The sequence below is a fragment of the Chitinophaga ginsengisegetis genome (assembly GCF_900168065.1).
GTDB classification, from domain to species: Bacteria; Bacteroidota; Bacteroidia; order Chitinophagales; family Chitinophagaceae; genus Chitinophaga; species Chitinophaga ginsengisegetis.
Window position 1 is genome coordinate 346,030 of the sequence record NZ_FUZZ01000006.1, and the last position, 57,671, is coordinate 403,700.

The 57,671-nt window shown below is 46.2% G+C and carries 45 protein-coding genes and 1 tRNA gene (2 of these 46 only partly in view); 21 read left to right on the top strand and 25 right to left on the bottom strand.

Translation table 11 applies throughout. From position 1 onward, the window contains the following. From B5Z18_RS30730 to B5Z18_RS30750, 5 genes are all read left to right on the top strand, one after another. Nucleotides 1–2,200, top strand: partial view of an efflux RND transporter permease subunit gene (locus B5Z18_RS30730; RefSeq protein ID WP_079473403.1) — the 3' portion only. 965 nt of this gene lie to the left of the window's left edge; the window shows 2,200 of its 3,165 coding nt (coding positions 966–3,165); its start codon lies off the left edge, out of view; it ends in the stop codon at nucleotides 2,198–2,200. 41 nt (nucleotides 2,201–2,241) lie between these two features. Continuing rightward, nucleotides 2,242–3,660 carry an efflux transporter outer membrane subunit gene (locus tag B5Z18_RS30735; protein ID WP_079473404.1) on the top strand — a complete coding sequence of 473 codons (1,419 nt, stop codon included), beginning with the start codon at nucleotides 2,242–2,244 and terminating at the stop codon, nucleotides 3,658–3,660. Between the two features lie 217 nt (nucleotides 3,661–3,877). Further along, nucleotides 3,878–3,962: transfer RNA gene (locus B5Z18_RS30740), tRNA-Ser, on the top strand. Between the two features lie 611 nt (nucleotides 3,963–4,573). Continuing rightward, complete coding sequence (locus B5Z18_RS30745) at nucleotides 4,574–6,487, top strand: glycoside hydrolase family 2 protein (protein ID WP_235016088.1); 1,914 nt, start codon at nucleotides 4,574–4,576, stop codon at nucleotides 6,485–6,487. A 210-nt stretch (nucleotides 6,488–6,697) separates the two neighbouring features. Beyond that, nucleotides 6,698–8,821, top strand: coding sequence for a hypothetical protein (locus B5Z18_RS30750; protein ID WP_200817393.1), 2,124 nt, complete (start codon nucleotides 6,698–6,700; stop codon nucleotides 8,819–8,821). Between the two features lie 58 nt (nucleotides 8,822–8,879). Here B5Z18_RS30750 and B5Z18_RS30755 read toward each other — a convergent pair whose 3' ends face one another. After that, nucleotides 8,880–9,257, bottom strand: a complete 378-nt coding sequence (locus B5Z18_RS30755; RefSeq protein WP_200817394.1) for a winged helix-turn-helix transcriptional regulator — start codon at nucleotides 9,255–9,257, stop codon at nucleotides 8,880–8,882. Between the two features lie 164 nt (nucleotides 9,258–9,421). Here B5Z18_RS30755 and B5Z18_RS30760 point away from each other — a divergent pair, with 164 nt between their 5' ends. Next, entirely contained in the window at nucleotides 9,422–10,024 is a 603-nt protein-coding gene (locus B5Z18_RS30760; RefSeq protein WP_079473406.1) for an FMN-dependent NADH-azoreductase, read from the top strand. Nucleotides 10,025–10,166: 142 nt separating this feature from the next. On the opposite strand, the gene B5Z18_RS30765 is transcribed toward B5Z18_RS30760, so the two are convergent. The 9 genes from B5Z18_RS30765 to B5Z18_RS32650 form a co-directional block, all read right to left on the bottom strand. Next, a complete protein-coding gene (locus tag B5Z18_RS30765; protein ID WP_079473407.1) occupies nucleotides 10,167–10,715 on the bottom strand; it encodes a hypothetical protein in 549 nt (182 codons plus the stop codon). A gap of 52 nt (nucleotides 10,716–10,767) precedes the next feature. After that, nucleotides 10,768–11,877 (bottom strand): type I restriction endonuclease, encoded by a 1,110-nt coding sequence (locus B5Z18_RS30770; protein ID WP_079473408.1) that lies wholly within the window; start codon nucleotides 11,875–11,877, stop codon nucleotides 10,768–10,770. Between the two features lie 36 nt (nucleotides 11,878–11,913). Further along, a complete protein-coding gene (locus tag B5Z18_RS30775; RefSeq protein ID WP_079473409.1) occupies nucleotides 11,914–12,909 on the bottom strand; it encodes a DUF4407 domain-containing protein in 996 nt (331 codons plus the stop codon). Between the two features lie 10 nt (nucleotides 12,910–12,919). After that, nucleotides 12,920–13,486 carry a hypothetical protein gene (locus B5Z18_RS30780; protein WP_079473410.1) on the bottom strand — a complete coding sequence of 189 codons (567 nt, stop codon included), beginning with the start codon at nucleotides 13,484–13,486 and terminating at the stop codon, nucleotides 12,920–12,922. A gap of 10 nt (nucleotides 13,487–13,496) precedes the next feature. Continuing rightward, nucleotides 13,497–13,898, bottom strand: coding sequence for an HNH endonuclease (locus B5Z18_RS30785; RefSeq protein WP_079473411.1), 402 nt, complete (start codon nucleotides 13,896–13,898; stop codon nucleotides 13,497–13,499). A 302-nt stretch (nucleotides 13,899–14,200) separates the two neighbouring features. Then, nucleotides 14,201–14,410: a hypothetical protein gene (locus tag B5Z18_RS30795; RefSeq protein ID WP_079473413.1), complete on the bottom strand. Its 210-nt coding sequence runs from the start codon at nucleotides 14,408–14,410 to the stop codon at nucleotides 14,201–14,203. 98 nt (nucleotides 14,411–14,508) lie between these two features. After that, nucleotides 14,509–15,174 (bottom strand): response regulator, encoded by a 666-nt coding sequence (locus tag B5Z18_RS30800; protein ID WP_079473414.1) that lies wholly within the window; start codon nucleotides 15,172–15,174, stop codon nucleotides 14,509–14,511. Beyond that, nucleotides 15,171–16,847, bottom strand: coding sequence for a tetratricopeptide repeat-containing sensor histidine kinase (locus B5Z18_RS30805; protein WP_079473415.1), 1,677 nt, complete (start codon nucleotides 16,845–16,847; stop codon nucleotides 15,171–15,173). The genes B5Z18_RS30800 and B5Z18_RS30805 overlap by 4 nt, the downstream gene beginning before the upstream one ends. Before the next feature lie 112 nt (nucleotides 16,848–16,959). Continuing rightward, a complete protein-coding gene (locus B5Z18_RS32650) occupies nucleotides 16,960–17,103 on the bottom strand; it encodes a hypothetical protein (protein WP_159454493.1) in 144 nt (47 codons plus the stop codon). A 361-nt stretch (nucleotides 17,104–17,464) separates the two neighbouring features. Between B5Z18_RS32650 and B5Z18_RS30810 the strand changes: the two genes are divergently transcribed. The 4 genes from B5Z18_RS30810 to B5Z18_RS30825 all read left to right on the top strand — a co-directional run bounded on the left by B5Z18_RS30810 (nucleotide 17,465) and on the right by B5Z18_RS30825 (nucleotide 20,904). Continuing rightward, nucleotides 17,465–18,436, top strand: coding sequence for a hypothetical protein (locus B5Z18_RS30810; protein WP_143313754.1), 972 nt, complete (start codon nucleotides 17,465–17,467; stop codon nucleotides 18,434–18,436). A gap of 57 nt (nucleotides 18,437–18,493) precedes the next feature. Beyond that, complete coding sequence (locus B5Z18_RS30815; protein WP_079473417.1) at nucleotides 18,494–19,516, top strand: LLM class flavin-dependent oxidoreductase; 1,023 nt, start codon at nucleotides 18,494–18,496, stop codon at nucleotides 19,514–19,516. A gap of 44 nt (nucleotides 19,517–19,560) precedes the next feature. Further along, nucleotides 19,561–20,295 carry a DUF6597 domain-containing transcriptional factor gene (locus B5Z18_RS30820; RefSeq protein WP_079473418.1) on the top strand — a complete coding sequence of 245 codons (735 nt, stop codon included), beginning with the start codon at nucleotides 19,561–19,563 and terminating at the stop codon, nucleotides 20,293–20,295. Nucleotides 20,296–20,358: 63 nt separating this feature from the next. Next, a complete protein-coding gene (locus tag B5Z18_RS30825; protein WP_079473419.1) occupies nucleotides 20,359–20,904 on the top strand; it encodes a dihydrofolate reductase family protein in 546 nt (181 codons plus the stop codon). A gap of 14 nt (nucleotides 20,905–20,918) precedes the next feature. On the opposite strand, the gene B5Z18_RS30830 is transcribed toward B5Z18_RS30825, so the two are convergent. After that, the gene (locus B5Z18_RS30830) at nucleotides 20,919–22,430 is read right to left on the bottom strand and encodes an MFS transporter (RefSeq protein WP_200817395.1); all 1,512 of its coding nucleotides are present in this window, start codon (nucleotides 22,428–22,430) and stop codon (nucleotides 20,919–20,921) included. 89 nt (nucleotides 22,431–22,519) lie between these two features. Between B5Z18_RS30830 and B5Z18_RS30835 the strand changes: the two genes are divergently transcribed. Beyond that, on the top strand, nucleotides 22,520–23,383 hold the full coding sequence (locus B5Z18_RS30835; protein ID WP_200817396.1) for an AraC family transcriptional regulator: 864 nt from the start codon (nucleotides 22,520–22,522) through the stop codon (nucleotides 23,381–23,383). Between the two features lie 79 nt (nucleotides 23,384–23,462). Here B5Z18_RS30835 and B5Z18_RS30840 read toward each other — a convergent pair whose 3' ends face one another. From B5Z18_RS30840 to B5Z18_RS30880, 9 genes are all read right to left on the bottom strand, one after another. Then, the gene (locus B5Z18_RS30840; RefSeq protein ID WP_079473420.1) at nucleotides 23,463–24,827 is read right to left on the bottom strand and encodes a redoxin family protein; all 1,365 of its coding nucleotides are present in this window, start codon (nucleotides 24,825–24,827) and stop codon (nucleotides 23,463–23,465) included. Nucleotides 24,828–24,847: 20 nt separating this feature from the next. Further along, a complete protein-coding gene (locus B5Z18_RS30845; RefSeq protein WP_079473421.1) occupies nucleotides 24,848–26,380 on the bottom strand; it encodes a PKD-like family lipoprotein in 1,533 nt (510 codons plus the stop codon). Nucleotides 26,381–26,398: 18 nt separating this feature from the next. After that, entirely contained in the window at nucleotides 26,399–27,166 is a 768-nt protein-coding gene (locus tag B5Z18_RS30850; protein WP_079473422.1) for a DUF4843 domain-containing protein, read from the bottom strand. Nucleotides 27,167–27,180: 14 nt separating this feature from the next. Continuing rightward, nucleotides 27,181–28,635, bottom strand: a complete 1,455-nt coding sequence (locus B5Z18_RS30855) for a RagB/SusD family nutrient uptake outer membrane protein (RefSeq protein ID WP_079473423.1) — start codon at nucleotides 28,633–28,635, stop codon at nucleotides 27,181–27,183. A 19-nt stretch (nucleotides 28,636–28,654) separates the two neighbouring features. Beyond that, nucleotides 28,655–32,017 (bottom strand): SusC/RagA family TonB-linked outer membrane protein, encoded by a 3,363-nt coding sequence (locus B5Z18_RS30860; RefSeq protein ID WP_079473424.1) that lies wholly within the window; start codon nucleotides 32,015–32,017, stop codon nucleotides 28,655–28,657. A gap of 122 nt (nucleotides 32,018–32,139) precedes the next feature. After that, nucleotides 32,140–33,294, bottom strand: coding sequence for a FecR family protein (locus B5Z18_RS30865; protein ID WP_079473425.1), 1,155 nt, complete (start codon nucleotides 33,292–33,294; stop codon nucleotides 32,140–32,142). 51 nt (nucleotides 33,295–33,345) lie between these two features. Continuing rightward, complete coding sequence (locus B5Z18_RS30870; RefSeq protein ID WP_079473426.1) at nucleotides 33,346–33,930, bottom strand: RNA polymerase sigma factor; 585 nt, start codon at nucleotides 33,928–33,930, stop codon at nucleotides 33,346–33,348. Between the two features lie 481 nt (nucleotides 33,931–34,411). After that, on the bottom strand, nucleotides 34,412–36,202 hold the full coding sequence (locus tag B5Z18_RS30875; protein WP_079473427.1) for a hypothetical protein: 1,791 nt from the start codon (nucleotides 36,200–36,202) through the stop codon (nucleotides 34,412–34,414). An 86-nt stretch (nucleotides 36,203–36,288) separates the two neighbouring features. Next, nucleotides 36,289–38,430, bottom strand: a complete 2,142-nt coding sequence (locus B5Z18_RS30880; RefSeq protein ID WP_159454494.1) for a TonB-dependent receptor plug domain-containing protein — start codon at nucleotides 38,428–38,430, stop codon at nucleotides 36,289–36,291. Nucleotides 38,431–38,702: 272 nt separating this feature from the next. Between B5Z18_RS30880 and B5Z18_RS30885 the strand changes: the two genes are divergently transcribed. Continuing rightward, complete coding sequence (locus B5Z18_RS30885; protein ID WP_159454495.1) at nucleotides 38,703–39,692, top strand: helix-turn-helix transcriptional regulator; 990 nt, start codon at nucleotides 38,703–38,705, stop codon at nucleotides 39,690–39,692. A gap of 162 nt (nucleotides 39,693–39,854) precedes the next feature. Here the strand turns inward: B5Z18_RS30885 and B5Z18_RS30895 are convergent, their stop codons facing one another. Further along, nucleotides 39,855–40,184 (bottom strand): antibiotic biosynthesis monooxygenase family protein, encoded by a 330-nt coding sequence (locus tag B5Z18_RS30895; protein ID WP_079473431.1) that lies wholly within the window; start codon nucleotides 40,182–40,184, stop codon nucleotides 39,855–39,857. A 208-nt stretch (nucleotides 40,185–40,392) separates the two neighbouring features. Between B5Z18_RS30895 and B5Z18_RS30900 the strand changes: the two genes are divergently transcribed. From B5Z18_RS30900 to B5Z18_RS30940, 9 genes are all read left to right on the top strand, one after another. Next, a complete protein-coding gene (locus tag B5Z18_RS30900) occupies nucleotides 40,393–41,067 on the top strand; it encodes an HmuY family protein (protein WP_143313755.1) in 675 nt (224 codons plus the stop codon). A gap of 81 nt (nucleotides 41,068–41,148) precedes the next feature. Next, nucleotides 41,149–41,880: an HmuY family protein gene (locus B5Z18_RS30905; RefSeq protein ID WP_159454496.1), complete on the top strand. Its 732-nt coding sequence runs from the start codon at nucleotides 41,149–41,151 to the stop codon at nucleotides 41,878–41,880. Nucleotides 41,881–41,887: 7 nt separating this feature from the next. Continuing rightward, entirely contained in the window at nucleotides 41,888–42,634 is a 747-nt protein-coding gene (locus B5Z18_RS30910) for a hypothetical protein (RefSeq protein WP_079473434.1), read from the top strand. Between the two features lie 12 nt (nucleotides 42,635–42,646). Then, complete coding sequence (locus B5Z18_RS30915) at nucleotides 42,647–43,678, top strand: hypothetical protein (protein WP_079473435.1); 1,032 nt, start codon at nucleotides 42,647–42,649, stop codon at nucleotides 43,676–43,678. A gap of 60 nt (nucleotides 43,679–43,738) precedes the next feature. Next, nucleotides 43,739–44,443 carry a hypothetical protein gene (locus B5Z18_RS30920; protein WP_079473436.1) on the top strand — a complete coding sequence of 235 codons (705 nt, stop codon included), beginning with the start codon at nucleotides 43,739–43,741 and terminating at the stop codon, nucleotides 44,441–44,443. Nucleotides 44,444–44,540: 97 nt separating this feature from the next. Next, nucleotides 44,541–45,104 carry a Crp/Fnr family transcriptional regulator gene (locus tag B5Z18_RS30925; protein ID WP_079473437.1) on the top strand — a complete coding sequence of 188 codons (564 nt, stop codon included), beginning with the start codon at nucleotides 44,541–44,543 and terminating at the stop codon, nucleotides 45,102–45,104. A 90-nt stretch (nucleotides 45,105–45,194) separates the two neighbouring features. Continuing rightward, nucleotides 45,195–45,530: a nuclear transport factor 2 family protein gene (locus tag B5Z18_RS30930; protein ID WP_079473520.1), complete on the top strand. Its 336-nt coding sequence runs from the start codon at nucleotides 45,195–45,197 to the stop codon at nucleotides 45,528–45,530. Between the two features lie 132 nt (nucleotides 45,531–45,662). Further along, nucleotides 45,663–48,092, top strand: a complete 2,430-nt coding sequence (locus B5Z18_RS30935) for a TonB-dependent siderophore receptor (RefSeq protein WP_235016090.1) — start codon at nucleotides 45,663–45,665, stop codon at nucleotides 48,090–48,092. Between the two features lie 85 nt (nucleotides 48,093–48,177). Next, nucleotides 48,178–50,235, top strand: coding sequence for an endonuclease/exonuclease/phosphatase family protein (locus B5Z18_RS30940; protein ID WP_143313756.1), 2,058 nt, complete (start codon nucleotides 48,178–48,180; stop codon nucleotides 50,233–50,235). Nucleotides 50,236–50,240: 5 nt separating this feature from the next. Here the strand turns inward: B5Z18_RS30940 and B5Z18_RS30945 are convergent, their stop codons facing one another. The 4 genes from B5Z18_RS30945 to B5Z18_RS30960 form a co-directional block, all read right to left on the bottom strand. Further along, complete coding sequence (locus tag B5Z18_RS30945) at nucleotides 50,241–51,527, bottom strand: MFS transporter (protein WP_079473438.1); 1,287 nt, start codon at nucleotides 51,525–51,527, stop codon at nucleotides 50,241–50,243. 2 nt (nucleotides 51,528–51,529) lie between these two features. Next, nucleotides 51,530–53,326, bottom strand: a complete 1,797-nt coding sequence (locus B5Z18_RS30950) for a class I mannose-6-phosphate isomerase (protein ID WP_079473439.1) — start codon at nucleotides 53,324–53,326, stop codon at nucleotides 51,530–51,532. Nucleotides 53,327–53,330: 4 nt separating this feature from the next. Beyond that, nucleotides 53,331–56,297 carry a glycoside hydrolase family 38 N-terminal domain-containing protein gene (locus B5Z18_RS30955; RefSeq protein ID WP_079473523.1) on the bottom strand — a complete coding sequence of 989 codons (2,967 nt, stop codon included), beginning with the start codon at nucleotides 56,295–56,297 and terminating at the stop codon, nucleotides 53,331–53,333. A 140-nt stretch (nucleotides 56,298–56,437) separates the two neighbouring features. After that, nucleotides 56,438–57,671, bottom strand: partial view of a RagB/SusD family nutrient uptake outer membrane protein gene (locus B5Z18_RS30960; protein WP_079473440.1) — the 3' portion only. It continues 269 nt past the right edge of the window; 1,234 of the gene's 1,503 nt are visible here — the last part of the coding sequence; its start codon lies beyond the right edge, outside the window; its stop codon occupies nucleotides 56,438–56,440.

The following is a 57,671-nucleotide window of genomic DNA, read 5'->3' on the forward strand; positions in this document are numbered from 1 at the left end:
TAAGATCATGTACAACTCGAAGGAGTTTTTGGATGCATCTATCGACCAGGTAAAAGAAACACTGATCATTGCGTTCATCCTGGTGGCCATCGTGGTTTTCGTTTTCCTGCAAGATCTGCGCTCTACATTGATCCCGGTTATTGCTGTTCCTGTTTCGATTATAGGTACTTTCTTCTTCTTACAGTTATTCGGCTTTAGTATTAACCTGCTTACATTGTTCGCATTGGTACTGGCCATCGGTATTGTGGTGGATGATGCGATTGTGGTGGTAGAGGCCGTACACTCAACGATGGAACGTGAGCATTTACCGGCAAGAGAGGCAACAGTTAAAACGATGAGTGAGATATCCGGTGCGATTGTTTCGATCACATTGGTAATGGCAGCAGTGTTTGTACCAGTGAGCTTTGTACAAGGTCCAGCAGGGGTATTCTATAAACAATTCGCCTTTACACTGGCCATTGCTATCGTTATTTCTGCGGTGAATGCGTTAACGCTAAGCCCGGCGTTGTGTGCTTTATTCTTAAAGAATCAGCATATAGGCGAAGGTGGAGAGAAAAAAGGTTTTGGTGCCCGCTTCTTCCATGCGTTTAATACCGCTTTTAATGCAATGACGGCAAGATATATACGGAGCATCAAATTCCTGCTGAAGAACAGATGGGTGGCGATTACCGGATTATTGCTTGTGGTGGTTGCTACAGTTTTGCTGATCAAAAGAACACCTACCGGGTTTATTCCGGATGAGGATCAGGGATTTGTAGTTGGTATTACCCAAACACCTCCCGGTAGTTCACTTAGCAGAACGGAGAATGCAACGAGCCAGATCAGTAAAATTACGATGAAAGATGAGGGCGTGAGCGATGTATGGGCTGCAAATGGGATGAACTTCGTAACAAATGCGAACGCTTCCCCTAATGCTGCGATATTTGTGCGGTTAAAAGATCGTAAGGAGAGAGGTGCTGTAAAAGACCCTACTGCTATTGCCGGCGGTTTGTTAGGCAAATCAATGCAAGTACATGATGCCTTAACTTTCTTTGTTGGTTTTCCAACAATACAGGGTTTCGGTAATGTGAGCGGGGTAGAAATGATGTTGCAGGACAGAACAAACGGATCGCTGGAGAAATTAGCGGGAACGGCATGGGGTTTTATTGGTGCATTAAGTCAGCGGCCGGAAGTGGCAAGTGCGTTCACTACTTTTAATACGGGTAATCCACAATACACCATTGATATAGATGATATAAAAGTGAAACAATTGGGTGTATCTGTTGGTGATTTGTTGAATACGCTGCAAACATATTATGGTAGTAGTTTCGTTTCAGACTTTAACCGCTTCGGGAAATATAGCCGCGTAATGGCGCAGGCCGATGTTTCATACCGGATGGATAAAAGTTCGTTGGATGCTATTTACGTAAAGAATAACCTGGGTACGATGGTACCGGTAAGTACAGTGGCCAAATTCACACGTGTATATGGCCCGGAAACGGTTACACGAAACAACCTGTATAGTGCTGTTACCATTAATGCTACACCTAAGCCAGGTTATAGTACCGGTGATGTAATTACAGCCATCGGAGAAGTATCGAAAAAGGCATTGCCACAAGGATATGCCTATGAGTTTACAGGTATTACCAGGGAAGAGATAAGAGCAGGGAACCAAACTGCGTTCGTGTTTTTATTGAGTGTATTGTTCGTATTCTTCCTGCTGGCTGCACAGTATGAAAGCTATATCCTGCCACTGGCAGTAATCCTTACCGTACCTACGGGTATATTAGGCGTATATAGTTTCATTGGCCTTAGCGGCATAGAAGGCAATATCTATGTACAAATAGGTATGATCATGTTGATAGGATTATTGGCAAAAAATGCGATCCTGATCGTGGAGTTTGCCATACAACGGCGAAGGGCGGGTTATAAGCTTGTTGATGCGGCTTTGGAAGCAGCACAGCTTCGTCTTCGTCCAATATTGATGACTTCCTTTGCCTTTATTGTTGGTATGTTGCCATTAATCTTTACACAAGGTGCATCTGCCAAAGGAAATCATTCGATCGGTTGGAGTACTGTAGGTGGTATGCTTACCGGGGTGGTCCTGGGGGTATTCATCATACCTGTGCTGTTTGTAATTTTCCAGTTCCTGCAAGAGAAAATCAGCCGCAAGCCGATAGTGGAAGTGGAAGAAGGACATGAGGCAAAACTGGTACACTAAAAGATTACCATTATCTATTATCAGAATCAGAAAAAAGACAAATGAAAACAAGTTATAGCTCATTTTTAATTCTGTTGTCCTTAGTTGTAGGATTAGCAGCTTGCCGGGTAGGCCGCAATTACGAGCGGCCCCCGGTGGCGCTGCCACAGCAGTTCAATAATGACACTGCGCCTTCAGACACCAGCAGTATAGCAGAAATAGAATGGAAGAAATTTTTTACAGATGCCACCTTGCAGCAGCTGATCAGCCAGGCCCTCACCGGCAACTATGATCTGCAGCTGGCGGTGAAAAAAGTAGAAACGGCACAGGCCTATCTGAAACAGGCCAAAGTAGCCTGGTTACCGGCTTTTACGGCTACTGCATCGGGTAGTACCAACTTCCCTTCCAAGAATAGTTTCAATGGATTGAACCTTTCTGTTAATAACCTCGGCGACCATATCGAAGATTTTAACATCGGTGTAGGTATGTCGTGGGAAATTGATATCTGGGGTAAAATAAAACGTCAGAAAGAAGCTGCACTGGCCAGCTATCTGCAATCATACGAAGGTGAGCACGCCGTGCAAACCGGGCTGGTAGCAGCAATAGCCAACAGTTACTTCAACCTGCTGATGCTGGACAACCAGCTCAGTGTGGCCCGCAGAAACCTGGCGCTCAGCGACACCATCGTAAAGATGATCCGCCTGCAGAAAAACGCCGGTGAAGTAACCGAGCTGGGTGTACAACAGGCCATTTCGCAGCAGCAAACTGCGGAACTGCTGATACCACAGCTGGAACAAGGTATTGCCATCCAGGAAAATGCGTTGCGCATTTTAACCGGTGAGCTACCGTCAACGATTACACGTAGCAGTAAACTGAGCGACTTCCAGGTAACGGAATCATTGCCGGCAGGTATTCCCGCCGCCATGATCAGCCGCCGCCCGGATGTACGCGCCAGCGAAATGGGACTGGTAGCCGCCAATGCACAGGTAGGCGTGGCGCAGGGTAGCATGTATCCTACGCTCACCATCACCGGCAGCGGTGGATTGAATGCCTTCAAAGCCAGCACCTGGTTTAATCTTCCTGCTTCCCTGTTTGGTACAGTGGCCGGAAGCGTGGCACAGCCTATCTTCCAGCGCCGTCAGTTAAAAACGCAACTGGAAGTAGCTAAAATCCAGCGTGAACAGGCCGTGATCCAATTTAAACAATCGGCCCTCATAGCAGTAGGAGAGGTAAGTGACGCATTGGTAAAGCTGGACAAAGTAAAGGTGCAGCAGGAAATTGCGGTTCGCCAGGTAAATACTTCCCAGCTGGCCGTGCAACAGGCCCAACTGCTGTTCCGCAGTGGTATGGCTAACTACCTCGAAGTAATCACCGCACAGTCGCGTTCCCTGCAGGCCGAACTGGCCCAGGCCGACATAGACCGCCAGCGCCTCAGCGCGATGGTAGACCTGTACCGCTCCCTGGGCGGTGGCTGGAAATAGTCGCAGCAAATGACGGATCAAAGCGAAAGACCATCAGCAGAGCTTTTGAATCACTACAAGAAACAGATCGCTTAGGTCCGTCATTTTCATCATATCATCCCGGTTTACGTGTTGTAAGCCGGGATTTTTATTTCGGGAACCCTTGCTGCTGGCGGATTTTAAAAATAATCAACGAATTTTTTTTTATTTTCAATTTCTTTTATACTTTTGCGTCCCTGGAGAGTTGGCAGAGCGGTCGATTGCGGCAGTCTTGAAAACTGTTGACTGTAACAGGTCCCGGGGTTCGAATCCCTGACTCTCCGCAAAAAGCGACACAAAATTCATGATTGGATTTTGTGTCGCTTTTTCATTTTTAAGAAAGGTGTTTATCAGGTGTTTTAGATTTGAAAGCCAGGGCGGCAAGTCAAACATCCTTAAGCCGGGACTTGCTTTTATATGAACGTTTAGGGCTTCGGTTTTTTGCCCGAATTAGCTATACTCATTGCTTCTTATGTAGTAAAGGTTCACATACCAATCAACACCGTCTAACTTATCAAAGGCGGCTTTTGTTTTTTATTCGCCAATATGTTTGATGATGGGGGCAAACCAGTGGGAAAAAAAGAGGCAAAACACGGGAAGAAATGTCATATGTGCACGTGTTTCCGAATGCGTTTTCACACAAAAGTATTTTCAAGAAGAATTCGCACATAAAAGCTGTTTGTATGATTGTCAGTGCTGATTATCCGGAAAGTTTTTTGAAACAGGACGCTCAACAGTTTCGGTTTTTTATTCGACAATGACAATTAGTTTTTGATTGAAGAAATTATGATGGACGATATTTTACGAACTGTAAACGAAATTGTAAAAAGAGAAGAACCGATTCGTGTATAATTAACCATGTTAACCAATTCCCTTAGTGCCCTATTTCCCCGGGATGAAAACCTGCAAGAAGAATTTTGTTGATTTGCTTTGGCTGCTTGATTTTACTATATTGGTCAAAACTAACCTTACCTTACTCAATTTCTCAAAACCGATAATGATGGCCGCCATTAAACGCACTGCTTATTCCATTCTATTATTTTGTCTTTCTGCTCAGATTTCAATAGCCCAGGTTATCAAGTTACCAACCAGGTGGACAAAAGCTGCTATAGAAGCCCCAATTCCTTTTCCGGAATATCCACGCCCGCAATTGGAGCGCAAAGACTGGCTGTGTCTGAACGGTAAATGGGATTATATTGGAGGCGAAGCAACGGCAAACGCATTGAACCCTTCAAAGCCAATCAGTTTTGGAGGAAAGACGGAACAAATCCTTGTGCCCTATTGTCCTGAGGCTCTGCTCTCAGGCATCGGGCGAAAACAGGAAGTCAATATGTGGTACAAAAAGAGTTTTGAGATCCCGTCGACCTGGAAAGACAAGCAGGTACTGCTTCATTTTGATGCGGTCGACCATGATGCCACTATATTTGTCAACGGAGAAAAAGCAGGAAGTCATGCCGGTGGTTATGACGCCTTCAGCCTGGATATTACGCCATTTTTAAAACAGGGCAATAATACCCTAATTGTTGCGGCCCATGATCCAAATGACGGACGGACGCCTTCAGGTAAAAACGGCCCGCGCGGGGATTATACCTTCACATCGGGAATCTGGCAGACGGTATGGATGGAACCCGTCAACAAAAACTATATCAAAAACATCCGGATAACGCCCGATCTGGCAAACAGCCGCCTCAAACTGTTGGTAAACGCAGGCACTTCTCAGGTATCAGCAGTTGCGCTTGATGGAAAAAAAGTAGTAGCTGAAGCGACAGGTTCATCCGGAACTGCATTTTATATTCCCATTAAAAACCCTAAGTTATGGAGCCCTGAAGATCCTTTTCTATATGATCTGAAACTTACCCTGAAGGATAAAAGCGGCAATGTTACCGACGAAGTTAACAGCTACTTTGGCATGCGCGACATCAAACTGGGTAAAGTTGATGGTGTAGTGAGGCCCTTATTAAACGGAAAATTCGTTATGCAGGTTGGTCTGCTCGATCAGGGCTACTGGCCAGATGGTATTTCGACCGCACCAACTGAAGAAGCCTTAAAATATGATGTAGAGTTTACCAAAAAGGCCGGATTTAACCTCATCAGGAAACACATGAAAACCGAGCCTAAACGTTTCTATTACTGGGCAGACAAGCTCGGTATAATGGTATGGCAGGACATGCCGGCCATCTGGTACCAGCACGAAGACACAGCTAAAAACAGGACGACCTTTCGCAAAGAACTCAAAGCCATGATAGACGACCAATACAATTCTCCGTCCATTATTACCTGGGTTCCGTTCAATGAAAACTGGGGCGCATTTGATGTTAAGGAAATTACCGATTGGGTAAAGCAATATGATCCATCGAGGCTGGTAAACGGCAACTCTGGCTTTAATAACAATCCCGGTTACCAGAAAGCGGCAGGAGATCCAGGCAACGGAGATTTTGTAGATACACATATTTACATCGGACCCAACGACGCTTCACAACCCGATGAGAAGCGGGCAGCATCCTTAGGTGAATTTGGAGGAGTAGGTTTGTTTGTAAGGGGACATATGTGGCCAGTAGAAAATAATGCTTATGATTACCAACCGACAAAAAACGCATTGACCGACAAGTATGTACTCCTGATGGACCAGGTCGAGCAGCTGATGAAGTATAAGGGGCTGAGCGTTGCGGTGTATACGCAAACCACCGATGTGGAACATGAAGTGAACGGACTGCTGACCTACGATCGTGCTGTCGAAAAGATGGACGTGGAAAGGGTCAGAGAAGTGAATCAGGCTGTACTGGATGCAGGCAAAAAGCTGAACCGATAGGACATTTCTTGTCCAATTTGGAGAAACAACATTAGTTAAACCGTAATAAATATGACCTCGTTGCCAGTTGGTGCTTGAAGTTGGGATTATTCGATATGTGGCCACCTGCTTCGCATCACCGCGTTCAGTCACAGACTCAGGTTAGTACAGGATGCAAATCCAAATCAATATGTCTATTTTTAGCATCTAACCACATACGACAACCCAGCCATGAACAAATTCAGATTATTGATAGCAGTCCGGATTTTTGCTTTTTCAATTTTTGTCATTCAAAATTCCTATGCCTTCCAGTCACAACCTTCAAAAATTGACCGTAAAGCTGTCGTAACCAGACATAACATAACGATCACTGATAGAGACTTAAAGGGTCCGGGTCAGGTGGGTAATGGTGAATTCGCTTATGGTTTCGATATTACCGGTATGCAAACCTTTACGCAATCCGGCAATACGATGTCTAACTGGGGCTGGCACAAGTTTCCCTTACCCACCTCCGAAACCCCTGCCGACTTTAAAGGACAGGAATGGAATACACAAGGTCGTATGGTCAGGTACGACATCCAAAACAAGGAGCAGGAAAAACTGTCTGACTGGATGAGGGGCAACCCGCAACGTATCCATCTGGGAAGATTAGGCCTCATCCTAAAAAGAAAAGATGGAACCATGGCCGTGCTAAACGATCTGCAAAATCCAGTTCAAAAAATAGATCTCTGGACAGGAATAGCCACGAGTACATTTGAACTCGAAGGGCGGAAGATAAAAGTAACAACCGTTGGCCATCCTACACAAGACGCCATAGCCATCAAAATTGAAGCAGACAATCTGAATGATGGTCTGATTGGTGCGTTTCTTGAATTTCCTTATGCTTCGATGGCTGAATTTGGAAATGGTGCTGACTGGAACAATCCAGGTAAACATACTACAGAAGCCGTATTTTCCAGTGGGCATACAGATTTCCATAGAAAGCTGGACGATACAGAATACGATGTACGGCTGCAATGGAAAAATGGAGGAACGATAAAAGAGACGAAAGCGCACAGATATGAACTTCAATTCGCAGGTAAAGACCAGGCAGAAATCAGCCTTTCTTTTTCCAAAAAGCCTATAAAATCTGACTTACCAACTTTCCAGCAAACCAATAATGAGAGTATTAAAAAATGGGAGAAATTCTGGAAAAGTGGTGGAGCAATAGACCTTTCTGAAAGTAGGGATCCGAGGTGGAAAGAGCTGGAAAGACGTATCGTGCTCTCACAATATGTTATGGCAATTAATGAAGCAGGTTCTCTGCCACCACAGGAAAGTGGCCTGGTAAATAATGGCTGGTATGGTAAATATCATTATGAAATGATCTGGTGGCACGGTACGCATTATGCTCTTTGGGACAGATGGCCGCTGCTTGATCCAGGTATGAAGGCATACGGAGATCATCTGGAATCATCTGTAGCGAGGGCAAAAAAACAAGGTTACGATGGTGCCAGATGGCCCAAAACCATTGGTGATCAGGCTCGTTGGGAATGGCCATTGGAAATCACTGCCTTGTTGATCTGGCAGCAACCACATCCCATATTCTTTGCCGAACTGGATTACAGGTCTCATCCCAATGCAAAAACCCTCAATAAATGGAAGGATGTGGTGTTGCAATCTGCTGATTTTATGGCTTCATATGCGCATTACAATAAAGATCAAAACCGGTATATACTAGGTTACCCATTACAGGTAGTATCGGAAAATGCGGATCCTCGCACGACCATCAACCCTACATTTGAACTTAGCTATTGGCGCACAGGGTTAAAAATTGCACAAGAATGGCGTAAAAGATTGAAAATGCCTGTAAGCACAAAATATGCTGATGTACTTGCGAAACTTTCTCCACTCCCCGTTAAGGATGGGCTGTATGTTTCCTGGGAAAACATCAATGACATGTGGAAGAACTACACCTTTGAACATCCGGCCTTGATTGGTGCATACGGCATGTTGCCAGGTGATGGCGTAGATGTACCCACGATGGAAAGGACATTTAAAAAAGTTGGTGAAACCTGGAAGTTCAGTCATACCTGGGGATGGGACTTTCCTATGCTCGCTATGTGTGCCGCAAAACTTGGACAAGGCGGGAAAGCAATAGATTATTTGCTCAACTACCCCGGCTTTCGTTTGGAAGAACATGGTTTGGTTGATGGGGGTGGCCCTTTCCCTTATTTCCCAGGCAATGGCGGTTTGCTCTATGCTATAGCCATGATGACTGCCGGTTGGGATGGTGCACCTGCAGGTAATGCTCCGGGCTTTCCTAAAGATGGTTCATGGGTTGTAAAATGGGAAGGATTAAAAAAAGCACTATAAAAGAATCATCCTGGATCCCCTTTCTTCCGTTTTCAGTTTGCAGGTGCGGGGCACCTGCTCAGGATTGTTTCCGCATGCTTTGCCTGATCTTTTCCCTGTGTTGCCCTCCCCAGGCACTTAGTTCACCTATCAGGGTTTTTAAGGTCCGGCTATATTCGGTTGCTTCATAAATAATAGTTACCGGCGTAGTCGGATATACCGTACGTTTGATAAAGTCGTTCAATTCCAGATCTTTTAACTCTTTGGCTAATATCCTGGATGATATGCCAGTGACTTCATGCTGAATTTCATTAAAGCGCTTTGATGATTGCACCAGGCAAAGGATCAGGGCCAGTTTCCACCTTCCATTAATAACAGATAGTGCATCAAGGACGTTTTTGAGCGAGCCTGCGCATGCCTCATTGTCTGGCAGGGGCTCATTTATAATCATCTTCATAGATACAAATGTAATTACATTACCTAAGTGTAAGCGCTTCCCTTTGGGTAAGTACCTCCTTTTGACCAGCTGGTAACCATAGTTTTGCCTTTGATAATTCGGGTGAAAGGATTCTTTCATTCCCGGAATTTAGAATTGATTATATTATTAACAGGTAAATTTTTATGAAACATATCCTTCATTTAATTTCAAGTTTACAAGGGAAAGGATCGCATAGCATTCAGCTGGGTCAAGCTATCGTTGAAAAAATTCAGGAAAAATATCCAGGCAGTACACTTGAAGAATTAAACCTGGTCGATATTGAAATACCACATCTTAGCCCTGCTGTTCTTCGTACATTCTTTCTTCCCGGAGAGCAGCTGACTGAAGAAGAAAAGGAGTCCATCCGTTTTTCTGACGAGATGGTTAAACAGTTATTAGCTGCAGATATCATTGTGATTGGCGCACCGCTTTACAACTTTACTATTCACACATCTTTAAAGGCCTGGATTGATCACATTACGAGGGCGGGAATAACTTTTGGGTATGGTGAAAATGGTCCTGTTGGAAAGGTAACAGGAAAAAAAGTTTATGTTGCAATGTCTTCAGGAGGTGTTTATTCTGAAGGCCCTGGTAAGGCCAACGACTTTGTTGCTCCTTATTTGAATGCTTTTCTCGGCTTTTTAGGTATGACAGATTTGACGGTATTCCGTGCTGAAGGATTAAAAGTGCCGGGAGTGAAGGAGTATGCTATGGAGAAAGCAATTGATAGTATAAGAATTGATTAAGATCTTCACAGAATCCCGATCCGGGTTCGACTGTAATCCCTGACTCTCCGCAAAAAAACGACACAAAATTCATGATTGGATTTTGTGTCGCTTTTTCATTTTCAGGAAGTGTTTACCGGGGCAATATCCCTGCTTATATTAATCAGAGTTTTGCCTTTGCATCATTCAACAGTGACAACAATTGAATAATATCCCCATCCTTCATAATGACAAAGGACTTGTCATCAAATCGCGCCAGTTTTAAAAAGGTGGACCATTGTTTTTTTGAATAAAAGCAGCCTGCTTCTAAGCCGCCGCGGCTTTTATATTCAATTTCGGTATATACTTCCGGCGTGGTCGGCATTATCTTATCTTTTATAATGTTCAAAGATTTAATTAGTGCATCAACCTCATCCATATCAAGCAAACCTATTTTTGTATCAGATGAATATGCCCCGGAATAAGCATATTCAAAACGCACTGCCTTGGTGGTTTCTCCGCCAATCAGGTCTGTAAATTGGGCAACTTGAATCAGGCAGCCCCTCAGCGAGCCAATATCCATAAATTGTTTTTGTATCAGAGAACCCGATTTGTTTGAAAAAAGCTCTGCTTTGCTTTTTTGTTCTTTTAGATCTGTATCCGGTTTCGCCGTTTGGGAACAGGCCGGATAAAATGGGGCAATAATTATCAAAATAAAAATTACTTTTTTCATAATTGATGGAGGTTTACTAGAATATAATTAATAACCGGGGTGGGAACATTAGTTACGAAAGCGACGAGTCCGGAACTTTTGCCTGAACTTTTTCTGAATCATACCAATCAACAGTCTTATGAAGTATTTCTGCAAATCTAAAGATGTCATCGATAGTTAGAATCTCTGTCCTCGTTTCCTTTTTTTGCTCATCGAAAGTGCCAATATATTTTCGTGAACCGTTAAAATACAATCTGCATATCGTTTTTCGATTATTGTCATCCAGTAGTATTGCGAAATAGGATTGCGCATCCCGATATACTATCCTGGCGGGCTTTATCTTTTGGCGGAGAATTGTTTTTACAATCATGTAGCCTTCCTTTTCTTCCTCAGTAGTTTCAATCACTGAACCCTTTTCTTCAGTATTTGTTGCTACTAATTCCTTTTCAGGATCAGATTGCTCAGTATCATTTTCTTTTTTCAGCGCGGATTTAAGCCTTTCAGTTATCAGATCATTGATGTATTGTTGTATCGACTTCTTAATCAGCGCACCGAATTGCTCAACAATTTTTGAAGTTAACATTCCCCTGTATATCTGTTTGGAGAAGAGTTTAATCAATCCTTCAGAGGGATTTTGAAACTCAACATTTATCAACGTTTTGAGCTCATTCATATATTTTAGATCGCTCGCGGTAGTTTGAATGCTTTCTATATTGAAATAGGACTTGTGAAATTTCTTTAGTTCTTCGATCTGGTTATCTTTTATATCCGTAACATTGAATTCGAAGAATGGCTTTTCATCCATTTTATTCTGCTCTGCAAGATCTGTATAAAACCGGTAAATGATTCCGTTGGATAACAGGCCGAATTTAGCGGTGGTAGTATGGAAATACCGGAAAAGCTGGGAGTTATGCGGATCCAGGCTTTCTCCCCAATGTTTGCATTCAATGAGTATGGAAGGCTTGCCTTCTTTCAGGATCGCATAATCGACTTTTTCGCCTTTCTTGATCCCGATATCCGCAATGAATTCCGGCATTACCTCAAAAGGGTCAAATACATCGTAGCCCAGCACTTTAATGAAGGGCATGATAAAAGCATTCTTGGTTGCTTCTTCTGTTTGAATCTGGTTTTTAAGCTTTTCTACTTTGTCGCCGAAGAGCTTAATTTCATCTTTAAAATCCATAGGAGTTTTTTTTCGATATTAGTGTTGACAGAAACTTTATCCTTCAAATCCTTTTCCAAGGGCATCGAGCCGTCGCATCTGTAAGTTCATGTGATGCAGCACAACCTTTTCATAATCATTAGACCTGTCGCCCATTTTACTGAATAGTACCAGCATCTCTATAAACAGGAAAAACAGCACCCACAGCAGCCAGAAAGCCAATGCAACGTAAGATGCGGATAACATCCGCGTCATAATCGTTAACTCATCCAGAAATCCTGTACTTGCTTTCATTTCCTTTTCAAGCGCAGGCTTGATGTGGAGCAAATCGTTTTCTTTTAGGGTTCTTTGTTGCCGCATAACGCCAATGGTAGAGTCAAGGGGCGTCAGCAATGCTATTTTGGGATTTGATACCAGCACGGTTCCTACAGTACGGTCACTTGTCGTTTTCCAGATAGTGGTGTCTTTTCCGGAAGATGTTACTGTTTGCACAGGCATTCTTTTTGTTGCCGTTGTTGTAGTTATGGCAGTTGTGGTTGGATGTTTACTGATATCCTCCACGTAATTATCTCTCTCCTGTTCTTTTTTACTAATCGTTGTATCCAGGGCTGCAATCTGCTTTCTTAATTCTTCCGTTTTCGAGGGTAATAATCTGTCTACTTTTTCTGAGACGTAGGAAATCTTCTCGATCTCAATATCTTTCTCAAACAATATCTGGTCGATGATTACCGCGCCCAGGATAGACATCATGAAAGCCAGGCAACCCCTGAAAATAAGCAGCAGCCGGCCGGGATTGATGGATAAGACAATCTGTTTTTCTACCTGTACAATGATTACGATTGAGAGCATTCCTGCCAGCATGCAACCCGGCAGGCCAAGCGACAGGTAGCGATGCGCAAAGGTAAAACCAATAAAAAACCACAGTATGCAAACGATCAGCATGGCTGCGGTATACTTCTTCACGGATTTAAAAGCGGCTTCGCTGCAGTTGCGCAGGATGCTGTAGTTGTATCCGGTCATGAAGCAGCCGAAACGGACCCAGAGATGTTTCATAACGATTGGTTTAAAAGTTTTTGTTTAGAATAATGTGACTGGAAATTGCCGCAAGACCATTCCTGAATCCCCGTGTATAGCTGATAATGATGCCATGCCCGACACCCTCATTAACCTTTGCCTGCTCTTCGATCTCTTTGACCTGTTTGATATGCCCCTCTGCAATTTCCTTTTTGACGGTAAGCTCTTCTACCGTATCTATCATTCCACTTCTGCTCCTGCTGGTGATGTGGAAATTGATTTGCCGGATAAAGTCTTCGTAAAACGTTTTTACTTTCCGGATAGATCTTTCCAGGTCATTCTTCAACGCGATCACATTTTGGTCGAGATGGGTTGTGTCCGGATTTATCAATGCATCATTATACCCTTTGGATTCATAATTCTTGTCGAGGAAATCGTATAGAAAATGTATCCCACCATTGAGTGGGGTAACCGCTTTTTCGTCAGGCTGTTCTTTCTCCGGTGCGTCCTTTTCAATGAAAGTAGTTTCCGGAATATCGGGTATTGTGGTTTCAATTGCCATGGTGTGGGTATGCCCATTGTGGCGTTGCCGGTTGAAAATATTGAATAAGCTCATACGTGTTTTATTAAATAGTGATTGTGGGCACTTTATATTTATTATGCCCTTTGTTATGACAGGATTCGCAAAGCGTGATGAGTAAATGGCCCGGGTAATCCCAGGGTAGCCGGAACCTTTGCTCGTTTGCTATAAAGTGGTATTGCCGGTGATGCACCTGCAAGTCTTTGTCGCTGCGGCAATGCACACAACGATGCATGTCGCGGTGCAGTATTTCCTTTCGTTTCGCTTTCCAGTTAGGGTGAAATAGAAGTGCGCCATAACTGCCATGAGATTTAACGTTCAGGAGGTGCTGCTCCTGCGGTTTTGCAGGAAGAGATTTCGCAGGAATATCTTCCTGGATATATCTGCGATAAGATTGATCTCCCTTAAACTGCAGGTATTTATAGGGCGCGTCGTTTGGAGTTGTCATAACAACACAGGTTAGAGTTATTGAAATATAGTTCCGGTCGCAGCCAATTTTATTGCTCCCACTTACAAAGGGTTCTGGTTGCCATTGCTTTTTCAAGGGACATGCTGATGATTCGATGCTTACAATTACTTAGTCCACGGCAATTCTGTTTATAATGATACTTCGTAGCATTTTTGCTGTCGCAGACATACACCGTTGTTTGACTGCAGTAACTATAGCTGGTAAGTAGCCATACATATAGGAGTTTCATGGCTCAATTGATTCAGGGGACAAGGGGGTTACAAAAGAACTGGCATTATTGTTTAACTTGTATGGCAGGGGGCACAACAATATAAACAGCCATTTGACTTTTGATAACGTTTCTTTGCTTCACGAACGGCCGCCTGGCAAGTTTCAAATTCTCCCAAGTAAGTCTGGCTATACATCATCGGATAATATTCACAGGTAGGAACGTGAACCTCATGATCGCCGTTTAGCTGGGCGTTATTGTTTACATAATACTTCTTTTTCATAGTGTTTTTAATTTATGAAACAAAAGTATATTCCATTAACCTTCTTTTTTTATGGGAAACCGTAATTAGATATTTTCCGGCAATTTTTTTTAAGATGCTTATATAGCGCCTAAATCCTTGCAGTGAGCCACCAGTTGCTCATTCTTGGTAAAGCCAAGTGCATCTTTCATCTGATTGAGCCTTTTCTCTATACTACTTAAGCCAGATGGTTTTATTCCGTTACGTTGAAGGTGCGCAGGTATGTCTTTCTGCAGCATCCCCTGTGCAAGCAGCGTTATGATCGTGATATCAAATTCCGAAAATGAGTAGGCGTTCTTTTTGTTGTTCAGCTGCCTGATATGATTCGGATAATAGCGCCGGTGTCTGGCTATTTCATTGATGGCTTCTTTAAGTGATTGGACATCATTCCGGGCTTTGAGGACAAAACCGTCTATATCATACTTGTTGTAAAGCAGGTCAATAACAACCTGCCTGCTTTCCAATGAGAAAACCAGGATTTTCAGGTCGGGCTGTACTTCCCGGGCAGCGGCAATTAGCTCCGTACCACCAGATAATAGCTGCTTATGATCATCCTGAGTGAATGATAAATCTGTAATCAGGAGATCGAAAGATCTTTCGGCTTTAACTGCCTGTGTGATCCTATACAAAGCATCATCGCAATAATAGGCGTGTGCTATATCCGTGATGGCCAGTTCTTCCAGTGTTTTCTGAAGGGAAATATTTACGCTTTCGTGATCTTCAGCAATAAGTACCTTTGTAATCATGAGGATTGAGCTATTGGAAAGGAAATGTGAATTTTTAATCCTTTAACAGGATGTTCAAATGTATATTGTCCGCCAATGCTTTTAATACGGTTTCCCGTATTTTGCAATCCGTTCCCATGCTTAACTTGCGGGGAAATACCGATGCCATCATCGGTATAATGAATTTGAACCTGGCCGTTTTGACACTCGAACTTTATCATCACGGAATTAGCCTGGCTATGTTTTTTCATATTGATCATCAATTCCTGCAGGATATGTTCAACTTCATGTTGTATCTGCGCATTGGTCCGGCTCCAGAGCATCGGACCGTTGCCGAAGATCAGGACCTTGATATGGTCAGCCCCAAAGGATTCCAGCAAATCGTCGATTTTAACGTGAAATGGAACCTTTGAAACAGTGGGATTTTCGTACGAGATATCGCGGGATCGTTCATACAGTACCTCAATCTTATCTATCAGCTCCTCCTTGTCTAAGGATGCTTTATACTCAAGGTCTGTCATGATGCGGTACAAACCATTTGCTACCACGTCATGCACTTTCTGGGAGGTTTTAAGCTGATGTTCCTGTATCGCCTGCCGGGATGCAAATTCTATCTGTTGCCGGCGCCTGCGGTACCGGAGGATTAAAATAATTCCGGCGGTAATGAAGAAGAGGATGGTTAGCGCCAATAAGAACCGCTGTACCACCAGCTGGGTTTTCTTTTGTGCATTATCTTTTTGCAGCTGAAGATTGTCGGCTTTATTTTTAGCGGCTTCGTACCGGATTAATGCGAATTGGTTCTTGGCTGCGTTCTTTGCCGTTTGGATACTATCCGTCAGGTATTGGTAGCGGACAAAATAAGGTTTCAGCAGATTGGTAGGGCTAAGTGTAATAAATTTTGAAAGCGCTTCGACTTCGTCGTCCGGGCTATTCATTTCCCGGGCGATTTCGTATCTTTTCACAGCATAATACAATGCTGAATCTGGTGAGGATAGCGAATAATAGTCCGAGAGATGCGCATAACTGGCATTGAGGCCCCTGATGTCGTTTGAATCCTTACGGATTTGCAGCGCCTGTTGCAGCTCAGGCCCGGCGGGATAGGTGGAATCTTTCAGCCATTTGGTTTTGGCATAGTTGGAAAGCACCCGGGCATATTCTTTTTTCTTGTCCTTACTCTTAACCAGCAGGGATTTGTATAAACCGATAGCCTGATCATAGTCGCCTTTCTTCTGGTAAGTAAGGGCTATACTGTTTAAGGCAATGGCCTCGGCCTTAGGATGGGTTATATATTTTAGCGCTTTATTATAGTAATCGATAGCTGCTTCATAGTTTTTAAGATTAAGACAGATATTCCCCAACTCATGGTAGTTGGAACCCAGGCATTCCTGGTCTTCTTTTTTGTGCTCATCGAGATAAGTAAGGGATTTCAAAAGGCTCTCCTGTCCTCCGTAATGGTCTCCCTCATATGCCTGGATGATACCCATATAAGTATAGGCCATTGCAATTTCCAAACTGTCTGTGGCACCCGTTGCAACGAGGTTGAAATAATAAAAGGCAGAGTCGTTATTCTTATTGAAGAATGATTCCCCTTTTTCCAGCGTAGGTGCAGAAATCAGTTGCGGGGATTCCCGGTTGGATGTACAGGCTAAAAGACTTCCAAGGAGTATGGGCAGGATGATGCTTGAGGGACGCACTGGGGATTATTTCTCTTAAAAGTATCGAATTTCTCAATTTTGAGGAATTATTAATTGACAGGTAACCAAAAAAAGTGAGGCAAGAACCTTCTTGCCTCACGTAGATTATATATCAGGGTTTTCTTGGAGGAATTGTTCCGGTTTCGCCACCGGTATCATCCAGAGTAGTCACCTGTTCGCCATTGTTAGGATTGCTGTTATTGGAATGGCTGGGGCATAAGAATGCCATGAGAAAGCTAAATATGATGTGAAACATAGTTTTAATTTTTTGAATGTTTTAGAAATAGGCTGCCGGTTGCCGGGCAGCCGGCAGCTGAGTTAGAATCAGTGAAGAAGCGCTTCTTGCTTTTTTAGGGAAGTGTGGGCGTGGATTACGGAAGCTGATGATCGCTTCCCAAGCCGGTAACCGGCTCCCGCTTTCTTTGCCCGGGGTTGAATCGGTTCTGTACAGAGAACCTCTTAGCTAAGGAGGTATTACCCGATTGCAAAACAAAGATAGATCGAGGTAAGTGGTTGATTTACAAACAATTCCAATAATTCCTTTAATTCCTGGTATTCCACCTGTAATTCCGGGAATGCGGGTTTAATTCCGATTATTCAGTTCTATAATTTTACTTATGGCGACATCTTATCCTGACTACCAGCAACTCGTCATGCGGGCGTATGAACGAAAGAAGGCAAACAATACGCTACCCCACGGCCTGATGTACCTCACCCCTGCGAAACTCAAAGAGGAATGCGTGAAGAAATGCACAACAGATGTAAACAGGCGGGACGAAAAGATTATCAGGGATTTCTGTGGAGATTTGAATAAAGGGAGAAGCTGCCATGCAATTATGCAGCGATGCGACACGGATAAATTCCGGCCGTTGGTGAATTATCTGAAAGAGAAGACTGAAAACACAGATGAGAAGAATATCGAGCTCCTGGCCTGGCTAATTGATTTTGCCGGCCGGCCCTGGGAAATAGGGAAAACGGTTACAGGCGATGATGAGGAAAGTGGAGCCCCTGCGTTAAATGAGGTGAACCCGGTAACTGATTCCCCGGCCACCCTGCCCGCCATGGAAAGTGATAAACCAACAGGAAATCCGGTAATTCCGGAAATTCCAGGAATGCTAACCCTGATGGGTAGCTCAAAGGGAAAGGAAAGTGGGGGTGTTAAAACCGCGGAAACCGTTAATCAAAAAAAAATAAGCGGGAGATCGGCGAAAACGCTGGCAGCTGCGGTTATGTTATCGCTGGCACTGGGAACAGGCGGCATGTGGTGGTGGAAAGATAAGACGGGCCCCGGTGGTAACTGCATGTATTGGCATGAAGATCATTATGAGCCTGTAGCCTGTAACCAGAAAATACCCAATGCAAGGGTCATAGCATTAGATACCATGAAGTTGAAAAATTTCAGGAAAATAACCAGGCCCGACACCATCACCTACCAGGCCCTGGGAAAGGTTTGGTATTCTAAAATCAATGGTAAATTCGAATACTATACATATGGGGGAGAGCATCCGGTGGTCTTTGACCATCAGCTGAAGCCAATTACCATCTATATTATTGATAAGTACATCCTCACGGGTATGATTACGAAATAGTAAAGGCGTGCAAAAAATAGATAATAAAGGTTTATTTTTCAGCACGAAAAAGAAATTATGAAGAAGATAGGATTTTTATCGTTTGGGCATTGGTCTAACCACCCGGCCTATAAAACCCGTACAGCGAGTGACACATTGCTTCAGTCAATTGATCTGGCCGTTGCTGCCGAAGAAATTGGTTTAGATGGCGCCTATTTTCGTGTGCATCATTTTGCAGCCCAGTTAGGATCACCATTTCCTTTACTGTCGGCTATCGGCGCCAAAACAAGCAAAATAGAGATTGGGACAGGGGTAATTGATATGCGTTATGAGAATCCAATGTATATGGTGGAAGATGCCGGAGCGGCGGATTTAATTTCGGAAGGGCGATTACAATTGGGAATCAGCAGAGGTTCGCCGGAACAGGTAATCGATGGGTGGCGTTATTTTGGATATGAACCGGCGAAAGGAGAAACGGATGCAGATATGGGACGCCGTAAAGCGTTGGAATTCCTGGATAAGTTAAAAGGTGTTGGATTTGCACAGCCTAATCCGTCACCCATGTTTCCGAACCCACCGGGCTTGCTGCGTCTGGAGCCATATTCGGAAGGATTGCGGGAACGTATCTGGTGGGGAGCCGCGTCTAATGCGACCGCTGTTTGGGCGGCTGAAAACGGAATGTATCTGCAAAGTTCTACCCTGAAGTACGATGAAAGCGGCAAACCTTTCCATATACAACAAGCCGAGCAAATCAGATTGTACAAAGATGCCTGGAAAAAAGCGGGACACAATCGGGAACCGAGGGTTTCTGTGAGCCGGTCTATTTTTGCACTGGTAAACGATCAGGATCGCTATTTCTTTGGGCAGGAAACCAACCGGGTTGATAAAATCGGGATGATTGAACCGGACAAACGTGCTATTTTCGGAAGAAGCTATGCCGCAGAGCCGGATCAACTCATAAAGGAGTTAGCGGAGGACGAAGCTATCCAGGAGGCAGATACCATTCTTTTAACGATACCCAATACATTAGGAGTTGACTATAATGTGCATGTATTGTCTTCTATTTTAGAGCATGTGGCGCCCGGATTAGGATGGCGTTAAATTTTAATAATCCCTGAAGACAAAGCATTGACTGAAACCATTAAATGAAACATACTGAGACCAAACCTTGCATAACGTTAGCGGCGTATATCCATTCTTTTTGGGAATTGAAAGGTGATGACAGCGACAGCCAATGGGAACGGATATTTCCTGATGGCTGTCCTGGAATAGTGATAAATTTGGGAGAACCCTGCAAAACGGATAATGGCTTAGCTACTATGGATCATGGGAAAACATACGTAGTGGGAGCAATGAGTTCTTTTAAGGATAGTTTTATTGACAGGAATACCCATCTGTTAGGCGTATGTCTGAAACCAGCGGTGTTTTCGTCTTTTTACAACTATGCTCCACAAAATGAATTGACTAATCATACTTTTGAATTTGATTCACCGCATTCATTTGATATTGGAAAGATAAATAATGACTCTGCTGCTTATCTCAATAGATATTTTTTGGATAGAAAAAGAAGTCTCAACGAGTCACTTCAGTCCGTTTTAAATGATATTCATATTTCTAAAGGAAACGTAAACATCTATGAAATTTCTAAAAAGAATTTTATAACTGTCAGGCAATTAGAACGGGCTTTTAAAACTCATATTGGTTTAACACCTAAGGAATATGTAAATATTATTCGCTTCCAGTCAGCTCTTTCTATGATGAGCGATGTAAGGCAAAAGAAAAGCTTATCAGATATAGCTTTTGAATGCGGTTTTTATGACCATGCACATCTCTCCAATGAAATAAAGCGACACACGGGGCTTACTCCTTCCCAGTTTTAATTTTGTCGCTTTTTTCCAAAAGATAAACAGGCCTGGTATTTACTTTTGCTAAAAGCAATTTAAATGAGAAAAGTAATTTTGAATTTAGCAGTAACCCTGGATGGGTTTATTGAAGGTCCAAATGGGGAAGTGGATTGGTGCATTATGGATGATGATATGGATTTCGGCAGTTTTATTTCAAGTATCGACACCATATTTTATGGCAGGGTAAGCTATGATGCCTGGGGAAATTTTCAACCTGATGCAACCACCAGCCATGCAGAAAAAGAGATGTGGGAGGGAATACATTCAAAAAATAAATTTGTTTTTTCGGGTCAGAACAGGCAGGATGAAAAGGCTACATTCATCAATTCCGACATAGCTAACCGCGTTGCTGAAATTAAACAGCAACACGGTAGAGATATCTGGTTATATGGTGGGGCAAGTCTTATCAAAACATTTATAAATGCAGGTCTTATTGACGTCTATAAAGTATCCGTGCACCCGGTTGTTTTGGGAACTGGTAAACCGTTGTTTGAAGATTTAAAAGAGAGAATTGGTTTAAGGTTGACTGAAACCAATGTTTTCAAATCGGGTGTGGTGCAGCTTACCTATGAACCAGAAGGATAAAACAATGAAGAGTATTATGCAGTAACCCGGACAACAGTTTTTTCTTTCGGACCAAAGATCAGGAAGCTGACCAGGGCCAGGATACATACGCCGACTCCGCCAAAAAGCATGACCCAGCCAAATCCATGCACCAGCGCAGCATGCGCGGTAGCATCAGGCAGGCCGGGTGCAGAAAGCCCTGCGGCGATTTTTTCCGCAGCTGTATGTAATTGGGAAGGGGCAACGGACCCGGGAAGAATGCTTTCCAGGTAGGAATAGATTCCCTCCACAAGGATAAATCCCATCAGTGCAATATTGATGGCTAAAGTGATCAGGCGTGCACTCATATCAATACCCGATGCCATGCCGGCACGATCTGGTGTAACAGCCCCGGTGGTGGTATTTGTAACGGGCGTATTTGTAAGACTCAGCCCGATACCCGCCAATAGTGAACCGGGCAGCATGGTCAACCAGCTGGCATGCGCTACGCTACTGCCGTAGCGCATCAGCAGAAAGCCGAGCCCGATCATCAGCAATCCCGAAGGAATAATAATACGGGGCTGATAGCGGAGCGTAAGTCGTTCTGCCAAAGGTGGCACCACCAGGGTGGGAAGTGTGTAAGCCAGTAAAGATAATCCAGCCGTGATGATATCGTAGCCGAGTGCGCTTTGGAAATAGATCGGGAGGTAAACCATGAATGGCCAGAAACTAAAATTCATGCCGATACAGCCAATGATAGCACCGGAGAAGCGACGGATACTGAACACGGAAAAATCGAACATCGGGTTGGCATGCTTCTTTTCTACCCTCAAAAAAATAATAAAGCTCAATACAGCAGCCCCAAGAATGCTTAACCCTGCGATGCTCCTGAATCCGATAGTCTGTCCCTGCGTAATATAATATACGAGGCCAAATACCGCCAGTGATAAAGAGATAATCCCTGCTACATCCAGTTTTTTTGCCTGCGGGTCCCGTGATTCCTGTACCCCTCTGAGTACAAGAAGCATAGTAATTATCGCAATGCCCACATGCACCAGGAACACCCACTGCCAGTTGGATACCGTTACAATAGCTCCGCCGATGATAGGGCCAAAACCCAATCCCACGCCGGAAATGATACCCCAGATAGCAAATGCTTTTCCCCGTTCGCGTCCTTCCCGGAACTGGTGTGAAAGGATAGCGATAGAGCAGATCAGCATCGCGCCGCCGCCTATTCCCTGCAGGAACCGGCTGATGATTAACACAAGTGTGTTGCGTGCCAGGCCGCAAAACAAAGACGTGATGCCGAATAATAAAATGCTGATAATAAAAACCCGTTTCCTGCCAAACCGGTCGGCCAGGGTACCTGTGGCCATCAGTACTGTAGTGCAGGCAATCGTATAGGCGTTCATGATCCATTGAACTTCTTTGAAATCACTGTGTAAAGCTGTTTCGAGTGTAGGAAGTATCACCGGTACACTGGAGATCTCCAGGCCAAACATCAGGGCTGCTAAACATACTGCTACCAAAGCGACCGTATTTTTTCCTGTCTGCGTAACTTTTATCATGGGTATTTTTATTTTATTCTTTTGTAAAATTATACCGTTAATGATCATGAAATCGGTATAATTCTACTATAAAAAGGTATTTTTGCAGCATGTGTGAATTCAAAAAAGAAAATATCCGTCAGTCCCTGGAAGTCTTGTACAGAAAGGTGGATGATTGTCCCCTGAAAGATTTACGGCTTACTTTTTTTCAGATGGCTTACATTATTTCAGGCAATGGTTTTTTAAGTATCAATGGTCACCGGATTGCTTACAAGACGGGCAACCTGATGTTGCTGACTCCTAATGACTGCTACAATTTTGATATTGAAGAAACCACAGAATTTCTTCTCATTAAGTTCACCAGCGATTATGTAAAAAAATACCGGTGGAAGAATATTTGTGAGATTGAATGTTTATTGTATTACTCCACCCACCTCACGGGTTGTATCTTACGTAATGAATCTGATTATCCGCTGGTGAGGTCGATTACTCAATCTTTGCTGCAGGGCGTTCGCCACAGCGATCTCTATGAGGAGGATTTACAAATGCACCTTGTCAATGCATTGATCGTTATTGCTGCCAGGAACATTGCCAGGATCAAGCCGGCCCAGTTGAAAGTAAATGCCGATCAGCGCATCCAGGACATCATTACCTACATTCAAAACAATATCTTTTCGCCTCAAAAACTGAAGGCTGCTGTTATTGCTGAAGCTTTTGACATTTCGGATACCTATCTCGGTAGTTATTTCAAAAATCAGTGTGGCGAAACCCTTCAGCATTTTATCGCCACCTACAAGATCCGTCTCATCGAACACCGCCTGAAATTCAGTGACCGGCGCATCAATGAAATAGCGTATGAGTTTGGCTTTTCCGATGAAAGCCATCTGAATAAATTCTTCAAAAAATACAAAAACCTGAGCTTAACCCGGTATAGAAAAAGCAATGCTGCTGAACGAATCGTCCAGGCAGGATAAAATTTAAATTATGGTACAACAAACAGAAGAGGCTGCCCAGTGGCAGCCTCTTCGCATTAATGATTGGTTTTTGAAAAAATTATTTCTTCACTTCACTCTCCAGCAATAACTTCAACTCTTTATTTGATGGTCTTGGCGCATCTGTTGAAACGATATTTCCATTCTTATCAAACACCATAAACCGCGGAATCCCTTTAATGTTATAGAATTTGGCGATATCGCTCCATCCGCTGGCAAACAGTTGTACGCCACCCAGTTTTTCGCTGGCAATAAAATCTTTCCATTTCTGATGATCTTTTTGCTCATCTACAGATACGCTCAGGAACAGTACATCCTGTCCGTGCATCTCTTCCTCCAATTTTTTGAGATGGGGTATTTCTCCTTTACACGGACCGCACCAGGTAGCCCAAACGTCTACTAATACCACCTTACCTTTGAAATCACTCAAAGATGTTTGTTTGCCGTTCTTATCCGGGTAGGTGAAGTTCACCGCCTGGCCGCCGGCGGCAGTGGCTTTCTTCGCCAGTTCAGTTTTTATGCTGCCGGCGCGGTTAACCTGGTCGGAAGTGAGCAGGTATTTGCCATATTGTTTGTCCAGGTCGGTGTAGCCCAGGTATGTTTTAAGCGAAGCTGCCTGTTGCAGCACCACTTCACCTTTCAGTGTATCGTTTTCAATACCTTTCATCCTGGCTTCGATGCTGTAGTCCTTTACATCCCCGTTACCCAGCCGGGCTGGCATCATTTGCAGTGTACGCATCATACGCATGCCGTAAGGATAGCGAAGCAGGCGGGTGTCCTTAGTGAAATACGGAACATCTATGCTTTTGAAATACGGCGTATAGTCGTTTGCTGACGGATGGGCAGAACGGGGAGTACTCAGCAACTCAGCGGTGCAGTGGAGTATATCCAGCTCACGGAACTTCGCAAACTCACTGTCAAACTGCTTGTTGCCAGCCGAAGCGAATTTCGTTTCCTGCACCTGCTTGTGAAGTGTTTCCAGCAGTGGGAAGAAATCTGCATAGGTACTTCTGGACAAATTGAAATAAACGCCTTTCCTTTCCAGCGGCAGGATAGTATTGTGCCATTTCGCCACGGCCAGGTTCTCGGGAGAGTTCTTGCCCGTGAGCACATAGGAGGTATCTGTGATCTTTACGTTCAGCTGATCTTTTTGTTTGAAATAGAAGCTGTATTTGTCTATAGGAGACTGACTATTACCAGTGCCGATCACATAAAACCCTTCGCGCTCCGGGCGGAAATAAAATCCGAAAGATGAATCGGCGCCAGGTTTGGACGCGGCCACTTCTTCCAGTCTTCCGTGCTCTACGCGATAGAGGTGTACATTACCGTCGTGGCGGCGCATCCACTCGCCGGAGATGGTTACCTGTGCTTTCAGAAATGCGGGCAGGCAAAGCAGGGCTATTAAACCCAGGTGTAATTTTTTCATTTGTATTCAGATAATAATGGTTAATAACTGTTTGGATATGTATAGTTGTTAATCGGCGGCGCAATGTAGATCACATCTCCCGCGCTTCCCTTTCCTTCCATCGTGAAATCGGGAGCTGTAGCCAGGTTGCCGGATGTTTTCTGAAATGCACGCACTTTATAATTGCCACCACCGGTTGTACCTATCAGCATATAGTTGTAATAAAAAGCCTGCTCTGTGGCAGTGCCGCCGGTATATTTACGGTGACGGATACACGTTATTTTCTCTCCTGCCGGCGCGGTGAATTGTAGCTGTTCAGCGCCATTGCTCAGGTTCCGCGACCATACTTCCTGTCCGGCAGAGAAGTACAGGATATTCTCATCCGCTACGATCAGCCCGAAACGTTCTGCCTGGTAAAGCTTGTCCGTTGGCGCCAGTGTATCATTCACCATCTTCAACGCATAATTGGACGGTGTGATGGTGGAAAGTATCTTTAATGAAGGATCTGTTTTATCCTGGAACAGGGCTATGCCAACGTATGGGTTGGTGGATTTTACTCCCATGAACAGCAGTGTTTTGTTGTTCCTGTTGGCAGGCATTTCTGTTCCGGATACATCTGTTACGGCAGAAAGAACGGAACCTGTGCCTGTAGCGGAAACAAACGAAGTACTCGTTTCATCAAAAAAGAACGGGTTGTCGAAGGGATATGCCAGGAAATATCTTGAAAGATTATACGGGCTGTTGTTATCGTCGCGCAGCTGCTGACCGCCGAACAGGCCGACGTTGGCCGACATGGAATAAATACTGTGCAGACGCCCGTTGTTTACAAAATAGTTGGCCTGTGAAGATTCGCTGATGCTGCCTGGTTTGTTCACCGAAGGTGTTTCGTAGAAAAGGTTGTTAATACTGTGTATTTCTTTGAAAGTATTGATGTTTACCACGCTGGCATCTTTGTCCGACAAAATGAACAACGCCCTGGTATTGGCGTAAGCACCTGTTACATTGGATTTATAATTTGTATAGAATCCGAAAAGATTTGCTTCTCCATCCAGTTTTTTCCCATTCACCAATGAGAATACATTTTCCATCCTTGATCCGGGGGTAATAGCTGAAGGTGTTAAGAAGAGGTCTACATCAGTTTTACCGCCATCGTTCTTCATGATATACCAGCCACGGGTGAACTGGGTAACCACGTTAATATTGGAGGTCATTATCTTACTGAGTCCTGTATGTTCATTCTTTGCGCCGAACACCAGCACCCAGCCTTTGGCCGGCTGTGTTACCAGGTAATCCAGTGCTTTGGTGCGGCCTATCGTATCTACTTTAGGCGCGGAGCCCTGTACATTTGTTTCATAAATTCCCCACCAGTAAGAGAACTTCGCATCGGGGTCAGTAGAGGTGACTGTAGGATTGATCGTGATCTTATCCACCAGCGACACTTTATTATAAGAGGCTTCTATGCCGTTGATGTTGATCTCTTCCGGGACCTTGTAGATATAATTGCCCTGGTCTTTATAACAGGAGCTGATCAGGAGGATGCAGCAGGTAGCCAGGATTTGATATTTCAATTTCATGAAAGGCTGTTTTGCAGGTTAAGGAAATACGACTGTTTCACCCGTCTCGTCCGTCAGCGGCTCACCGGGATGGGCGTTATTGTAATCTGTCAGCAGGGTTCTCAGCTTCAGTCTCCAGAAGGTGAGCAGTGCATAATCGGTGTTCACGTAGGTCAGGAATTCTTCATCCCACTTTTCGCCTGTCTGGTTGATCATGAAGGAGTGTTTCACCTGGCTGTATTTGCCCCAATAGTATTGCACCGCAGAGGCATTCCAGGCTGCAGGCTGACTAAGCATGTCCGTGAAGTTTACCCTTCTCCACAGTTTTCTGATCTCTCCTGGCTGGAACTGGTCGTTAGCTTTTACCTGTATCTGCAGCTTCACGTTTTTCGTTTTCAGCGAAGCGTCGCGCAGCAGGATCACCGGTACAGAGGCATGCACTTCGCCTGCTTTGATCACATACACCTCTTTCAGTGACGGATCGGAAAAGGCTTTGTAATGAGTGCCCGGTATCGCATTTTCTTCCCCGTTGAGTGTTACCTGTTCAAGGATAAAAGGCCGGTCGTTGCCACTCACGCCTCCGATAGCATAGATGTCGAAGAACACGGTGTCCTGTGTAGTAGTAGCCGGTTCGTAATAAAAGGTGTACGGCTTCACCGTATCAGCCATTTCGAAGGAGGTGGTATAGATCCGCTCGGGCGCCGGGCCAAACTGGAGCCGGGCGATATCGTTATAGAGGTAGTACTGATCTTTTTTGCAGGCAGCCAGTAAAGTGGTCAGCAGGGCTACAGTGAGTATCTGTTTCATTCTTTACGCTTGTGTTATTGAACAAATTCATTTAAAGGCAGTGGTACCAGGTAATTGATGGTTGCTGCGGAAGGCGCCCAGAGGAAGCTGGCTTTGGGCGCGTTGATGCGTTTATAGGCAAAAAATGCCTGTCCTTCCGCAAAGAATTCCTTCCTGTATTCCTTCACCAGTTCCAACTGTACCTGCGCAAGATCGGCGGGCAGCGTGGAAACGGTGATATTGCGGGCGGTGCGGAAAGCAGCCCAGTACTGCTGGCCTTCACCCGCCGGCGCCGTTTCGGCAGCTATCAGGTACATTTCGCTGACACGCAGCATAGGTATCTGGAAAGGCGCTATGGCAGCACTTTCCATAGCCGCCGTGTATTTTTTCATGATGTAGCATTTGGAACCGTTGCCCAGCGTGATCAGCGCCCAGAGGTTAGTTTCCCGTATATCCGTTCCCGTGTTGCCATACAACTGGTTGTTTACGGTGGTGGTGCCACTGCCTTTTTTTAGTACGCCGGATGTGAACTGTTGCTCGAATTTTGTTGCCAGTTGGAAATCATAAAGACCGAAAATATGTTCCATAGAAAGATTGAAATTCCCGCCGGAAACATCGCTTAGTGTTCCGAGGCGGAACTTGGCACCACCATCCGGGTTCTGCGCATTGATCACTTCTTTGGCGCACGCATAAGCGGATCCATTATCCCGGAACCAGAGATATGCGCGGGCCTGCAGCGCCTTCACCGCATAGTAATTCATGCGGAGGAAACGGAAAGCGGAGTAAGTATTTTCCGGTTTGAAAGGAGAATTAACACTGCCTGGATTAGAGAGATCAGCCTGGGAGTACCGGGTGAAAGGATCTGTATCCTTCAGTAAAGCGGCTGCCCCGCTAAGATCATTCAGCAATTCTGTTTTATACTGATCGTAGGTGAGATGCTGATTCGGTTCCCGGGAGATCTTTTTCACATACGGTAACACCGTGCCGCCCTGTATATTGCCCGGTATCGGCCCAAAAAGCCGCAACAGGTCCAGGTGGCAATAGGCACGCAGCGCAAGACACTCACCCTTCATCATCTCGTAAGACCCGGCAGAAAGAAACACTTCTTTGCGCGTGTCCACTTCGGCGAGTATCGCATTGATGCTGGAAATGATCTTGTATTCCTGTGCATATATGGAAGACAGCGCGCCCTGCACGCCTTCATCGGAATAGTTGAACAAGCCGAGGCGCTGTTCTGTGGTGTTGGTGGTTACATCCCAGGAAGATGTCAATCTTTCTATGGTACCAAAGATCATCTGCTGGCCATAGGCGTTCCCGGATTTCATCTGGATGTATACCCCGGTAAGCGCATCCTGGAAGCCGCTTTCCGTGGTGAAAAGCACATCTGAAGGCATCTGGGTTTTAGGCTGAACGGTGAGCCATTTTTTGCAGGAGGCAGTACATATGGCTATCCCCAACAGCCCCGTGATAATATATTTAACCGGTGTCATGGAACACTATTTTTTTTTGTTAGAAGAGAGCGTTTACAGTAAGCGACATCTGTCTGGAAAAAGGATAGGTAGTTCCTCTTTCACGGCGTACAGTGGACAGGTAAAAGAGATCGGCCATGTTGGCGGAGAAAGACAGCGCCTGCATTTTCAGCTTTTTCGCAAATAAGCTGTTTACGTCATACTGAAAATTGGCGTTCTGCATGGTGAGCGTCTTTTCGTCCTGCACAAAGCGGGAGGTCCTGTTTGTTGGCGCTGTTACCAGCAATCCTTTGAAGGCGGCATTATCTCCCGGCTTTTGCCAGCGACTGTCGTATACGCGGGCATCCACATTGTAACGGTAATCTGCATTCTCCACTTTGTTGATCAGCGTTTGGTTATACAGTTGCCCGCCAAAGCGGTAGCCGAAAGACAGGTTCATGGAGAAATTCTTATACCGCACCAGTGTGCTGAAGTTGCCGAAGTACGCGGGTTCGCTGATGCCGCTGGCACGCAGGTCCAGCGAGTTCCAGATGTAGGTAGGCTGCCCGTTCCTGTCCAGGTATAATTCCTTGCCGGTGCTGGGATCAATACCCAGTGAAGGAACTACCCAGATAGTGTTGGTGGAATACCCTTCTTTGTAAAGCACGCCGGGTACAGCGCCGGTTGCATTTTCACTGCTTTTCTGTGCGGCTTTCAGGGCATCGGAGATTTGCAGGATCTTGTTTACATTATGTACCAATGCGCCGCTGATGCTCCAGGTAAAGCCTTTCCGCAGATTGCGTACAACAAAGGCAGTAGCTTTCAGCTCAATTCCGCGGTTCTCCAGTTTGCCGATGTTTTCGATATAGTTGGGGAAGCCGTTGGATGCGGGAAGATCTACAGAGGATATAAGGCCGTTGGTGGTTTCGATGTAATAGTCTGCTACAAGACTCAGACGGCGGTTGAAAAGGTCTGCTTCAAGACCAACGTCGTAGTTCATTTTCTGCTGCCATTTCAGCGATTCGTTGCCGAGCCCCATCAGATAAGCGCCTGTCCAGCTGTAATAACGGTCGTCTGTATAATATCCATAGGTAGACAGGGCCTGGTAAGCGTTGAAGTTCTGCGAACCGGTAACGCCCACGGAACCGCGCAATTTCAACCGGTTGATGAACGGCAGGTGCCTGAACATGGCCTCCTTATGCAGGTTCCAGCCAACACCTGCCGACCAGAAAGGAGCAAAACGGTTAAGTGCTCCAAACTGGGAAGCGCCATCCGAGCGAAGGGAGAGGTCCATGAAATATCGTTCATCATAGGTATAGTTCACACTTCCGGTAACTCCCACAGAACGGGTAAGACTTTCAGCACCGCCGGGTTTACCACCTTGCGCATATTGCAGCGCCATTGAAATAAAGTCGAACTTAGGATTGGTAAAACCTTCCGCAAGGAAGCTATAGCCGGAAGTTTTGGACTGACGGATATTATAGTCCAACCCGGCAAACAGTGCATGGGCGCCGAGCTGACGGGTATAACTGAGGTTGGCGCTTGCGTCGTAGCGGAAGCCTTTGTTCACACCGTACCGGTAAGAGCCTCTGCGGAGAATGTCTTCCGTAGCGGCAAACGCTGTATGGTCCGCGGGCCGGAAATAATCTGAATCAGAGTTCATCTTGGTAAGGCCCAGTCTTGCCCGGAAGAGGAGATCAGGATGTATACGCCATTCCACGGAAAGGTTGTTGGTGATGTCCGTGGTTTTATAATTCTGGAAAGTATTCAGGGTAGCATCGTACAGCGGGTTGGTAGGCAAGGGGCTCCAGCGGCCTGAATAAATACTGGAACCCGGATTGCCCAGCAATTTTCTTACACGGCCATTTTCCTCATAAGGAGACCAGTAGGGATTCATCTTTACGTAATCGGAAAATGAGCCATAGGGAGATTCTTCACTCTCACCCAACCCGATGAGCAGGTTGTTCGTGAAGCGGATATTCCGGTAATAGTAACTGAGGTTGATGGTGCCATTGAACGTCCGCCGGGAAGAGCCTTTCATTACGCCCTGTATATCGTTCACCTGGGCGGAAATGGAGTAACGGAATGCGTTGTCGCCGCCTTCCATTTTCACATTATGACGTTGGCCGATGCCGCTGCGCACTGGCTTGGAAAGCCAGTCTGTTTCCACACCCCGGTTCACTTCACTCATCAGGTAGTTGTAATATTGTTTAAGTGGCACATCATTTTCCGCACGGGCATTGTCGTACAGTCCTACTTTGTATTCCAGCTCCAGTTTTTCGCGGGCGTTCAGTACGTGATATGCCTTCAGGTCCGGCATTTCAACATTGACATCGCCGCGGTACGACAAACGTAGTCTCCCTGGTTGTGGCGCCCTGGTTTTGATCACGATCACGCCGTTAGCGCCACGGGAGCCATAGATGGCGGTGGCAGATGCATCTTTCAGCATGGTGATGGACTCCACTTCATTCTGATTGATGTCCAGCAGCTTTTGCAGCGAGGATTCAAACCCGTCGAGGATCACCAGCGGCGTATTCATGCCCACGCGTGTTTCATCCTGCAGCTCATTCACATTGGGCAGGCTGGAGTTGCCGCGGATCTGTATTTCCGGCAGCCGGTTGGGATTAGAGCCGAACGCATTACTCTCCACAATGTTAAAGGAAGGGTCAATGTTGCGGAGGGAAGTGATCAGGTTGCGGTTACCGAATGCAGCCAGTTGTTCAGCCGTAACGGTAGTTACAGCGCCGGTAAAGCTTTCTTTTTTCCGGTTGAAGATACCGGTGGTCACTACTACTTCATTGATCTGCTGCTGCGATCTGCTCAACATGATGTTCATGGTGCCGGGGCCTGCTACTTTTATTTCCTGTGGCGCATACCCCTGGCAGCTTACCTGCAAAGTGACGGGAAACGCCCTTACCCCTAACCTGAATCTCCCATCCGGTAAAGTTATGGTACCAGTGGTGCTGCCTTTTATACGCACACTGGCAAAGGGAACAGCCTTGCCGGCTTCATCGGTCACGGCGCCGGATATTTCCTGCAAAACCATTTTGACGGAGGCGGTAGTCTTTTCATTGATCACTACCATTTTGTTTACGATCCGGTATGTGAGCGGCTGATTGCTCAACAGGATATCCATTGCTTCCTGCAGGGTGGCATTGTTTACCTGTATGTCCTGTGGAGAGGATACGCTTAGTACCTGCTCGTCCCACATAAAGGACAAACCTGTTTGTGCTTCCAGTTTCCCGAATATTTCCTTCAGGGAAGCGCGTTTCAGGTTAAGGTTAATCTTTTGTGCAGAGGCTGTAGCTGCCTGGAGGCTTAAGATCAGGAAAAGAATGGTGGCAGTTTTTGAACGCCATAACAATTTCATACATAGTCCGGCAGGAGCATAGAAATGCCGGACCAAAAACGCAATTAATTGCATACATTTGGTTGGTTTTGGTTGATAAAATAAAACAGAACCTGTGTTTGGTTTATTAGCCCGACCTTAATAGCCGCTCCGTGAGTCAGACGGGGCGGTTCTCTTTTTTTTTCAGGCCAATGTCTTTATGGTTGTACGATCAGTTTATTGTTTTCCAATCTGCAATTCACGCCATAGATATTCAGTGCCTCGATAATATCCGCAAGGTTTACATCCCTGCCGATAGTACCGCCGAATGAGCGTTTAGGTAGTTCTCCTTTCATGTTCACTTCTATATCATACCATCTTGATATTTGCCGGAATAATGCGGGCAGATCCGTACTGCTCATCATGAACAGACCCTTCTTCCATGCTATTGCATTTTCTGTTTCGGCGCTGCTTTCTATGGTGATGCCATTATTATTGTCAATATTCGCCTGTTCTCCCGGCCGGAGCAGCTGTTGTTTATTCACCCTGATGCTGCCACTCAGCAGGGTAGTTTTTACCAGCGGTTCATCCGTATAGGCGTTGATGTTAAAGGCCGTGCCCAGTACTTCCACCACACCCTTTTCATTGAAGCGTACCGAGAATGGCCTGGCTGCGTCTGCGGCTACTTCAAAATAGGCTTCGCCGGTGATCCGCACCTCGCGCGTATTGCCGGAGAAAGCCACCGGGTACCGCAGGGATGATGCGGCATTCAACCATACTTTCGTACCATCTGGCAGTACTACGCTGAACTGCCTGCCTCTCGGCGTGGAGATCGTATTGTATGCGGTAGCAGCTGCGCCGGATTCTTCAGCATTGTATACTACCTGCCCGTTGTTTAGTACTATATTGGTTCCTGCCTGGTTTGCCACCACGCCGTTTTTCATACTATCAAGCAGTACTACGGAGCCGTCTGCCAGGGTGAGTACTGCGCCTTGTTTTCCTGGTGCAACAGGCTTACGCTGCGTAATGGGAGGTGGCGTGCTTCCATGCTCTTCCGTCAGCCGGTATATGCTGCCTGCAATTACCAGCAGCCCGATAGCTGCCGCCCAGCGCCAGTAACGCATCCGCTTCACAGGCGTTTTACGGGGCAGGTCTACCGACTTCACATTGTCCAGCAAAGGTTGCAGGGACGGATCAAATTCCAGGTCCATATCAGGCAGCCCGGTAAGCTCCATGAATTTTTCCGTAAGGGCTTCCCGTTGGCCGGGATCCCGCAGGAGTGCATAGAATTCCTGCTGGCCTTCTGCATCCAGTTTGTTGTCAAGGAAATCCTGCGTCAGATTATGTAACCGGGTATTTTTCATGGTGTTCATAGTATAAGATCAGGGTAAACGTGGTTTTGTCATTATCGGACAGAAAAAAAATTACAGGTGCAGCAAAAACATAAGGATCAGCATCCCGGATGCGGTGAGCCGTTCCCTGATACTTGCCAGGGCCGCGCTGAGCGCATTGCGCACATAACCGTGGGACAACTGAAGTTCTTCTGCGATCTCCCGCGTGGTTTTTCCTTCCACACGGTTCAGGTGGTATATGATTTTCCTTTGCTGGGGAAGGGATTCAATGGCTTCATGTACAAGCCGGCGGATTTCTTTCAGTTCAATGGCGCTGGTATTATCAATGGGAGGATGCTGTGTTATTTGAATAGCCTCGAGCCGTTTATCATTTGCCGCATGCCGCTGAAGGGCAAGCAGGCTCTGGTTAACAGTGATTTTCCGGAGCCACGCGCCCAGGTTCTCCACTTTGTCCAGCTTGTCCCGGTAAAGCCATACCTTAATAAATACTTCCTGCACAACTTCCTGCCGCGCATACCCATTCTTCAATATCTTCATGGCAATAGCAGCGAGCGGGGTGGCCCATGCAGCGAATAAAGTGGAAAAAGCCTGCTCGTCACCTTCCGCTATGCGTTGCAGGAGCGCAGTTTCATTAGTATGTAAAGGTTCTGGCGGCACTTAATGCTTGTTTAAAATTTCTGGCAGTTATGTTTGTGTTGCAAATCCCTTTACGGATGGTGGTTTGTGAGTAGTTTCAATCCTGCAGTTGTGGTTGTTTTCAACAGCATGACTGAGCTCTCCCGATGGATTTTGTCTGTTCAGATTGGTTTCATTCTTCACTTACGTTATCAGTTTTCGATAACAGATAAATATTTTTTCTATGTTTTTCTGTTGGTCAGCAAGGTAAATTTTGTTACTACGGTTTGTTCCCGGTAATCCAAACTATCTTTCTAACTCCCTTTTCCTGAATTTTTAAACACCCGCTGGCGGGGATTTAAAAAGCGAAAATAACAAGTAATTGATTTAAAAATAAATTATTAAATAAAACTAATAATGAAATAAGGTGTCAGCGGTGGTTCCTGACACCCGCCAAAAAGCGATACAAAATCCATAATTGGACTTTGTATCGCTTTGCCATTTTTAAGTGGGTGTTTTATTTTTAATTATCTCGGATAACGTGTGCAGTGCCAGATATACTATGTGAAAGGTTGTATCCCATATTCATACCAGTCATGACTATTTCGTTGTAGGTTCCGCTAAAACTAACATCAATATACTGGCCAACGGCCCCCACATTTACCAGGTTATAAGTGATATTGAACGTATTGAATACAGGGTTAATATTGGTGCTTAAGCCGTTTCCATATATCTGGAATCCCGATAATGTACTATAGGTACCCGGGGTTATACTATTGCCCTGGATATCAATAGCATCCATATGTCCGGGTGTATTGCCGGTAATTGAGAATGAATTCCCTGTTGCAGAAGCGGTAATGTTTGCGGCAATGATTTTAGTTACACCTCCATCTATGGCGTAAGTAATGGATTCCGCGCTGGTATTACAGGCCGGTATATTACCTATATTGGTTGTTGGGGAGGTTATGCTGTAATTCAACGTTCCTGTATTTTGGTGGTTATCTGCATCTTCGCCGAAAACCGTCACCGGATCAGTACTGCATACAATGGTCTGGAAGCTAAAGCCGCCGTTATTGATCAGGGTTAAAAAAGTTTGCTGTCCGTAATTAATGGAAACATAGCCATTGGTTACATTGGTATTATTACATTTTTTCAGTGAGCCGTTTATCGTGGCAACTTGTGTAGCCGGAAGATTTAGAACGATATCGGGCAATACATTACTATTGGCGGTAAAAGGGCCAATGTTCTGTGTGTAAATCACATTGCCACAAATGTCATAAAGCTTTAAGGTTAACACTTCATTTTGCGGAACGGTGCCGGTTACTGTGCCATTGAACAAGGTATAGTCTGCATATGAGGCATAAGCTCCTCCGGTTCTAAACAATACGGTTTTGACATTGGCAAGTGGGTTATTGGCCAGATCGACTACTTTAATCTGAAGCTGTACCGGGGAGGTGGCCAGCGGTATATCAAAATTCCACCAGCTAAAATGGGCAACTTCTCCAATGTATTTATTACCAACTTTGTTTGCCACGCCTGCTTCTTTCCAATAGCCCAATGTTTCATCAAAATGCCAAAGAGGAATTGTTGCGGGCGCCACGCTGAGTTGTGCAGCCGTGATGTTCATCTCAATCTGCGCTTTATTGCTTATTTGTAATTTCTGCCCCGCGCTACCTAATAATTCTACATTCATCATCCCATAGGTTTCCAGTAATTTAGCATCGTCGGCTGCATTTTGTGCGTATAGCATACCGGGCATTTTGGCAAACAGGTTGTTATCTGAAGCCTCCAGTGAATTGACAATCACACTTACAGCGCCGGTATATGTGGTACCTGTAAGTGTTTTAAAGTTACCGTCAAATGTGATTCTGGTACCATTCGACAAGCTCACATCACTGGTGACACCGGAATTTACCGTAGCGGTAATATGACTGGGCAGCATCATAATTTTAATGACATTGGTGCTTGTTGATGGCATCAATGCCCTGGAACCTTCCATAAACCCGGTTTTCGCCGCCCGGATGTAAGCAAACCGTTCATATACACCGGCATTTTTGATGATTGCAATCCCGCCCGGATTTGTTTGGGTGGTAGACGTTCCAATTGTAACAGTAGCGCCAGGAACGGGATTATTGCTGACATCCACCAATTGCACTATGAAATCCCTGGAAACTTCATTTCCAAAATTCCGGGCAAAATCACTTGCAGAAACCGAATCTTTTATGGGAGGGTGCGGATGATCGCTGTTATTTTTCTTACAGCTGATGGCTAACAACAGCAGAAGGACCAGGAGGGGTAGGAGTGAGTTTCTCATAACTAATCATTTAATGAAGATTAACTATGGATATATCAACTGATCTGAAAAAATGTTACCCCCCCCTTGAATCAGGTGCTGTGACGTTATTTTTCTCTTGCCCCGAATCTGTACGAGACACCTCCCATAAACACCCTGCCGGGTTGGGCCGGCATCAGGTAGTCGGTATAATTACTGATGTTATCAATGGAAAATTTAACCATCAGTTTTTCTTTCAGCAGGGATTTTTGAATAGAGAGATATAATAATGTGTATCCCTTCACAAATATGTCGTAGTTGTCGATGTATCCGTTATTGTCGATGTCCAGGAAGCCATATTTGCTGCGATAGCTGGCCCGGAGGGAAGTTTGCAGTGCCCACGGCCGGAACGTGTAATATACCTGCATAGTGGCCATATGCCTGCTTCTGTTAGGCAGGCCGAAGTAATCGCTGGTAGTGGCAGAACGGATACCCTGATCGGAGCGCACTTTACCGTACGCTCCGGCACTATTACGGATGCTGTCCTCCACATCACGGCTTTTAGCCACCAGGTACTGATAGCCACCGGTTAGCTTTAATCCTGGCAGGGGATTCAGTTCCAGCGATGCTTCCAAACCTGTTGTATAAGCTTTCCCCAGATTGAGATAGGAAAACAGTTGCTGGCCGTTCCGCATAATACCTACCTGCTCTGTATTGATCAGGTGCCGGATGTTGTTGTAAAAGCCATTCACGGAAAGCGTATAGCCCTCTTTGATGGTGAACCTGCTGCCCAGGTTCCATGATACAGCTGTTTCCGCTTCCAGGGCTTTAACGGAAGCAGCGTTGCTCCATACTGATTGTACCAGCCCTGCTTTCTTCAGGTCTTCCACAGCGGTATGGAAAGTATTGGCGCCTACCACGGTATAGCCTTGTGTGATGTTGGTGAACACCTGGTAAGACTGTGCATAGGTAGGCGCTTTAAATCCTTGTCCGACCGAACCTTTTAACTGCCACCATCTGAATGGGGTATATTCCACGCCGGCAGTCGGATTCAGTTTGCCGCCATACAGGCTGTTACCATCATAGCGTAAGCCTGCTATCAGTCCGTATTTCCGGTTGGGAGTGAAGTTAGCCTGCATGTAGCCGAAATAGTTCTGCTGATCGGGAGTGCCGGCCATTGTGCTGTTGCGCATATGCAGCAATTCTCCGCCCATACCGCCGGTCAGGTTCAGGCGGCCATCATGAAATAACCTGTTGCCCTGTATTTCCAGGCGTTGAATCTGTTGGGAGAATTTGTTTTCCTGTAATAACTTCCCGGTTTCTATTATCTGTACATCCTGGTCGGTGCCATAGTGAGTGAAATAATACCGGGTTAGTAAACGCGTGTATTCGTTCAGGTTAGTACGTAAAGATAACGCCGCGTTTACATCTGTTTCATCGAGTTGATCGCGGAAGGGTTGTGTGCCATAAGAACGCGTCATGGTTGAATTGCGGCTGGCGGCTCTTGCACTCAGCTGTAATGTGTTGCGGTCATTTAATTGCAGGGATGCACGGGTTTGACCACTGAAGCTGTGATACGGCGGGGCCGTTTGGCCATCTTTCAGATATTCGGTATTGACATTAAATCCATCTGTCCGGTAGTAGTCGGCCGATAAGTGAACGGTTCCTTTTTTATGCGCAAAAGGTGTTTCCGCAAAGGCGCTGATATCAGCTGTATTATAAGTGCCATACAAAGCAGAGAGGCCCGCCCCTGGCTTGTGTACATGCTGCCGGGTGATGATGTTGATCACCCCGCCCAATGCTTCACTGCCATAGAGGCTGCTGGAAGCGCCTTTAATAATTTCGATGCGTTCAATATGCTGTACACTGATACGGCTGATATCGAAGTTTTCGTTGAAGCGCCCGGAGAGGGGTAAGCCATTGAGCAGTACCAGCACATAGGCCGAGCTGAAGCCCTGCATCTGGATCCCAATGCTCCGGTTACCGGCTCCGAGATCGCTTACAACGGCCATTCCAGCCTGTTCACGCAGTACCTCATCCAGGCGTCTGCTGCCCATCCGCTGAATGGTTTTGGCATCTATGACGAGGGTGGGAGCTGCAATTTTCTTTATATCAATAAGATCATCCGTTTTTTTGTAGTAGTGGGCATGTACATCGATGCTGTTCAACTGCTGCACTTTTTGTAAGCCTGCCGTGTCGGCAACCGGGGCGGAAGCATAGGTATTTCCTGTCAGCAGCAGGAAAGCGGGAAAAATGAATCTGGTACACATGGGTTCTCTGGCGCATTTAAGATCAGGCAAGATGCAATATTCCATCAGCCATAGATGGAGAAAATATTACCAGTTGCGGAAGGCGCCCTTCCCGCGCAGCCATCTGCAAGGGAAAAAAAGTTACCATAAACGGAAAAGGTGAATTGTCAGATAGGGTATGACAAAGGATCTTCCCGTATTCGTAAAATAAGTTCCTCTTTGCGCAAATGCTTTGAATGGCCAATGGTTTAATATTGCTTTGTTCTTGTATTCTGAAATTAATAACAGTCCCATTGTCTGCACCAGCCAATACCCATAACAAACTATTCAATCCCTGCCCGTTCAACATCCTCGGAGAGGAAACGCTCAGGCAACGGAAGCGTGCACTAAGTCAACACGGACATATCGGTACTATCCAGGAAATGTACAGCCCCGACGGTATTACGCTGGGTTACTACAGCCTGAAATCTGAAAAAGGCGGCAGTATAGTTTTCAGTAATCAACAGCCTTTTCTTCAATTGAGCTATACGCTCAGCGGTAGTAAAAGTTATCATGTAAACAGCGGCAAAACAATACTGGCCAGTATGGGGAAGCAGCAATACAACTACCTGTTTTTCCCTGAACAGGAAATTCAACTCAGCTGGGAGCCGGAAGAGCCATTGGAAATTTTTGAACTGGGTGTAAGTCCTGAGCTATTACTTAACTTTCTGCCGGAAGAACATCCCTTGTTTGATGTTTTCCAGAAAAGTGTGAAAGACAATGCGCCGGTTCCGCTCAGTAAAAACAACTTCCCCTTACAGGCAAATATCAGCACCATTCTTTTTGATATGCTGAACTGCCCGCTGGAAGGGCGTTATATGCAGCTGTTTATAAAAGCTAAAACCATTGAGCTGCTGGCCATACAGCTTACTCATTATGAGCAGATGGCAGGTATTTCTGCAAAGGATTCATCTCTCAGAAAGCTAAAAAAAGAAGATGTAGACAGAATGTACCTGGCCAGGGATATTATTACGAAAAACATTAACAGTCCATGTACACTGATTGATCTTTCCCACCAGGTGGGAACCAATGATGCTTATCTTAAAAGTCATTTCAAACAGGTATTCGGCACTACCGTATATGGCTATCTGCAGAATATTAAAATGACACATGCGAGGGAATTGTTGGCGGAAGGAAAGAGTGTGTCGGAAGTGGCTTATCTCTCCGGGTACAAACATACCGCCCACTTTACCAGGGCTTTCAAAAAGCATTTCGGATTTTCTCCGGGTATAATGAAAAGGTAAGTCGCGCAGACTTACCTTTTCATTTTTATTGCCAGACTTACCTGGCAACCCAGTATATCAGATACAGCCAGAAAAGGCCCTTCAGGAGGAAGAATATAAATCCCCAAAAGCCGAGGCGTTTCAGCCATTTAATCAGTTTTTGTTTTCTGGATGTTGTTTCCATTATTCACTGATTATCTGGTAGATTTTAAAATCGCTGCGCATTGGTGCGGGTTTTCCTTCCGCCTTTGCTTTTGCCAGGTCTTCAAAGCCGCGCCTGTGGCCGGCGATAAAGGCTTCTGATTTCGTCCAGTCTTTAAATGCCTGTTCATGCTCCCAATAGCTGACAATCAGGTAATCATCTTCCGGTTTGGCTGGCCGCAATACATGCATGTTGATAAAACCGGGCATGGAGTCAATGGCATGTGCCCTGGAGGAAAACAGTTGCTCAAATCTTTCGGCGTAATCGCTGTTACATTGTATGTAATTGATAGCCACAAAATGCTTGTTCATAGTCAGTTTATTTTTTGATACACCAAAAGTAATTGTGTCACGATTATGTCATGCGCCTATTCGGGAATATCACTTACCATATCCGGAAAATAAGTGCTGACGCGGTTTTTTCCTTTCGTGGTTGCTTTTTCTCCGGTCATGGTCATTGGTATTATTCACCTTTGCGTCATCAATTATTGTTATGCTGTTTAAGAATTTTTTTTGGAAGATGTCTGTGTCATTTGCTGCTGCGCTGCTGATGGCTTCCTGCTCCGGCAAAGACAATGATGCCCTGCAACCGGCAGATGCGGCTATTACTATACGTGACCTGCCTGCAGATACTGCAGCCTCCATGGGAGAAGGAGTAGACGGAAAAGAAAAGCGTCCTTTTTATACGACGACTTTTAGTTTCAAGAACCAGCAAACGCATGTGATACGTAATGCAGCAGATTCTGCCAGCTATCTGCAGAATGCCGACTGGGACATTGCCTTCTCAAAAGAGTATAACTCTTTTGTGGTGATTAATAATGGTAAGATAGCCGGCACGCCTGGTTATAAAGGCCCCGGAGTGGGCAACCTGGTAATTGTGGAACAGCCATTTGATAACGTTACCACAGCGCCGTCCGATGAAGTGTTTCAGAGCCAGGGACTGGCGGGTGTTGGTTGGGACAACGGCAATGGCCTGGGATGGTTTTTCTATTCACTGAATAATCATATATGCGTTCCAGTTAGAAACCGGACTTTCGTGCTGAAAACGGCGACCGGCAATTTTGCAAAACTGGAAATACTAAATATCTATAAAGGTAATCCACCGGTGGTAACAGATCTGTTCTGGCCGGCGCCTTACCTTACCTTCCGCTATTTCGTACAAACAGACGGTAGCCGGAATCTTAAAAACAGGTAATCATCTTCAGAAATTCCAATCATTATGATTTCGCAATCTTCATGGCGAACAGCTATTGCTATGCTATTATTTGCCTGCTCTATGGCAGCCTGCTCAAAGAGCGATAATAACGACACCGTTGATCCCGGTGACGGCGATACCGGCTCAGTAAAAACGGGCGTTTACCAGGTGGTAAACCTGGTGGCCGACACCAGTGCAACTTCCGGCGGCAATGCCGAATCACTTTATTACAGCCTGGAAGAAAACAAAGTGATCCCTGCATCATTGAAGCAAACCAATAAATGGGACATCGTTTTTTATGGTATCTACAACAGCAGCATCTATCCCAATAACGGCGCTGCTGCTGGCTCTCCGGGATATGGTGGCCCCGGTAATGCTAAACTCTATGTGATCACCGACCGTAAATTTGATGCGCAGTATTATGATACCATCAACTTCAAACCAAAGATACTGCCTATCGCCCGCGATCTCTGGACAACCGCATTCAAATCCGTTAAAACCGTACCTGTTACAGACGAACAAATGGTGATGAGAGACGCCGGACTGGATCATTTCCAGAATAATTTCGACGGATGGGGATATTACGATTTCTATGGCAGCCTTTTCCCCGATAATCCCAAAAAAGCACACGTGGTGTATGCCATGCCAAGAGTGATCGTGGTAAAAACCACCAAAGGGCACTACGCCAAAGTGATCATCGAAAATATTTATAAAGATAATCCGCTGGATCCCAACAGGGACAATAAGCCCGGATATGTAACCTTCCGTTACGCCATCCAGATGGACGGTAGCAAAAACCTGGACATTCAATAATACAGAGATGAAGAAATTTTACTACACACTGCTGGCATTATTTTTTATGCTGCCGGCCTGTACCAAAACAGACATAGTTCCATTCACACCGGAAACGGACAACCAGTTGCTGGAATACAAAATTGTGAATGTGCAGGGAAGTCCTATTTATGGTGCTATCAATCAGCAAGACAGCTCCATTACCGTTTATCTGCCATTTTACCTGCAGCTGATTACTTTGGAACCTGAGATGAAAGTAAGCGACGGCGCCACCGTTACACCGGTCTCCGGTACCATGATTGAAGACTTGCTGGATCTCTTCCACAAAGGACGCGAGATAAAATACAATGTGAAAGGGAAAGATGGAAAAGTGAAAACCTATACGCTGCACGTCCAGGTACAACAACCGGACCTCATCCTGCAGGAAGTAAGCACGGATGCCGACAATCCGAATACCTATTCCCTTAACATGAATCTTGATTTTGATTCTTTCTCCTTTGGACTGGATGGCGCCGGCTTTGCGGCCGACCTGGACATGATCAGGGTGATGCTGGTGGATGAACAGAACAAGGAATACGGCCCGCTCAATATCAGCACATTCAATACAACCGACCTGACACGTTTAGACTTCACCGTTATACGCTACAAGGAGCAGTCGGACCCGATCCTTGCTATGCTACCAGCAGAAGGTCTTTACAGGATCAGGGTGTATTCCTACGCAAAGGTGGCCACCACAAAAAATCCAATCCGTATTAATCTGCTCAACAAGAAATAATTAATCAACGACATGAACCGTATTACCAGACTTATATATTGGGGATTACTCACTGCCGGCATAGCGCTGATAACATCCTGCAAAAAGGAAACAGCATATGCTGATTCTCCCTATAATAAGATAGAAAACTTCGCTATAACCACCAGCGGTACTGGCTTGATCAACGCGGCTATAAACGGCGACAGCATCCTGGTTTACTGGCCTGCCTATGCAGCACTTCCCGCAACGGTATCCCCGGTGATCCGTGTTTCGGATAATGCTACCATTACTCCTGCTTCCGGTACTCCGGTGAACCTGGTTACAGGCACAAAGTTTACTGTTAAATCGCAAAGCGGCGCCGTCAAAGATTATTTCCTGAAGCTGGTGCTTAATCAACCCGGTATTCAGTTTAATGAAAACATTTCTTACACGGCACCGAAAGGCGGTACATTCTCCATCAGCACTAACAGGGATGTAAAATACCTGGTAGAAGATGTTGCCAGTACAAAAGCCTGGCTGGTGAATACAGCCGGTAAAGAAGAAGCATTGAATATAGTATTCCAGGTAAGAAATAATATTCACTATGTGGATGTCACTATTCCTGAAAATATCAGCTTCAGCGAAGGGGCGTATAAACTGAAGTTTACCAGCGGCCAGGTATCGGCTGTCACCGGTGAAGCATTGGTGGGAATCATCTATCCTGAAAGCAGGCGTCCTAAAGCCGCTCCTTTAACCACCTCCATTACTGTAAAACGAAGCGGCAACATTACTTTCTCCGGAACCAGCTTTGTGGATATGAAAGATGCCAGGGTGTACGGCTATAAGGCCGACTGGTCCGAACGCGAGATCGGTACGTTTACGCTGGAAAGTTTTACAGAAACAACAGCCACTTACAAGGTGCCGGCCGATTTCCCCAAAGGCACCTACGAATTGGGTGGCTTTGATGATAAAGGTATGGGGATACAACTTCGTACCAGCGATTTCTTCTCCTTCTGGAGCTGGATGAACACCCGGAAAAACTATGTGGAAGTAACCGGATCTGTGACGATCACGATTACCGATTAACCATAAACTTATTATAGCAGTATTCCTTTTTTAATCATTATTAATTTAAACCCTATCGTAATGACCAGATTAACCAGAAACCTTTCAAAATTATCATGGGTGTTGTTGGGAACAGGAGCCATGTTCCTCGCATCCTGCTCCAAAAACAATGATGTTGCCGCTCCCGGCCTGCAGTCAGTGAATGGCCGTGTACAGGCAGATGTTGTTGTTCCTGATGGCGGCAGCGTTGATATTACCAATAACAATGGCCAGGGTAAAGTGTACCGCACTGGTACTGTTTACCGCGTTGAAAATTTTAAGCAAATTTATTCAACCGATCCGGGTCAGCCAGCCAATGGCACTTTCTTCTGGCGTTTTTCAGATAACGATGCCGGAACTCCCGCCAGCTACAATATCAAATTCTCTGGCGTCGCTACAGGTGATATTACCGCCGGCGGCACAGACGAGCTGCGTTTTGTAGACAAAGCATTTTCAAGTGTGGTAGCCGCCGACTGGACTACCGCTACCGTACCTGTTGCCAATACAATTGGTATGAATACCGTAGTAGGTACAGGTATACCTCCTGCAGTATCAGCGCTCGCCAACGGCAAGGGCTGGTATATTTACAACTGGAGTGCAGGACATACCGTTACACCTGTTAGCGGTCGTACGCTGTTATTCAAATCCGGTACCACTGTGGTAGCATTTGAGATCATCTCTATCTACCAGAACCAGGTTACAGGTGGTACTTTCCCATATTATCATTTCCGTTACAAAACTTTATAGTAGTCAATGGGAATTACTGCTGTAATGCTTCCTTGATAAAAAGAAAAGCGGCTGTGGAAACAGTCGCTTTTCTTTTTAGATTGTTATAAGTTTGGGTATGGAAAATTTATTGAGATATATCCATTCTCTAACCGGCTTCTCACCAGGCAACTGGCGGGCACTTGAGCCAGCATTAACAACAATTGTATTCTCCAAAGATGAATACCTTTTGCAGGCAGGGAAAGTATGTGATGCGTTGTTTTTTGTGAGCAGCGGCTACTGCAGGGCCTTCTACAACAAAGACGGGCAGGATATCAACACGGCCTTCTTTTTTGAAAATGACATCGCTACCAATATCAATAGTCTGGCTACTGGCGAAAAGTCGGATTTCTCCATCCAGGCATCGGAGCCGCTGACTGCTATACGGTTTGATATAAAGAAGCTGCGCGAAGTATCCCTGCTGGACCCTGCCATAGAAGCGCTGGGCCGGAAATGTCTTCAGCAGATTGCCGCAAAGCAGGAAAAGCATGCGGCTATGTTTAAATTAATGAGTCCGCAGGAGCGGTACGAATTTCTTGAAGAGCATGACCCCGGTTTGTTGCAGCGGGTGTCGCTTACACAGCTATCTTCTTACCTCGGCGTGGCGCGGGAAACATTAAGCCGCATCCGCAGCAGGAGATAGGTACACTGTTTGTGACGATTGTCACAGGTTAAAATGGCTGGATCTGCGGACCTTTACGCCATCATTTTTAACTATTTAACAGCAGTGTATATGAATACAACAGAAACAGTATTGCGCTTTATCAATTCGTTAAATGAAGAAGATTTCGCCACCGCGCGCGAATGTGTAACAGACGATCTTACGTTTACCGGCGTGCTGGGAACCCGTCATGGCGCTGATGCCTATTTCACCGATATGGAACGGATGAAACTGAAATACAACATCAGGAAGGTATTTGCCGATGGCAACGACGTGTGCCTCTGGTACGACGTGATCATGGATAATAAACCCATATTAAGCTGCGGCTGGTACCAGCTGGAGCAGGGACGTATCCGCTCGTTCCAGGTGGTGTTTGACCCACGGCCACTGTTTGAGACGGCGAAATAGTTTCCCGGTAATAGCGTGGCAGTTCCACGCTATTACTTTATTTTTCCTCATTGCGTAAGTAATTTTCCCAATTGCGTAACCCCGCTATTCACGCTGACGGTAGTTTTGTTTCGCTTAAACACAACTACTACGATGAACCATTTTTACGTAATGAGAGATATGCTGAAAGGTATTGTCCGCCGGCATTTGAATTCAGTTCTATTGATACTTTGCCTGTTTGTACCCGTTATTGCGCAGGCGCAAAAACAGGGTCCGGGCGCAGTAACCGGGATTATCCTCAGCCAGGAAGGGAAACCTGCCGAGGCGGTTACGGTGGCGGTTCCTGCATTGAATAAAGGAACCACTACTGATACGGAAGGACGTTTCCTGTTGTCAGATATTCCTGCAGGTAGCTACCTGCTCCGCGTTTCAGGCGTGGGCGTTAAACAAGAGGAACGGAAAGTAACGGTACGCAACGGAAGAACCACCGTGGCCGATTTTACCCTGGTACAAATTGCCGGCGAACTGTTAGAGGTGTCTGTAACCGAGAAGAAAAACCGTTATAAGGCAGATGTTCCTTCTTCTTCGCTACGGCTGAATGAACCTTTGAAAGAAATTCCACAGAATGTACAGATTATCACTTCCCGCGTAATGGCCGATCAGCAAATGCTGACAATGGCAGATGGTGTGAATAGACTGGTGAGCGGCGCCACCCGCGTAGAACACTGGGCAGATCTGTACACCCGTATCAATACCCGCGGGTCCCGTGCCAGCGCTTTTCGTAATGGCGTGAACGTTACCTCCAGCTGGGGCCCACTCAATGAAGATATGAGCATGGTGGACCATATTGAATTTGTAAAAGGCCCCGCCGGTTTTATGATGAGCAATGGCGAACCCAGCGGAATTTATAATGTGGTAACAAAAAAGCCTACCGGTGCGGGTTTTAACGGAGAAGCTTCCTTTACCCTCGGCAGCTTCGACCTGTACCGCGCTTCACTGGACCTGGACGGGAAACTGGAAAAAACCGGGAAGCTGCTTTATCGTTTGAATGTAATGGGGCAGAATAAAAACTCTTTCCGTCCTTATGAATACAACAACCGCTACGTGGTAGCGCCGGCTATCACCTATAAGATCAGCGATCAAACCACCCTTACCGCGGAATATACCTACCAGCATGTGAAGATGTCTGATCCGGGAAGCGCTTATTCCTTTGCGAAGGAAGGATATGGTGTGCTCCCGCGGGATTTTACCCTGGTAAGCGCCGGTCTTACCCCCACCAATATCGATGATCACAGCGTCTTTGTTAACTTACAGCACCAGATCAGCAATCAATGGAAACTTACTACGCAGTTGTCTTATTTTAACTATACACAACGCGGCGCCAACGTATGGCCGGATGCCGTGAACCCCGATGGTACCATGATCCGGGGAATAGGCAGCTGGGATGCCAAAAGCGAATATAAATTCGGACAGGCATATGTAAATGGCGACGTACAAACCGGTAAAATACGCCACCGTATTCTCGGGGGACTGGATATGGGGATCAAAAATTTCATGGCCGATTTCGGTCAGTATTTCCTGCTCGATTCTGTGGGAGGGGAATTTGATTCACACCATCCCAATTATGGTCCGCCTAATAACGGGTATCCTGTTTGGGACTGGAGTACACCATTGGAACAGCGTAATCCCAACATTAACGACCAGTCTTATACAGGATTGTATTTGCAGGACGAACTGGGCTTCCTGGAAAACAGGATCCGGTTAACGCTGGCAGGCCGCTATACCTATGTAAAGCAAAATGAAGGTGGCCCTTCCTATGATGCAAAGAAATTCACACCGCGCGTGGGATTGAGCGTTTCTATCGATAAACAGACATCCGCATATGCACTGTACGATCAGTCGTTTATTCCGCAAACCGGTTTCATGAGAGACAGCAGCAAGATCAAACCTAAAACAGGCAACAACCTGGAGGTTGGATTAAAAAGAGACTGGATGGATAGTAAGTGGAGTACCACTTTATCCGTTTATCGCATTATCCGGAAGGATGAATTAAGATCAGATCCTGATAATCAGCAGAACGAACAGTTCTCCGTGGTGTTGGGGCAAACCAAAACACAGGGAATAGAATTCGATATGAAAGGAGAATTGTTGCCGGGATTAAATCTCCTGGTCAATTACGCCTATACCGATTCTAAAATCGATGAAGCTACCAAAGCAATACCAGATCTGAAGGTAGGCGACCGTGTTCCGGGTTATGCAACGCATAACGTGAACGCCTGGCTGAGTTATAAGCTGGAACAGGGCGTGTTAAAAGGACTCGGCTTTTCCGGAGGCTTCAGTTATATGAAGGACCGCGATACCTGGACCGCAACAAGCGCTGCTAATTTGATTGGTTTACCGGATTACTTCCGGCTGGATGGCAGTGTTTTCTGGGAGAAGGGTAAGATCCGGGTAACCGCCAATATTTATAATATACTTGATAAATATCTTTATTCCGGTACTTATGAAGACTGGGGAGGGTACTACTCCTGGCAAACAGAGGCCGGGCGTAATTTCAGGTTTAACGTGGCTTACCGCTTCTGATATCTCCCGAAGAAAAAATAAAAAACCGGTTTATCTCAAACCGGTTTTTTATTTTGCAGAAGAAGTGAACAATAAAAAAACAACAATGAAAATCGACCTGTGCTTCCGTTACTGGAAAAAGGTGAGCCTCACCGGCATATGTATAATAGCGGGAGTGCTGGTATCCCGCGCACAAACCGGCAACCAGGCGCTCCTGCTGGATGGCAACGACAATAATCCCTGTATCGGTATGGATATCATCCGGAAACAATGGACGGTGGAAGCCTGGATTAAAGGGAATGATAACATTTGGAAGGCGAAAGAGGTGATTATTGGCGGAGGCGAATATTCGGAGTATCCTCATGTTGACAATCGCCCGTTAATGATCCAAAACGGTCATCTGCACAGCGAAAAAGCACATATAACTGCAACGGGTATACTGGATAGCAACTGGCATCATGTGGCCGCTACCTGCAATGGGGCGGAAACCAAACTGTATCTCGATGGGAGGGAAGTGGGTCGCGCAAAAGGCGCCGTAGATATATTGCCCGGGGCCATAGGCACCAATGATATGGATTCCAGCACCTTTGGCGGCTGCATAGATGAAGTGAGGATATGGACAGTGGCGTTATCGCCGGCTGCCATCCGCCAATGGATGTATCAGCCGCTGAGTGCCCGTCATCCTGGTTTCAAAGCGTTGAAAGGCTATTATACTTTTGATGATATGCAGGATGATGTAAGCCTTAACCTGGTTGGGAAAGGCCACCAGGCGTATCATATGAGGAATACCCGGAAGAACTATAAAGGGAAATTACCTTTAGCCACGTTGGTGAAAAATGATAACCCTTTGTTTAAAACGCCCACCGGCAAACAACAATTGTTTAACGCAGTTACTATACAAAGCGAATGGGATGCGGATCAGGGCAGCACTAACGACCAGGTACTTAAATTGCGTATAGTCGCCAACGGTAGTAAGGATCCGCTGAAGTTAACCGCTTTGCAACTGGATCTGTCGCGTAACACCAACTTATCTGATATTGCAGCGGTGCATGTATATTATGCCGGCAAATCGCCGCGTTCCGCTACCAGGAAGGAATTGTCCGGGTCCGGAAAAGTACCGCAGCAGCGCATGCAAATAATTTTGCCTCCGGCAGATGGATATACCTTACAAGACGGGGTAAATTATTTCCTGGTAACTTTTGATGTAAAGAAAGAAGCAGTGGCAGGAGATACTTTGTATGCAGATGTTGCTTCCTTTGCCTTAAACGGTGTGGCCTACACGCCGCAGGCTGCACACTCCAATATTGTAAAAACGGTGGTGTCTTCTTCCGCTACCAGTCCGTATACGGTAAAGCTGCTGCAGTGGAACATCTGGCATGGCGGCGTGCATGTGGGCAACAACGGTCCCAACCGGATAAAGGAATTATTGCTGCGAACCAATGCCGATATTATCAGTATGCAGGAAGCCTATGGTACGCAACAGTTTCTGAATGATACGCTGGAGTTCCACTTGCAAACATCTGCTCCGGGCGCTAACCTGGCGTTGTTCAGCAGGTATCCGCTGGAGAAGCATTCCTCTAATGATAATTTCAAATCCAACACGGCTGTGGTTCAGCTGCCAGGTAACCGTAAAGTACTTATCGGCAACTGGTGGCTGAGATATGCCTATAAACATGAGTACACCGACTTTTATCCTATTCCGGGCTTAAACACTAACGACTGGGTGAAGGAAGACAGTGAACTAGCGGTAACGGATGCACGAAAAAACCTGGAGCAGGATATTGACCCGGTGGTAACGGAAGATACATCATTGCCGGTGATACTGGCCGGTGACTTTAATTCAGGGAGCCACCTCGACTGGACGGAGAGAGCAGCATTTTTACACTATGGATATGGTCCGGTGTTATTGCCGGCTTCCAGGTTCATGCTGGAACGGGGCTACCGCGATAGTTACCGGGAATTGCAGCCCAATGAAGTAACGCACCAGGGAGGTACTTTCGCCGCTATTTACGGGCATCTGCAAACGTCGCGGATAGATTTTATTTATTATAAAGGCCCGGGCATTAAAGCGGTGTCTTCCAAAATTATCAGAACAGCGCCGGAGATAGATGATGTGTGGGCATCTGATCATGCGGCAGTATTAACGGTATTTGATATCAGGTGAGGATCTTAGTGCCAGTGTTGCTGGATGGCTTCCATCGACTGGCCCTTGGTTTCCGGTACCAGTTTGTATACCGTTATAAAAGCAAATACACAGCATAAGGAAAAGCACCAGAATGTTTGAGGTGTTCCTATAGATGCCAGCATGATGGGCGTTAGCTGTCCCATGATAGCGTCGGCCGTCCACATCACCATAATGCTGAGTGACAGTGCTTTTGCGCGGATGCTGTCGGGGAATATTTCCGCAGCAATCACAAACTTCAACGGCCCGATGGAAAAAGCAAAACAAGCCAGGAAAGCCAATACACAAAGCAGGAGATAGATGCCGTTCACGGCGCCTGCGTAAAAGCAGATGCCTGTCAGCAGCAGGCTCACCGCAGCTCCGGCGGTACCCCACAGGTATAAGGGGCGCCGGCCAAGACTATCCACTTTCCAGATAGCAATAAAAGTAAAGAGCACATTTGCCGCGCCGAAAAACAACTGGCTGATAAGAGAGCTGTTCAGTGTAAGGCCCGACTGGTGCAGGATAGTAGGCCCATAATAAATAATAGCATTAATGCCACTGAACTGCGAAAACAACGGCAGCAGGATAGCAATCAATAAAGCCCGGCGGAAACGTGGCGCTAATAACTGCGTATACCCGGTGGCGTTAGCTGTTGTGGTGATGTACTGTTGCTTCAGCCACCGCGGACTTTCCGGGATAAAAGTAATGCCTAGTAAAAAAAGCAGTGCCGGGAAAATACCTACCCCAAACATTTTGCGCCATACTTCCAGGCCGGTGATCAGCCCCCAGCCGTTTTGAGACGGGGTAGCGGCGTACTTCAGCAGCAGGGCATTGCTGCCATAAGCGCTGAAAATACCAATGGTAACGGCCAGCTGATAATAGGTAACTAACCGGCCCCGCAGGTGATCGGGGGCAATTTCAGAAAGATAGAGCGGCACTACGCTGGAGGCGATGCCTACCGCCATACCGCCGAGGATGCGTGCTGCAATGAGCCAGGAGAATACCGGGATAAAAGTGCAGCCCAGCGCCGTGAGTACAAACAGTACTGCCGACAGGAACAATAGTTTTTTCCTGCCGAGGCGGTCGCTGATGTCGCCGGCAAAAATTACCCCAACAATACAACCCGCCAGCGCCGATGAAACAAACCAACCCAGTTGTGCAGGCGATAAGGAAAACCGGTGCTCCACAAAGGGCAGGATGCCGGATACCACGGCCATATCAAAACCAAAGAGGAAGCCGCCCAGGGAGGCTACCAGTGTAATGAAGGTGAGATGTTGGCCTTGTTGCTGCATGTTCAGGTGGATGCTATTTGTTGATAAACCGGATGCGATGGCTTTAAAAATGCTTTGATCAGTTTCACCTGTTCCCCGTTATTGCTGGTGATCCGGCAGGCTACCGCCGCTGCCGGTATCACAAAAGTTTCAGCATAATGATATATTATCGTATGCCCGTTGGCGGTAGTAACCGTTACGGAACTGCCTTCTACCAGCATCATCACCAGGCAGTTGCCGTTGGTGGTGATATTTACGCTGGTGCTGAATTCCAGCCGGTGTACATCATAAAAATGCGCTGCATGTGTAGGCAGATGCACCAGTTGGTAATCTGCCTCCTGCTCTATTATCACCGGTGCAGCAATCAGTTGTTCTTTTACGGCTTTGCCCTGCCTGCTGAAATCCAGGTTATAAAAGGCGTGATCGATATTGATGGCCCTGGGTTTCCCATCCAGACCGGGCCGCAGCCAGTCGTACATTTTAAACGTAAAAATGTATGGAGTGGCGCTGATCTCCAGTACCAGGTTATTGGCGCCGGCGCTGTGTACCGTTCCGTTAGGCACCAGGAACAAGGTATGTTTATCTGCCGTATGTTGCTGTACAAAATCCGTTATTTCTATGGGAATACCAAGATCCCGGCTGTTTTCAAGTTTGGTTCTGAACACTCCCGGATTAATCTCATCCTGGAAGCCGAGGTACACGGTGGCGCCGGCTTTACAATCCAGGATATAGTAGGTTTCATCCTGTGTGAATGTTTCACCGAAATGCGTACGGATATAATCCATTGAAGGGTGGCATTGAATGGAGAGGTTGCCGCCGTCAAATGTATCGAGGAAGTCGAAGCGGATAGGGAATTCATATTTAAAGATACCGGCATGATTGCCCAGGATGGCGGTGTGTTGTGCATACATCAGCCATTCAAAGGGAATTTCCATCAGGGAGCCATCGCTTTCAAAGAGCACCCCGTTTTCCGGAACAATCAATTCAAATGACCAGGCGTAATTTATCTCTTCCGTGTTAATGCCATTGATATGTGTTTTCAGCCACTGGCCGCCCCAGGCGCCGGCTTCAAACCATGGCCGCACCCGGAAAGTAGAATGGACCAGCTGGTAAATGCCTGCCTGTAGATCTTTATTAAATGCCCAGGCAATATGATCCGGCCATTGGGTATCGGCTATGATGTGAATGCGTGGCAGCAGGGTTTGTTTGTAGTTATTGAGCACCACCCAATCCACAAAGTAAAACCGTTTATACATTTCAGCGCTGCCACCGGCAGTATTGCTGCCGAAGTTAGTGATAGTGCCGGCGCGCATGCGGTACTGGAGTTCGTTTTTTGGAAGATCCAGGTATATCACCGGGGCAGTGGCGTGAGTGAGCGCGGCGCCACTGCCTGATACGATATGAAGATCATAAGGACCATCGAAAGATAACGCTGCCAGTTTTTCATCATCAAAGAAATCAGTGATCTGTAAAGAAGTTTTTGTACCCCACACATCGCCTTCATTGCCAATAAAAGGGCCGACCAGTTCCTGTATACAATCGTTGCTTTTTAGCAGGCCCTGCGTATCATGCCACTTAACGTTAATGCCTATACGTGCAAATTCCAGTTTCAGTGCTGTATGGATCTTATCCCAGAAAATGCCTGCATAGCCGTCTATCAGTACCAGCGGATGCTGTACCATCCACCTGGCCAGTGATTCATAGCCTGTCTGTATCTTTCCATGGCCGAGCGGATGGGCCGGGTACCTGTTATAGGTACCGGGTGGTGGGGTTGCTGCATGTTCCGGCAGCAAGGGTTGTGCTGATTCTCGCCAGATCATAATCTTATTTTTTTGCCACACGGACCATTATTATTCCTTTACCGGGAATGGTGAAACTATCCGGAAGTGTGTGCTTGTTTGTTTCCAGTATGTCGCTTTCTGAAATATTTAAAGCGGTGGATTTATTTTTTGATGTTAGTGTAACCGTGGCCGTATGACCGGAAGTATTTACCAGTTGCAGCAATACACCATTGCCATCTGCTGCGGGGTAGAGGTTTTCCACATATATATTTTTCCCGCTGATGTTAAAGAACAGGCTCTCCGAAGGAGCGCCATCTGCAGCTGTAACAACCGGTGGCAGATGATTTTCCAGCCCGTTATTGTTAACGTCTGCGGCATCAAACGGGCCGTGTACCTGCAGGTAATAATGAAAGGTAGTGATCCCTTCCTGGTCTCTACGGAAATTGGTGTGCCACAGGTTGTTCATTACCCAGGAAGAGATAAGGGGTTGCTGCTCTGTAAACGAAATCCAGCGGGGAGAGCTATGTAACCCGCCGAGCAGCCCCGCGGTGGGGTACTGCCCGATTTCAAACAGGGGCGCATCGGGGCTCGACCAGGTAACGCCCGTATTTTTCCCGGATACATCTACCCAACGTTGCTGCGTATACCAGTTCCTGTTAGTATGGGGTAACTGGTCTGCTTCGGCAGCGATACTTCCCCACGGGATGCTGTAACGCACCTGTGCGCCGGGAATACGGAAGGGAAATACAAAGTGTACGCTTTCTTTACTGCCAATGGCAGTTTTATCGATGGTGTTAATGAGTGTAACCTGGTCGGTGCCTGCGGTGAGTTGTATTTCGCGGCTGAGTGAGCGCGCGCCGGGTGCCGGTGTGTTGATCACCAGGCTTACTACCAGCGGGCCTTTTTCTTTGATATGAATATCCGCCGGTCCGCTGTATTGTATTTTTTCCGCGGAGTCGCCGGGCATATAAGTGTATTGGTTCAATCCGGCGGAGTCGGCAAAGTTGCCGCTATAGCCCTTTTTAAGAAGCTGGGTGATGTTGCCGGTCTTTGGGTCTACCCGGACGGAATAAATGCCGTTATCGAGGCTGTAATCCGTAACAGTTGCTTTTTTAAGCGAGGCTCCATTGCCTGCGTGAATAGTAAAACGCTGTTTGGAGAAAGGAGGGAGCGCTGTTGCCAGGAAGGCCAATTCACCGGTGCTGAGCCTTTGCGATGGTAATTTTCTGCCGTTGAGGTCTTTCACGAGATCGCCCGAAGTGCTGAGGGCGGCAGGTATGCGCACCAATGCGGTGCGGGAATGACCGAGGGTATTGTAAACGTCTATGGCTTGTACGCCTGTGGCACTGCCGGTATATCCGTTGCCGTTAGTACTGCTGCGCAGCAGCGCTTCCGACCGGGCCCGGGCATCCAGTGCAAAGGCTTGTTTAAACTGCCACTGGGCTACGGCTTTGGGATCCTGCGGGTTAGATACGCTGTTGAAAGCGCCCCAGGTATGTTCATTGAACATGATGAGGTCCGTCCAGGTATTACGGAAAGAGTCCGCAGGGTAGCCGGATTTCCCCCTGATAGCCCAGATGGCGCCGGCCTGTTGCAACCGGTCAGATGCGTTCCGGTTGATGGCGGTTTCTTTCGCAGCTGAGGCGATGCCATCTGTCCAGTATTCGGTGTAGTCGCCGCTGAGCACCGGGATTTTGTCTTTCCATCCGGCTTCAAAGTCGTGAAAGAATTGCTTTACCGAGGTGATAATAAGTTTGGGAGATGTATACCGCTCATTCCATGCTTTTACAGCGTCCGGCAGCTCAGGGTCTATGGGTGCATTATCGCTCATGGCCCAGGTGAGGAGCGTCATGTTATAGGGGAAGTGGTTATGTTCCAGCTGGGAGAGATAGTCAAAAAGATAGGGGTTGAGAAAATTTTCACTGGGTTTGCCGGTGTAATACGGCTTGGGATCTTCTATGGTAAAGAAGTTGGGTATTTTGCTTCCTTTCAGCGTATAGCCGATAGAGTAGGGCGACGACTGCCAGAAGAGAACCTGTTGCTTGCCGGAGGCATCCTGCCAGTAGAAGGGTTTATCGCGCCATTGCCCGGAGCTGCCGATGCGGTCGTTGGCGTTGGGCGCGCTGAGGAAGTATTTCATACCGGTAATGGCCGACTGGCTGATCAGTCCCCATGAGGCGCCGGGAACATCTCCCTGGAACATGGTGTTGATGGTAATGCCATAGTCTTTTGCAAGCCGCGCGCCTGTAGCAAACAGTTGCAGCAGTTGTGCAGGAGAAGTGGCGCTGGTATTGGTATTGGCGTAAGCGCCGTCGAGATTGATCCATCCTTTTTTAACGGCTTCGCGGAATGCCTGTTTCTTTTCATCGCTGGCGGCGGCAAGGTATTTATCTACCACCCAAAGGGCTTCCGTGTTCCATTTGAAGCGGGCTTCCGGCGGATAGCCGGCCGTACGGGCGGCTATTTTAATGGCTTCATCGATGTTGTTCATATGAATGGCCAGCACTTTCGCCTGTACGTTGGTATACCCTACATCCACATGCGAGTGGGGCATGAGGTATACATTCCATTGCCGGGTGGGTGAAACAATACACCGGGCGGTATAGGTTTGTCCGCCGCTTTGCAGGCGAACAAACAGCTGGGTGTCTTTGTCTACGGCTTCGCCGGGCAGCGGCAGTTCATAATCCTGGATGCCATCCGGGTTGGCCGGCAGCGCAAGACTATCCTCATGCCCATTAAAATACATATACACCATTGCCGACTGGTAGCTTTTGCCGCCGTGGAAGTGCATGCGTACCATTCGGGCGGGAGCGCCATGATGATTCAGGTAAGCGATGGTGGGTTGCAGTTCTATGCTGGTAAAGGGCGCCTGCTGCTGTGATAAATCAGCGCCGGCCTGGTAAAGGGCTAAATCCCTGTTGTATGTACCGGGAAATTTCAGGCCCCGTGCGCTTACGCCGGCGGCCAGAAAGCAGCTACATAACAGGAGTTTTGCTATTATATGCTTCATATGTACAAACATACATACATATTTCAATATTCTGAAAGGAATCTGGAATTGGTCGCTGAGCGTTAGGATCGTTCCCGGTAAAAGAAAATGGGAAGATGCACGCATCTTCCCATCTCCGGATAATAAAATAATATCCGCTGTTAGAATCCCGGGTTGTTAGGTAACAACTTCGGGTTCACATCACTTTCCTGTTTCGGAACAGGAAACAGCAATTGTTTTGCTGCGAACGTAGCGCCGAATACGGTTCTATGTCCAACAAAATTATCCCAGTTGCCGGTCACATCGTTATGCACTTTCCGGGTCCGGATCATATCGAACCACATTTTATTTTCAAAGCAAAGTTCAAAATAACGCTGCAGCCATACTTCCTGTTCAAAAGCGGCTTGTGACATAGTAGATAGCGGCGCCAGTTTAGCGCGGGCGCGAATCGCATTTACATAACTGATGGCACTTGCATTCGGACCACCTCCTGCGCGGTTGGAAGCTTCAGCATACATCAGGTATACATCTGCCAGGCGGTAAAGGGTATAGTTGAGATCTGATTTTGCAGTGCTTGTCACCGCTAAAACATCAAACCATTTGTAAATATACCGGCCTTTAAAGGTAATGGTATCAGTACTGGGCGCTTTCTTCTTGTACTTGGTGTAAAAGAATTGTCTTTCCTGTATCCTTTTATCACCGGCAGGGAACGATGCAATAAACTGCGGGGTAGGGTATACGGATCCATACTCATCAGAATATTGTGAAATACCTGCGTAGTTGGGAATGGTAAGCGGCGTAAGCGGATTAAGGCTTGGTACGGCAGCCGCGTACTGTACCTGGAAAATGAACTCCCCAAGGTTTTTATTAGCCGGGTTGATCATGTCTGTGTATTCCGGGAACAGCGTATAACCGCCGTTGTCAATTACTGACTTGGAAGCAGCGGCAGACAGCGCATAGTACTGGTTACCTCCGTTAATAGCAGCACCGGCGTAGGTCAGGTATACATCCGCGAGAAGCGATTGAACGAGTCCCATCGATACTTTACCGGTTTTATCTGACCAGGGCAATGTTGATTTTGCCGCAGTGAGCAGATCCGGGATAATGATCTCATCATAAATCGCCTTTGCCTCTGTACGGGGCAGATTCAGGTTCAGGTCTTTAGGCACCTCGGTTACTTTTGGCACTGCACCGTACAATCTTACCAGGTGAAAATAATAAAGTGCCCGCAGGGTATGCGCTTCTGCCAGCATATTGGTTTTATCCGCATCAGACACGGCTGCCTGCGGCAGCTTTTCGAGGGCCAGGTTACAGGCGCCTACGCCCAGGTATAAACGTTGCCACCAGGTATCCACATAAAAGGAGGTGGCGTTATAGCTGAGATTCTGAAAAGAA

Bases quoted from the DNA above. Each gene is read 5' to 3' on its own strand.
- B5Z18_RS30735 (WP_079473404.1), top strand. From the start codon at position 2,242: ATGAAAACAAGTTATAGCTCATTTTTAATTCTGTTGTCCTTAGTTGTA.
- B5Z18_RS30745 (WP_235016088.1), top strand. From the start codon at position 4,574: ATGAAAACCTGCAAGAAGAATTTTGTTGATTTGCTTTGGCTGCTTGAT.
- B5Z18_RS30750 (WP_200817393.1), top strand. From the start codon at position 6,698: ATGAACAAATTCAGATTATTGATAGCAGTCCGGATTTTTGCTTTTTCA.
- B5Z18_RS30755 (WP_200817394.1), bottom strand. From the start codon at position 9,257: ATGAAGATGATTATAAATGAGCCCCTGCCAGACAATGAGGCATGCGCA.
- B5Z18_RS30760 (WP_079473406.1), top strand. From the start codon at position 9,422: ATGAAACATATCCTTCATTTAATTTCAAGTTTACAAGGGAAAGGATCG.
- B5Z18_RS30765 (WP_079473407.1), bottom strand. From the start codon at position 10,715: ATGAAAAAAGTAATTTTTATTTTGATAATTATTGCCCCATTTTATCCG.
- B5Z18_RS30770 (WP_079473408.1), bottom strand. From the start codon at position 11,877: ATGGATTTTAAAGATGAAATTAAGCTCTTCGGCGACAAAGTAGAAAAG.
- B5Z18_RS30775 (WP_079473409.1), bottom strand. From the start codon at position 12,909: ATGAAACATCTCTGGGTCCGTTTCGGCTGCTTCATGACCGGATACAAC.
- B5Z18_RS30780 (WP_079473410.1), bottom strand. From the start codon at position 13,486: ATGAGCTTATTCAATATTTTCAACCGGCAACGCCACAATGGGCATACC.
- B5Z18_RS30785 (WP_079473411.1), bottom strand. From the start codon at position 13,898: ATGACAACTCCAAACGACGCGCCCTATAAATACCTGCAGTTTAAGGGA.
- B5Z18_RS30795 (WP_079473413.1), bottom strand. From the start codon at position 14,410: ATGAAAAAGAAGTATTATGTAAACAATAACGCCCAGCTAAACGGCGAT.
- B5Z18_RS30800 (WP_079473414.1), bottom strand. From the start codon at position 15,174: ATGATTACAAAGGTACTTATTGCTGAAGATCACGAAAGCGTAAATATT.
- B5Z18_RS32650 (WP_159454493.1), bottom strand. From the start codon at position 17,103: ATGTTTCACATCATATTTAGCTTTCTCATGGCATTCTTATGCCCCAGC.
- B5Z18_RS30810 (WP_143313754.1), top strand. From the start codon at position 17,465: ATGGCGACATCTTATCCTGACTACCAGCAACTCGTCATGCGGGCGTAT.
- B5Z18_RS30815 (WP_079473417.1), top strand. From the start codon at position 18,494: ATGAAGAAGATAGGATTTTTATCGTTTGGGCATTGGTCTAACCACCCG.
- B5Z18_RS30820 (WP_079473418.1), top strand. From the start codon at position 19,561: ATGAAACATACTGAGACCAAACCTTGCATAACGTTAGCGGCGTATATC.
- B5Z18_RS30825 (WP_079473419.1), top strand. From the start codon at position 20,359: ATGAGAAAAGTAATTTTGAATTTAGCAGTAACCCTGGATGGGTTTATT.
- B5Z18_RS30830 (WP_200817395.1), bottom strand. From the start codon at position 22,430: ATGATAAAAGTTACGCAGACAGGAAAAAATACGGTCGCTTTGGTAGCA.
- B5Z18_RS30835 (WP_200817396.1), top strand. From the start codon at position 22,520: ATGTGTGAATTCAAAAAAGAAAATATCCGTCAGTCCCTGGAAGTCTTG.
- B5Z18_RS30840 (WP_079473420.1), bottom strand. From the start codon at position 24,827: ATGAAAAAATTACACCTGGGTTTAATAGCCCTGCTTTGCCTGCCCGCA.
- B5Z18_RS30845 (WP_079473421.1), bottom strand. From the start codon at position 26,380: ATGAAATTGAAATATCAAATCCTGGCTACCTGCTGCATCCTCCTGATC.
- B5Z18_RS30850 (WP_079473422.1), bottom strand. From the start codon at position 27,166: ATGAAACAGATACTCACTGTAGCCCTGCTGACCACTTTACTGGCTGCC.
- B5Z18_RS30855 (WP_079473423.1), bottom strand. From the start codon at position 28,635: ATGACACCGGTTAAATATATTATCACGGGGCTGTTGGGGATAGCCATA.
- B5Z18_RS30860 (WP_079473424.1), bottom strand. From the start codon at position 32,017: ATGCAATTAATTGCGTTTTTGGTCCGGCATTTCTATGCTCCTGCCGGA.
- B5Z18_RS30865 (WP_079473425.1), bottom strand. From the start codon at position 33,294: ATGAACACCATGAAAAATACCCGGTTACATAATCTGACGCAGGATTTC.
- B5Z18_RS30875 (WP_079473427.1), bottom strand. From the start codon at position 36,202: ATGAGAAACTCACTCCTACCCCTCCTGGTCCTTCTGCTGTTGTTAGCC.
- B5Z18_RS30880 (WP_159454494.1), bottom strand. From the start codon at position 38,430: ATGTGTACCAGATTCATTTTTCCCGCTTTCCTGCTGCTGACAGGAAAT.
- B5Z18_RS30895 (WP_079473431.1), bottom strand. From the start codon at position 40,184: ATGAACAAGCATTTTGTGGCTATCAATTACATACAATGTAACAGCGAT.
- B5Z18_RS30900 (WP_143313755.1), top strand. From the start codon at position 40,393: ATGTCTGTGTCATTTGCTGCTGCGCTGCTGATGGCTTCCTGCTCCGGC.
- B5Z18_RS30905 (WP_159454496.1), top strand. From the start codon at position 41,149: ATGGCAGCCTGCTCAAAGAGCGATAATAACGACACCGTTGATCCCGGT.
- B5Z18_RS30910 (WP_079473434.1), top strand. From the start codon at position 41,888: ATGAAGAAATTTTACTACACACTGCTGGCATTATTTTTTATGCTGCCG.
- B5Z18_RS30915 (WP_079473435.1), top strand. From the start codon at position 42,647: ATGAACCGTATTACCAGACTTATATATTGGGGATTACTCACTGCCGGC.
- B5Z18_RS30920 (WP_079473436.1), top strand. From the start codon at position 43,739: ATGACCAGATTAACCAGAAACCTTTCAAAATTATCATGGGTGTTGTTG.
- B5Z18_RS30925 (WP_079473437.1), top strand. From the start codon at position 44,541: ATGGAAAATTTATTGAGATATATCCATTCTCTAACCGGCTTCTCACCA.
- B5Z18_RS30930 (WP_079473520.1), top strand. From the start codon at position 45,195: ATGAATACAACAGAAACAGTATTGCGCTTTATCAATTCGTTAAATGAA.
- B5Z18_RS30935 (WP_235016090.1), top strand. From the start codon at position 45,663: ATGAACCATTTTTACGTAATGAGAGATATGCTGAAAGGTATTGTCCGC.
- B5Z18_RS30940 (WP_143313756.1), top strand. From the start codon at position 48,178: ATGAAAATCGACCTGTGCTTCCGTTACTGGAAAAAGGTGAGCCTCACC.
- B5Z18_RS30945 (WP_079473438.1), bottom strand. From the start codon at position 51,527: ATGCAGCAACAAGGCCAACATCTCACCTTCATTACACTGGTAGCCTCC.
- B5Z18_RS30950 (WP_079473439.1), bottom strand. From the start codon at position 53,326: ATGATCTGGCGAGAATCAGCACAACCCTTGCTGCCGGAACATGCAGCA.
- B5Z18_RS30955 (WP_079473523.1), bottom strand. From the start codon at position 56,297: ATGAAGCATATAATAGCAAAACTCCTGTTATGTAGCTGCTTTCTGGCC.